Raw genomic sequence first — 57,671 nt, 5'->3', positions numbered from 1 at the left:
TTATATATCGTCAATTATTCAAGATGATCAAAACAGAATATGGGTTGGTACTTTTGGAGGGATCAAACGCCTCAACCGTCATAAGTATTTATTAGAAGAAATCTCAAACGATCTTAATTCACCTTTTAGAAAAAGCAGGGTTTTATCTTTGTTTTTTGATCGGAATTATGGTGTTTTGGCGGGAACTTCTAAAGGTTTGGAATGTTTTGATCCAAAGAATGGTTCGAAAAAAGCGTTACCAAAAGCTTTGGCCGGTAATGAATTTTTAATCAAATCGAAAGTCTGGAAAATCATTAAAGAAAAAAATGGCGATTTGTGGTTTGCTACTGAGGCAAATGGTGTATTTCATTTTGATGTTGACAAAAATTCGGTAACTAATTTTTTGCTTAACACAAATAACAAAAAGAGTTTATCTTCTAATTGGGTTAATGATATAGTGTCGGTTGATTCTAATACAATTTGGTTTGCTACAAAAAATGGATTGTGTGTTTACAAGAAAGATAAAAATGAGTTCACAAAATATGGACATAATCCTCTGGAAAGTTACAGCCTTTCAGATGATGATGTAAAATGTTTTCTTATAGATCGCCACAAAGATATTTGGATTGGAACTAATGGAGGAGGTGTCAATTTTTTCCAGAAAACCAATATCAATTTTACCAATATAAGAGAAGTTATAAAGCCAAATTTTGGATTAAATACGGCTTTTGTAAATGCCATAGCACGAGAAAATGATGGCTCAGTATGGGTTGGAACCAACGGCGGTGGTTTGAATTATCTTGATTTTAAAAACAATAAACATGCTTTTTATCAGATAGAAGGTTACGATTCTGATAAGAGTGTCAACATGATTACTGCTCTGGTCAATCAGAATGAACAAAATTTGTTTTGTGGGACATTTAACGGCTTATTCAAATTCAATAAAATCAGCAAAAGGTTTCAATTTATATCGCTTTCGCGAAAGGATTCCAAAGAGAGAGAACGTCCAATTACTTCTTTATTGATGGATAACGAGGATCTATGGGTTGGTACAAACGGCAACGGATTGAAAAAAGTAATGCCTGACGGAACGGTAGAGATTTATATGTCAGACGGAAGTTCTCACTCACTTACCGATAATTTTATTACTGATTTGGTCAACAGAAAAGACGGACTTTGGATTGCCACACAGTACGGCCTAAATTATTTCGATAAAAAGCTAAAACAAGTAACGAGAGTTTTTAAAACTGGCGGAAAAAGCGGTTTGTCAAACAATAGTCTTACTGTAATGTTTACCGATTCAAAAAATAGATTTTGGATTGGTGCTGAAAGCGGCGGCGTGAATTTGTTTGATGAAAAGAACGGGCGTTTCTACGAAATTAACCGCTCAATGGGTTTTACAGATGAAACTATCAAAAGCATTTCAGAAGATTCAGAAGGAAATATCTGGATCAGCGATAATAATCTGCTTTATAAAATTAAAACCAAAAAGATAAGTCCGACTTTCAGAATTTCTGATTTTGAGATTACTTCCTATTCTTCAAAAGATGGTTTAAAGGTAAAACAGTTTTCAAACAACTGCAGTTTAAAGCTCAATGCCAAAGAATTGATTTTTGGATGTTCGAATGGTTTGGTGCTTTTTAATCCTTCGAAATTAACTAAAACAGAAGATAAAGCTCCTATTGTTCTAACAAAACTCATTGTGAATAATGAAGAAATCAGACCAGGAAATAAAGAAGTTGCACTTGAAAAACGTATTTCTGAAACCTCCGAAATCACTCTAAAACACGATCAGGGATATATTGGGATTGAATTTAGTGCAATGAATTTTATTTCGCCTGAAAAAAGTGAATATGCCTATAAATTGGAAAGTTCGTTTAACAAAGACGAATGGCATATTATAGGCTCACAGAATTATATCAATTTGACGAATTTGAATTCGGGAACTTATCTCCTGAAGATAAAAACTTCAAATGGAGGCGGAGAATGGAACCCAACCATTAAAACTTTAAAAATTATCATGTTGCCGCCGTGGTGGAAAACGTGGTGGGCGTATATCATTTATCTTGGTTTATTAGCTGGAACCGTAGTTTTATTGTTCCGTTTTTTAAGAAACCGAGAATTACTAAAACAAGCTTATTATCTGGAGCAAGTTGAAAAGGAAAGACAGGAAGAATTGTATAAAATGAAATTGGATTTCTTTACCAATGTTTCGCACGAAATTAGAACGCCTTTGACGCTGATAAGCGGACCGGTAGAAGAACTTTTGGCTGGTGCCGAAAAGAATTCGAACTTAGAACATAAACTAAAAGTTATTAAAAACAATTCGGATCGATTGTTAAAATTGGTGAACGAATTAATGGATTTTAGAAAAGCCGAAAAAGGAAGCATGAAAATTTATTGTGAACAGCAGGATATTGTTTCTTTCTGTTTTGATATTTATGAATCGTTCCGAGGATTTGCGGTCGAGAAAAAAATCGATTACAAATTTGTACTCAACATTAATACCGCCCCGATTTATTTTGATAAAAATCAGATGGAGAAAGTGATTTACAATCTGCTTTCAAACGCTTTTAAATTTACCGGTAAAAATGGCCGGATTACCTTGGCTGTTGAACAAAAAGAAGATTCTGATTCCATTGAAATTAAAGTAAAAGACAACGGAATCGGTATTCCTGAAAACAGAAAAAAGAAAATTTTCAAGAACTTTTTCCAACTCGACGAAAGAGGAAGCGCCAATTTAGGAAGTGGTATTGGTCTGGCATTAAGCAAAAGTATTGTCGAACTGCATCACGGAGAAATAAGAGTACAGACAGAAGCCGATGCCAATTTCAATACTATTTTTACCATCACTTTAAAGAAAGGAAAAGATCATTTTAAAAAGTCTCAGATTGTAGAAAGTTTGGTTAAAATTGAAGAAAATGCCAACCCGATTTCGGATGTTAAAACCGAAATTGATCTTTATGAACCAGAATATTTGGATGATGCTGAAAATACTTTTAAAAAGACCGTTTTAGTAATTGAAGACAATGAAGAAGTGCTCTCTTTTGTGTACGATATTTTATACACTGATTATAAAGTATTGAAATTTACAAATGGCATTCAGGCATTAGAATATATGGAAATAGAAATCCCCGATTTAATCGTAACCGATGTTATGATGCCCGAAATGGATGGTTTTGAATTGTGCCGAATTTTGAAAACGAGTCAAAATACGAACCATATTCCAGTTATTTTATTAACAGCAAAGTCGTCAACTTTAAATAGAATCGAAGGACTTTCGACTGGTGCTGATGCCTATATATCGAAACCTTTCAGTATTGAAGAATTAAAACTGACGATTGCCAATTTACTATCTGCAAAAGAAATCATGCGCCAGAAATATGGCGACGGATTTATTGCAGATGCTGAAGAAGAAAATATAAATACACCAGAAGGACAATTCGTAAAAAAACTAACTCAGATCATCGAAGCTAATCTAGACAATACCGATTTTGATGTAAATGATTTGGTGAATGAAATAGGAATGAGCCGAACTGTTCTTTATAAAAAAGTTCAAACGCTAACCAATCATTCTGTTGCAGGTTTTATAAAAAATATGCGATTGAAGAAAGCAGCGAGTCTTTTAACGAATACAAGTTATTCTGTTTCTGAGGTAAGCTATATGGTTGGTTTTAATGATCGAAAACATTTTAGTAAAGAATTTAAGAAGTTTTATAATTTATCTCCGAGTGAATATAAAGGGGCGCAAGTGAAAAATTAACCTCATATTGAACCGCAAAGATCGCAAAGGTTTACGCAAAGTCCGCAAAGTTTTAATGCTCAACTTTGCGGACTTTGCGCTTTTATTCCTTGCGTGCATTGCGGTTAAATACCAGAACTAAAAAAAATAAACAGCTCACAATTTTTTAAGGATTATATTACGAATCCCGTTTTTTAAGGCTTTAGAAAGGGCGAAATTCGTAAATAAACACATTCACGCCCCTAAATGCGAATGTTTTCCTCCCCTCAAACCGTCATTTAATAGTCACATTTGCAACATAAATCATGACTGATTTCTATCTAACTAACCAAAAAAATAATTTATGAAACAAAACAAACATGTAAAGATGTTTTGCCGTGAAGGAAAATATCTAAAACTAGTTTTATTACTGTTTATGTGTATTTTTTCGACCACAATTAATGCACAAGAAAGTTCGATTTCTGGAAAAGTAGTCGATAACGCCGGATTACCTCTGCCAGGTGTAAACGTTCACGTAAAAGGAAGTACAAAAGGAACCCAAACCGATTTCGATGGTAATTTTACAATTAATGCTGTCCCAAAAAGTATTCTTATATTTTCTTTTATCGGAATGGATGAGGTTTCGGTTGAAACTGAAAACAAGAAAAACCTAAAAGTGGTTTTAAAACCAAGTTCGCAAGCCTTAGATGAAATCATAGTTGTAGGTTACGGCACCAAAAAGAAAAGTGACGTAATCAGCTCTGTGGCTTCGGTAAAACCGGGCGACATGATCAAAGTAGCAACTTCAGATGTGGGAGAAATGCTTCGTGGAAAAGCAGCCGGTGTTCAGGTAAGTTTAAATGATGGCGGACCAGGAAGTTCTTCTTCAATTCAAATTAGAGGAAAAAAATCGATTAATGGAAGCAACGAGCCAATCGTTATTGCCGATGGAATCGTAATCGGAAACATTAATGACATTAATGCCAACGATATCGCCTCTTTAGAAATCTTAAAAGATGCCGCTGCACAATCTATCTATGGAGCAAGAGCTTCAAATGGTGTAATCTTAATTACAACCAAAAGAGGAAAAACAGGAAAAGCAAAAATCGCTTATAATGGTTTTTCTGGAGTTCAAACTATCAATAGAAATTTTGATGTTTACAGCGGAGAAGAATTTGCGCAGCTAAAAAGAGAAGCATACAGGACTAGTAACGGAGGAGTTTACAGGCCAGACAATCAGGTTTTCACACCGCTGGAGCTGGAATCTGTTCAATCTGGAAAATACATTGATTGGGAAAAACTAGTTTTAAGAACGGGTGTAACCAACAACCATAGTGTGAGTATTTCTTCGGGAACGGATAAAACAAGCATATTTTCGAGTATCAACTACATCAACACTTCTGGAGTAGTTCCGAATTCAGATTACGAAAAAGTAGCGATGCGCGTAAATGTAGATCAGAGAGTTACAGACTGGCTGAAAGTAGGAATGAATGTTTCGCTTCAGTATTCAGAATCAAATCGTCCAAATGTTGGGAACATTTTAAATAATGCTATTAACACATCTCCGTTGGGTCAGGTTTATAACGAAGATGGTTCTTTCCGTTACCTGCCGGGAGGAATTCAGGAAACACCAAATCCGCTTATTGATGTTTACGAAACCACTACAAATGAGTTGAATCGTAACGATATCATGAATATATTTCTGGATATAAACTTAGCAAAAGGGTTTACGTATAAATTAAATGCTAGCCGCAGATCGTGGAATTATAAAGCAATGTCCTTCAATACTTCAAAGTCACTTTCAGGAATTGCTAATTCTGGGCAAGGAAGCGGTTATATTCGATATCAGGATAATGTAGAATATCAGTTGAGTAATATTTTACATTATAACTTAAATTTAGCCGAAAAAAATCATTTTAACGTAACTGGAGTTTATGAGATTACTTCGTCAGAATATAACGACTTCAGAAACTCGGCAAGTAGAATTCCGAGCGATATTCTTGGGATTTATGGTTTAGAAAGTGCTTTCTTAAATACGCCCGAAATAGGAGGTAATGAAAGATCGTTAATTTCTTTTGCTGGAAAATTAGAATATGATTTTGACAACAAATATTACTTCACAGTTTCAGGAAGAGCCGACGGATCTTCAGTATTTGGAGCCAATAATAAATGGGGATTCTTCCCAGCTGTCAATGCAGCGTGGAATGTTTCAAACGAAGAATTCATGAAAGAGCATGTTCCAGTTTTAAGCAACCTAAAATTGCGCGCAAGTTATGGTAAAGTGGGTAATCAGCCTCAAAATCCATATCAAAGTATGGCGACCGCTGTACAGAGAGACTACATTATCAATGGTGTAAAAGTTTCGGGTTATGTGCCGGGTTCACAATTATCCAATCCAGACTTGCGATGGGAAACCTCAACGCAGTTAAACCTTGCAGTCGATTTCGGTTTATTCAAAAACAGATTAACAGGAACTGTTGAGGTGTATAATACTGATACTTCAGATTTATTGATTTATGAAACGCTTAATGCAAATACAGGTTACACTACCAAACTTTCTAATATTGGAAAAGTAAACAATAAAGGTTTGGAAGTGACTTTGAATGGCGATGTGATTAAAACAAAAGATTTCAGATTGAATCTGGGAGCCACTTTCACTAAAAACAAAAATAGCATTGTAAGCATTTATGGAAAAGATGCAGATGGTGACGGAAAAGAAGATGACGCGGTTGGAAACTTATGGTTTATTGGAAAGCCGATTGATGTTTATTACCGATACAAAGCGGTTGGAATTTATCAAGAAGGTGAAAATATTCCGCTAGTGACTGGAACAACTTTATATCCGGGAGACATTAAATTATATGACGCCGATCCATCAAATGGGGCCAATCCAAATCCGGATCAGGATAGAGTGATTACTTCTAAATTGCCAGATTGGTTCGGAACTTTCTCTGTCGCTTTAGAGTACAAACAATTTGATTTTTCTGCCGATATCTATACCGTTCAAGGGGTTACCAGAGATAATTTGTTTCTATACGATTATGTTCGCGGAGGCTCTCTAAGAGGTGTGAAAAACGGTATCAAACAAGATTATTGGACACCAGAAAATCCGGGAGGAAACTGGCCAAGACCAAGAGATGGAAATGATCCGCCATATATCAATACTTTGGGATTACAAGATGCTTCATACATTCGTTTACAAAACGTTTCTGTCGGATTTAAATTCCCTGAAAGCACTCTTAAATCATTAGGATTAAGTAATATGAGACTTTATGTAACGGGAAGTAATTTGGTTACGATAACAGATTACCAATCGTACAGTCCAGAAAAAGAGATAAGCGATTATCCAGAACCTGTTACTTGTGTTATAGGATTACAAGTAGGTTTCTAATCATAAGGTTTAAGACATTCAATAAATAAAAAATAACAAGATCATGAAAAATATAAATTTTCTTTTTGTTTTGATTTTCGGACTTTCTTTGGGACTTACTTCGTGCGAAGATTTTCTGGAGGAAACAGTAAAAGATCAAGTTTCTGTAGATTATATCTACAATTCTCCAGCAGGTTTAGAAGTTGGGGTTAATGCACTTTACAATCAGATGCGTTACTACAATCTTCCATCTGGAGATAATAACGATTTATGGGCAAATGTTTTCTTTATGGTGGCCACTGATTTAGGATTACATAGAACTTGGAACACTCCTTACGGAACAGGGCATAATCCGCAATCTTTTACGGGTTCAAAATGGATTCAGGGTTATAGAATCATCGATAGATGTTCGGCGATTATCACATCGGCGAGATCTATAAAAATGGATGAAACTGCTAAGAAAAGATTGGTAGCACAGGCAAGAGTTATTAGAGGCGAATTGTATTTGGATCTAAAACAAATGTATGGCGGTATCCTGATCGATACGATTCCAACAACACCACAAAATATCAACGATCCAGTAGAATATAAAGTAGCAAGTGATGCAGACGTTTATAGATTAATTGATGCCGATTTGGATTACGCCATTGAAAATCTTCCTTTTAAAGTAGATCCAGGACGTTACGGACAAGGTGTTGCAAGACATATTCGAGGTAAAAGCGCTTTATGGCAACAAGACTGGGCAGGAGCAGCAGCACAATTTGATGCTATTATCAATAACGGAACTCATGGTTTAGTAGCCCTTGCTGATGTTTGGGGACAAAATGGAAATCATAAAGAATCACTTTTTACGTATCAAAAAGATTTTTTATTAGGTCCTGATGATAATTTAGCAGGAGGAGGCGGTTCTTGGCTGAGCAGCGTTTTTACACAAAGAACGTATGAATTGAATACAAGTGAACTCGTTCAAGATGTTGCTTACGGAGGCCAGGCTTTAGGATGGTTTTATCCAAATAATTATTTGAAATCACTTTATGATCAAGCAAACGACTTGAGATTTAAAACCTATTATTATTCCGATAATTATCAGGATTATAAAATCAATGTTCCAGGAAATCCAAAATTCGGTCAGCCGATTACCAATCCTGCTATTGCAGCACCAAACGGAAATTACAGAGCTTGGCACTGGAGTTTGAAAAAATACCACGATACAGAAAAACTGCCAATGACTTCAAATAGTTATAAAGATTATATGTATTACAGATTGGCTGAAACGTATTTATTAGCATCTGAAGCTTATCATAATTTAGGTAACGATACTAAAGCGCTAGCGTATTTGAATAAAGTTAGAAGAAGGGGTTATACAGGAAATCCTGAAAGCGCTGTAACTACTTTTGATTTAACAGCGTGGACATTAAATAACTATTTAGATGAATCAGCAAGAGAATTAGCATTTGAGAACAACAGATGGTTTCTGTTGAAAAGACTTGGACTTTTGGTAGAAAGACAAAATTTATATTTCCGTTCAAGTCCATCTGGAACTATCACTGGAGAAGTGCAGTTGAAAATGACTCCAGCAATGGTAAACATGCCAATTCCGCAGAGCCAGATTGATTTGATGGGAAAACCAGCAGGATTTAATGTAGGATATAATTAATTCATTTAAAACATATATGCATAAGTTTTTGTGAATTTAAATAAAAAGTAAGGTTAAGGTTAAAGTTAGTAATAAACCATCCGGGAGTTAGAATATCCTGATCTGACTTCCGGATTTAAAAAGAAAACACATGACAAGTAAACAATATATACTAGGAGCATTAACGGCTTTACTGTTTGCCTCTTGCAGCAACGACGAGAAAGTAGTTTTTATAAATGCCGATGAAGGCGATTCGGGGAATCCAAATCCGATTACGCAGACTTTAAAAGAAAAAGCAAAATTTAAAATCGGCGCTGCAGTTAAAATGAAAGATTTGCAAAATGAAGCCAATTTTAAAAATGCCGTTTTAAAACATTACAGTCAGATTACGGCCGAATTTGAAATGAAAATGGCAAGTATCTGGACATCGTCAACAGCTTATAATTTTACAGCAGCCGATTATTTAGTTGGTTTTGCCAAAGACAATAATCTGGAAGTGCACGGTCATACTTTGGTTTGGTACGATTCTTTTCCAGAATGGTTTAAAAATGCCAAATATGATTCTATTGCTTTCGAATCAAAAGTGAAAATTTACATTACCGATGTTGTAGGACGTTACAAAGGCAGAGTAAAAAGCTGGGATGTTGTCAACGAAGTTTTTGCAGATGGCGGTGCTATGCGAAATGAAACCGTAATTAATTCATTATTTAAAGACCCGATTGGTTTTTATGGAAGATGTTTCCGCTATGCAAAAGCAGTCGATCCGGATGCCAAATTGTTTTACAACGATTACAATGTAGTTCTGGATGCAGGAAAAAGAGCGTCTATAAAAAAAATGGTAACCAGATTCAAAGCCAACGGAGTTCCAATTGATGGTGTAGGAGATCAGTTTCACTATGCAACCGACACCAACAGACAAACCATGAAAACAGGTTTTACAGATATGGCTTCAACAGGATTGTTAATTCATATTTCAGAATTAGATATTAAGGTTAATACAAGCAAGTCTGATTCGTATGTCTTTACAGATGCTGAAGCACAAAAACAGTCAGAAACTTATAAATACATTACATCGATGTATGAAGAATTGCCTCAAAATCAAAAATTTGCCATCTCAACTTGGGGAGTAACCGACAAATATACTTGGCTAACAAGCTTTTGGCATTATAAAGAATATCCACTGCTACTAGATGCCGATTATAATAAAAAACCTGCTTATCAAGGATTTTTAGAGGGATTGAAGTAAAGATTTTAGAGAGAAAAGAAGCAAGAAGCAAGATTTTATGAGATGTCTTTTCTTTTTGTTCTTTTCTCTGAGTTAAGATGTAAAAAGGGAAGGAAGAAAGAAGATTGCTAGGAAGTCTTGCTTCTAGTCTCTTGCTTCTATAAATCTCTCAAAAAAAAATAACCAAAAAACATTGAAATCATGACCATAAAACTAAATCATATACCGAAATTAAGATGTTTCCTTTTAGTGCTTTTTGTAGGTTTGTTTTCCTGCGAAGATGATGTACGCGAAGTATATCTTTATAAAAAAGGAACAATAGAAGCAACTTCAACAAATACTTCTATTAAAGGAGGAGAAACGGTTACCTATACCGATTCGTCAACAAAAGTACGAGCTATAAAATGGACTTTTCAAGGCGGATCTCCTGGTGCTTCTATCGAACCAAGTGTTGAAGTAAAATATGCCAAGGCAGGAACTTTTACAACGACTTTAGAAATAACTCATGTTGATAATACAATTCAAAAGAAAACTTTTACAATTAATGTTGAAGCACCTCCAACGCCGCCAATTGTTATTCCGACTGATGCCCTTAAAATCTATTCTGAAAACCCTGATTTTACTAAAACAGCTCCTGTTTTAAACTGGGTTTCAAGTAATCAGTTTGTAATTAAAGAAGTTGCAACCGAAGGATATGAAGGTGCTTACAGAAATTTTTCTCTTCCGGTAACACCTCCTGCAGCAGAAGCTAAATGGGCAATGGCAATTCTGTCGTTTGTAAATTTCACAGATATTTCATCTTACACTTATATTAATATGGCAGTAAGAACAACCAGCACAGGAAAAATCCGATTCAGAATGAAAGATGCTTCTAATACGGGTTATGTAGAATTTGATGCCACAAGTAATTTGTACGGATTAAAAAGAGACGGTAGCTGGAACATGGTTAAAATCCCAATTGCGGAGTACAAAAAGCAAAATGTGGCATTAGACTTAACCAAAATCAAAGATATTTTAGTATTAAGAAGCGTTGATCCGGAAGATGTAAGAGCGCTGAACAATTACGTTTTTGATATTGATCATATCTATTTGTCGAAATAATTTTTTAAACACATAGGATAAAATTAGTCGCAGTTTTCAGTCTCAGTATTCAGTATTCAGTCTCAGTTCTCAATAGTGTTAAACTGAAAACTGCGACTGAATACTGAAAACTGAATACCGCGACCGAATACTAAAAAATACCTCTCAAAAAATAATTAAAAATGAATTTAAAGAAACATTCCATTTGCATATTGTTCTGTTTTATAAGTTTAATATCGTTGAATGCTCAGAATAAAATTACGTATCAAAAAGTCGAAGCCAGACAAAATGCATTAGATCCAAAATGGGTGTCTTATGATGCTAAAACAATTGATAAATTGCCTGGATTTAAGATAAAAAAGCAAGAATCAACTTCGATTTACGGCGGATCAAAAGTCTGGCAGAAAGAAGCAACAGGATTTTTTAGAACCGAAAAAATAGAGAATAGATGGTGGATTATTGATCCGGAAGGTTATCCATTTATTTACAAGGGAATTGCTGTTTTCAACGCAGGACGTTCTGTAAATCAGCAGAAAGCATTTGATAAAAAATTCGGAAGCAAAGAAAACTGGTTAAAACAAGAATCAAAATTACTTCGCGATAACGGTTTTAATGGTGTAGGAGCGTGGTCGAATGTTGACTTGGTACGAAGTGCCGAAAATCCGCTGATATATACTGTAATTATTTCGCCAATGGGAATGTATCATTCAGATCACATCAAAAAATACGGAGGAAAATACAAAGAATCCAGCTGGCAGAATTACCGTTTTGATTTGGTTATGGTTTTTGATAAAGAATTTGATTCTTACATCGAAAAATCGGTAAAAGAAGTTTCTCAATACAAAAATGATAAGTATTTGATGGGTTATTTTACAGATAATGAACTTCCTTGGTATAACGACGCATTAGATAAACATTTAACTTTATTGGCCAAAGATGAACAGGGTTACATAGCTGCAAAAGAATGGCTGGATAAACGAAAAGGTTTTAATGCTTCGATTTCTGATGTTACTCAGGAAGACCGAATGGCATTTACCGCTTTTTATTTTGAAACATATATGAAAAAGGTCACAGAAGCACTTCGAAAAGCAGATCCAAATCATCTTTATTTGGGATGTCGATTTAATCAGGATAAAGAACAGGAATTGACCAATCCTGAGATTTTTAAAGTAGCTGGAAAATACATGGATATTATTTCCATAAATCATTACAGAAAATGGGAACCTAGCCAGGATTTAATGAACAAATGGGGAGAATGGTCGGGAAAACCATTTTTAATTACAGAATGGTACACAAAAGGTGAAGATTCGGGATTGCCAAATAACACAGGTGCGGGATGGTTGGTTCGAACACAAAAAGAGAGGGGACTTTTTTATCAGAATTTCACTTTGGAATTATTGAAAAATAAAAATGCAGTTGGCTGGCATTGGTTCAAATATATGGATAACGATCCGCAGGATTTAAGTACTGATTATTCTAACCGTGATTCGAACAAAGGAGTTGTAAACAGTAATTTCGAGCCGTATCAGCCTTTGTTAAAAGAGATGAAAATAATCAATGATAATGCCTACGAACTGACACGTTATTTTGATAAAATGTAGCTTTTTTTTAAACACATAGAAACATAGATTTTTTAGACTTGAAAAAAGTGTACTAAAAGAAACTAGTTTCTAACACATAGCTAAACTTTGTTAGTAAAATCTGGCTATGTGCATTTAAACAAGTGAAACGCCTTTTACGCACAATGAAAATCCTATGTTTCTATGTGTTTAAAAAATCTTCTTAATCTGCGGGAGAAATTTCAGCTCGCAGATTTGGCAGATCAGCAGATGAAATAGGAGTTTAAAATATAGCTATGTGTATTTATGAAAGTGAAACACCTTTTTTCTGCACAAAGAAAATCTATGCTTCTATGTGTTTAAAAAAAATAATTGTAGATAATTAAAAATAAAAACTATGAAAAAAATTGTAATGCTGTGCTGTACTTTTCTACTAATAGGAAAAACAATGGCACAGGAAATTCCGTTGGTGTCTAATATTGCAGCTCGAAACAATATTACTTTAAACGGAAAGTGGAGTTATATTGTAGATCCTCTTGAAAACGGATATTATGATTATCGCCTAATGCCTTTTAAAAACAACGGATTTTTCGAAAATAAAAAATTCAATACTACTGAACTTTCAGAATATAACTTTGCGACTTCAGCTACTATGGATATTCCGTCAGACTGGAATTCGAAAGACGAAAGATTGTTTTTTTATGAAGGAACTGTTTGGTTTCAAAAAGACTTTACTTATAAAAAGACTTCTGCAACCAAAGGAATTCTTCATTTTGGAGCGGTGAATTATGATGCAAAGGTATATGTAAACGGAAAATTAGCTGGAACTCACGTTGGCGGTTATACTCCTTTTAATTTTGATGTAACCAATTTATTAGTTGACGGAAATAATTTTGTTGTAGTAAAAGTAGACAACAAACGCCATAAAGATAATGTTCCAACAGTCAATATGGATTGGTGGAATTATGGTGGAATTACTAGAGATGTTACTTTGGCACAGGTTCCAAATACTTATATTGAGGATTATTTGGTTCAATTAGACAAAAAAGAAAAAGGAAAAATTTCCGGCTGGATTAAGCTGAATAGTGAAACGGCAAATCAGTTGGTTTCGATTGCTATTCCCGAATTAAAAATCAAAAAAGATGTTACGAGTGACGCTAAAGGAATGGCTTATTTTGAAATAAAAGCAAATCCTGTTTTATGGACACCAGAAAAACCAAAATTATATGAAGTAGCGATAACCAAAGTAGATGAAAATATTGCTGATAAAATTGGTTTCAGAACTATTGAAACTAAAGGAAAAGAAATTCTGCTAAACGGAAAAAAGGTATTTTTAAGAGGAATCAGTATTCATGAAGAAGCACCATTTAGGTCAGGAAGAGCTTGGTCTGAGGAAGATGCGGTTACATTGTTGACTTGGGCAAAAGAAATGGGTTGTAATTATGTTCGCTTGGCGCATTATCCGCATAACGAAAATATGGTGAGACAAGCAGAAAAAATGGGATTGATGATTTGGTCAGAAGTTCCGGTTTACTGGACCATTTCATGGACAAATCCAGATACATACGCTAATGCCGAACGCCAATTGCATGATATGATTTATAGAGATAAAAACCGCTGTGGTATTGTAATTTGGTCAATAGCAAATGAAACGCCACACGGCGACGACAGGGATGTATTCCTAAGTAAATTAGCAAAATACGCTCGTACACAAGATAATTCTCGTTTAATAAGTATGGCCATGGAAGTGACTAAAAGTCCAAACAATGTTAATACACTTCACGATAATATGAATGAATACGTTGATATTGTGAGTTTTAATCAATATTTAGGATGGTACAGAGGAACTAACGAATCCTGTAAAGACATGAAATGGGTAATTCCGTATAATAAACCAGTTATTGTAAGCGAATTTGGCGGAGAAGCTTTGCAAGGTTTGCATGGCGATAAAAAAGAACGCTGGAACGAAGAATATCAGGAAGAATTATACATTCAAAATACACAGATGTTTAATCGTATTGAAGGTTTAGCAGGAGTTTCACCTTGGATTTTAGTTGATTTCAGATCACCAAGAAGACAATTGCCAAACATTCAGGATTTCTTTAATAGAAAAGGTTTAATTTCCAGCAACGGAATTAAAAAGAAAGCTTTTTATGTGATGAAAGATTGGTATGCTCAAAAAGAGAAAGAGTATAAGAATAATTAATGATAACTGTAATTAAATCTAACACATAGAAACATAGATTTAGAACGCTTAGAAAGGCGTTTCACTTGTTGAAAAAAAACATAGTTGGCTATGTGTTAGAAACTAGTTTCTTTTTAAACTCTTTTTGATAAATAAAAATCTATATTTCTATGTGTTGAATAAAAAATATGGATTACAGTCAACGATTTAAAAACAATTTAAGATAAAGTTCAAAACCTTCAGAATCGTTTAGATTTTGAAGGTTTTGTATTTTTTTGTGTAATTTTAACTAGAAAAATAAAGAAATTGCATGGAAATAGAAATTGTAATCAGGCTTCTTTTAGCGGCATTTTGGGGAGCCTTAATTGGCGCTGAAAGGGAATATAGAGGAAAAGCTGCAGGTCTTCGAACTACAATAATGATTTCTGTAGGAGCCTGTTTCTTTACATTCATGTCAGAATGGATTGGCGGACCTGGAAACCCAGACAGAATTGCTTCTAATATCGTAACGGGTTTGGGTTTTTTATGTGCTGGAGTGATTTTTAGGTCTGATAATCATGTTACCGGAATTACAACAGCAGCAACAATATGGTCGGTTGCGGCCGTGAGTATGGGAGTAGGAGCGGGTTATTATTTTGCATCGGCATGCGCTGCGGTAATGATTCTCTTGATTTTAACGCTTCTTACATTTCTTCAAGACAAGATTGACCTCAGCAACGAACATAAAATCCTTCGTATTACATTTAATCGCAATAATGATGGATATGAAAGATGCAAAAGATTATTTTCTGACCACTCAATAAAATCAAAATTGGTGGTGCAGCGCCGCAATCTGGATCATATTACTTTAGAATGGCAGGTCCATGCTTCTAAACATGCAATGGAATCTTTATCGGCAGCACTTTTGCAAGATCCAATTTTTGAAGAATTGGTGTTGTGATGAAGAATTTAAAATTCGACAAAAAGAGTCTTTCATAGAAAGGAGATTGCTTAATTTTAAACGTATTTTTGCGGACTGAAATCAAAATCACTGATGATAAAAATTAACCAAACAGCGTCATTTGCTCTTGAAGATATATTGTTCTGTTTTGCTCTAGAATGTGAAGCAGCAGCAGTTTTTGAAGGACATAATGTCGTATTCACCGGAATTGGAAAAGTAAATGCAGCTTATGAATTGTCAAAAGCAATTCAAAATAAAAAGCCTTCTGTAATTATAAATCTTGGTTCAGCAGGAAGCAGTTGTTTTCAAAAAGGTGAAGTTGTTTGCTGTACACAATTTGTACAAAGAGATATGGATGTTCGCGGTTTGGGTTTTGCTCTGTACGAAACACCTTTATCTGGTTTGCCTCCCGTTCTTCAATATGGTTTGTTAATGGATAATTTAGAGGAAGGCATTTGCGGCACCGGCGATAATTTTGAAATGGGTCATTGCTCAGATGCGTATAATGTGGTTGATATGGAAGGATATGCTTTAGCCATGATTGCAATGAAAGAAAATATTCCTTTTGTATGTCTTAAATACATTTCTGATGGTGCCGATGACAATGCAGCCGAAGATTGGACTGTTCAGGTTCACAAAGCAGCAATTGCTTATGGCAAACTTTTAGGATTGATCTAAAAAAACAAACCCCTTAACATGATTGTTAAGGGGTTTGTTTTTTATTTCATTAAATAATCTACTTTTTCACCTTCGCAAAGTCTGAAATAACCTAAAGCAAAGTCATTGCTATTACTTGTATTGATAATGTTTCCTCTAATGTTTGCAGGTGATGCAGCAAATGGATTTGCGCTTGATGCCTCAAAAATTAAATTCATATAGTTATAAAAATTTTTAGAAATTCCTTTATGCAAAATTTTTACCGTTTTCCCTGGTTTTAAATCTACATCAGAGAATTCATCTTTTATTTCGTTGCCGTTATAAAAATTATCATTTGAAATTATATAATAAGGAACTTTTAGAAAATCAGTTGTAAAATAGGTTAGGTAAAAATTCTCCTGATCTGCCGGATCGCTGTAAAAAATGGAAAGCACCAATAAGTCAGGGCCTGTTATATCTGGCATATATCTTTGTTCTATTTTACTAATTGGCGTTGTCGGAATAAGTTTTTCAACGGCAGTAAAACTTTTTCCTTCAGCCTCAACAAAAAGAGAATATTCCATGTTAAGAACCGGTACAAAATTGCTGCAAACATAGGACCCCGGATCAGTTTCTGTAAAAGTAAAAACCGTGCCTTCACTGTTTACCACTCTTACCTGAGCTCCTGATACTTTTGGTGTACTAGTATTGTAGTAAGGCGCCATTTTACTAATTTTTATAGTTTGCACACTTCCATCAGTACCTTTGTTCCAAAGGATTTCGGCATCAATCACTATTTTAGCTTCACCTGTTTCAAGGTCAAGATTTACCACTTCCTCACAAGAAGATAATAATAGAACAAAAAGAAGACTAAATACGGTTAGTAATTTATTTTTAAAATTATTTTTTGCTGCTTTATTCATATTATTAAAATTTAAAATTATAAGAAACACCAGGAACCAATCCGTAAATTGATAGTTTTTTGGTTTCGTTTATTCCTGTGTCATCATTTGTTGAAAATGTTATTGAAGCGGCATTTTTTCGGTTGTAGATATTATAGATGCTAAAAACCCAATAGCTTTGCCATCCTTTCTTTTTGTCTGGTTTAGGTGTATAAGTTGCCGCTAAATCTAAGTGATGGTAAAGAGGGAGTCTGTTGCCATTTCTTTGTGAAAAATTGGGTATATTGAATCCGTCAAATTCATAATAACCATTTGCATACGTTACCGGCTGTCCTGATTGCAACGTAAAATTAGCGTTATACGACCATTTTGGGCTATATTGATAAGTACCTACAACATTTAAATTATGCAATTTGTCATAACCGGATAAATACCATTCTCCGTTTGCAATTCCCGGTTCTTGAGCGGTTCTTCCGGGAGTTTTTTGCTCTGCTCTCGATAAGGTATAAGAAACCCAGCCATTAAATCGTCCTGTGTTTTTTCTAAATAATAATTCCATACCGTAAGATCTGGCTTTACCACTCAGGATTACTTGTTCTATATTATTGTTTGCCAATATATCAGCGCCGTCAACATAATCAATACGATTTTGGATTTTTTTATAAAACAATTCTCCTTCAAAAGAATAATCACGATCTTTAAAATTGCTAAAATAACCTAGTGCAAATTGATCGAGTAGTTGAGGTTTCATAAAAGGGCCACTTGGTGTCCAGATATTCATTGGCAATGGTGATTGTGTGTTAGATAACATATGAATATATTGTGTCATTCTGTTATAACTTGCCTTGATAGATGTTTCTTCGTTAAAAGAGTACGACAATGCCGCACGCGGTTCAAAATTGTCAAATTTACTTATCGTCTCACCACTTTTGTAAGATATACTTCCTGTTGGAGTTCCTTTTTGATAAATGTTGTATAACGGATTGTAAACTACAGAATTTCCATTCTCATAGGTGCTAATTTCTTCACTTCCTAAACGATAGAACAAACTGTAGCGAAGTCCGTATCTAAGATTTAATTTTTCTGTTATCTGATGCTCAAAGTCGATGTAAGCAGAAGATTCAAAAGCATATTTTTTGTCTAGTTGCTGGTAATTGTATTGCGAATTTGTACCAGTTGGCTGTACCGTACCAGGATTAAAATTATAAAAAATGCCTTCAACTCCGTAGTTCATTTTAAAATTTGAAGTGAGAATATGACTCCAATTGTATTTTAAACCATACGTTTGAATCATATTTTTCCATTTGAAATCTTGAATTATCAAGTCAAGATTAAATTTATAATCACTATAAAAAACAGATAAGTTGGTATCTAAATTATCTGCGAATTTATGTTTCCAGCTTAAAATCCCCATAGTATTTCCAAAATCCATATCAATTTGATCAGCAAAGTAAATTCGATCATTTCCTAAATAACCTGAAAAGCTAAGCGAGTTGTTGGCATCAAAACGATAATTTAATTTAGCATTAAGATCATAAAATCTAATAGAGGTTTTAAGATCAGATAATTTTAAAAACATATGCGCATAAGAAGTACGTCCGCCAATTATAAATGAACCCTTTCCTTTCTTTATTGGGCCTTGTACCAAAAGACGACTTGAAATTAGGCCAATTCCTCCGTTAACTTTATAATCGTCAAAATCGCCTGTTTGTTGGTTTACGTCGAGAACAGAAGAAACTCTTCCTCCAAATTTAGAAGGAATTCCGCCTTTGTATAAATCTAAGCTACTAATCATATCAGCATTAAAAATAGAGAAGAAACCAAACATATGCGAATCACCAAAGACCGGAGCGCCATCCAGTAAAACCAGGTTTTGATCTGCCGCGCCTCCGCGTACATTAAAGCCAGATGAGGCTTCTCCTGCATTGGTAACTCCAGGCAATGTCAATAATGATTTTAAAGGATCTGGTTCTCCCATTGCGGCTGGAATTCTCTTGATATCTTCCATAGAAAGCTTATTGACGCTCATTTGGGTATTTCTTGTATCGACAGCCTTAGAGCCTGTAACAATTACTTCGCCTAATTCCTCGCTGTCAGATTCAATGTTGAAATTGATTGTGACATCATCAGAAATAGTAATTTGCTTTTCCTTATTCTTAAAACCAACATAGCTGATAGAAACGGTATAATTCCCGTTCGGGATTTCAATGCTGTATCGTCCATTTACATCGGTTACGGTGCCAGTTTGTAATTCATTAATATAAATGTTGGCACCAATAACGGGTTGTCTTTCATCATCAAAAATCTGTCCTTTTAGCTTGCTTTTTTTTTTAGCCGATTTCTGATTTTGAGACTTTGGCTTCACAAAAATATTATTGCCCGCAATTGAGAATTGTACAGTTGAAGTTTTGTTTAATTCTGAAATAAGTTTTTCAATTTCGACTTGCTTAAAAGTACTTTTCTTCGTAAAATACTTTTGGCTGGTGTCGATTTGATCTGTAAAAGCAAATTTAAAATCCGTTTGGTTTTCAATTTGTTTGAAGAACTCTTTTAAGGTTGTATTTTGATCTACAGTTACAGTAATCTTTTGGGCAGAGACACATAGACTGAATAAAAAAAAGCATGCTGAAATTATATGCTTCATGAAATTTTGTATTTTTGAATATTATTAAATGGAATAACCTCGTGTTATCCTGATTATAAGGAGGATGTGTAGTTTCGCGGCTTGCATCCTTTTTTCTTTTCTATTGAAAAGTAATCTGTTTTAAATCTTCATTTATTTCAAAGTTTAGGTTATACATTTCTGATATTAATTGTACAATTGTTTTTAAGTCTTCTTTTTTATTGATTCTGATTGTGATTTTTTGGTCTAAATTTTCTTTAGGAAGAATCACTTTGTAGCCATAATTTACTTCGATATAAGTGCTTAGAACACTTAGTTTTTCATTGTCAAAATCTATGAATCGGCTAAACTCGGCAACGGAAGCAAGTTCGTTTCCATATGTGAATTTTTCACCAGGTTTTAAAATCCATTTTTGATCTTTGCCTTTTACATTCATTTGAACGCTTCCTTCATAAAGTTCAACAGTAACTTCTTTTTTGTCTGATTCTTTCACAATAAAAGACGTTCCTAAAACAGTAGTTGTAGTTTCATTGCAGAAAACCTGAAATGGATGTTTTTTGTCTTTTGTAACTTTGAAATAAGCTTCACCAATAATTTCGATTTTTCTGTTCAAGGCAAAATTATTGCTATACGTAATTTTAGAATTTGGACTCAATTCGACTTTTGAATTATCTGGCAAGACAACATATTTTATTTTCTGAGTGGTATTTTCAATTACATTTTCAGCCAGAACGACATTTTCTAGTTGAGGTTTAGTATTGAAATAAAGTCCAGTTCCAATAAGAACGAATAACAAAACTGCCGCAGCTGCATAATAACGCCAAGGTTTCGTTTTCTTTTTCTTTTCAGCAAAAGTTTTTGAATGGAATTTTTCCCAAGAAGCTTCTTTCTCACTTTCTGAATGCGAAGCTGGAGTTTCGTTCCATAACTTTTTAAACTCTTCGTCAAAGTTTTCTTTATCCATGATTTCTCGGTATTAAATTATTTGGCAATGAAATCCCTGTTTGTTAAAAACACCATAAACCATCTCCTTGATGTCTCGGTTGGTTTCGATTCGCAGAATTTTTTCACGATTTTCTGAATCAAATTTTATGATACAATCAGAAATAGTGAACTGCAAAAGAGCTACAAGTAAGCTTGCGTCTTTTTTAGTTTTTACATTTGTTTTGTATGCTTCGATATGCATTTTATGTTCTCGTTTTTATAGATAACAAACGAGAAAGGAAAAGTTCCTAATGCTCTGCGATTTTTTTTCGAATAAATTTGCTGGCGAGATAAATGTGATTGGCAATTGTCTTTTCAGAAAGGTCTGTGATTTCTGCAATCTCTTTATAACTAAGATTTTCCAGTTTATGTAAAGTAAATATTTTTTGTTGCTGTTCCGGAAGCTGATTTATGAAAGCGTATAATTTTTCTTTTCGGTCCTCAAAAATTCCAGAATCTGTTTCTTCCTCTAGAATGTCAACTGGAAAAGCATCAAGCTGAACAATTTTGTTTTCTCTGTTGATATGATTGAGAATGATGTTTTTGCAAATGGTAAATAATTGTTTGTCAAACAAAACATCTTCATTGAGCAATTCTCTTTTATTGTAAAGTCGTAAAAAAGTTTCCTGAACAAAATCATCGGGAGTTAAAACCGAAGAGTTGAATCGTTTGGCAATGCTTATCAGTTTGTCATAGTAATTGAAATACACCTCTTTGAAGGAGTCTTCATTACCTTTTTTTAAACTTAAAATAAACTTTTGATTGTCCATAACGAAAATATAGCAACTAGTTTTTTTAACTAGTTTAAACTCATTGGTCTCAATATTATTGCAGTCAAAAATGAACTTATCTCCATTATGAATGTAATAAGTTACAAAGTACCGGATTTAAATTTTATATTTTGACGCGATTATGGGAAAATGTTACAGTATTTAGGATATTCTTTTGTAGAGATTCAAGTTTATTATTCAAGCTCTAAATTATCAGCAGCAGAAATTTGATCCAATATATTGGTTTGGTTGGGAGAAATATAGTTTTTTACTTCTCCAGTATTTTCTTTTTTAAAAAGAAGATCTAATGCATTGTATAGTTTTAATAAAACATCTTTGTCGGCTTTTTCAATTTCTAAAGCCGTATTAAAATTAAAAACATAATTATTAGAATTACGTACTTCTACTTTTATTGTTTTTGATGTGATTTTAAATTTAACTATATCCATATGTTATAAATTACTTTATTGTGCAAAGATGCTAATTTAATAAAGATCCTCAGATAATAAAAAGCTAATTTCAAATAAAAAAACCTTAAATATTTCTGTTTAAGGGTTTTGCCTTTTGTAGCGAGAGAGGAGTTGGGGTCGTGACCTCAGGCATATGAAAATTGAAATTTGCTCCTGTTTAATTTGTAAATGCTTGACTTTTAGTTTTTTTAGTGTTTTGAAAAAAATGAGTTTTAAAGTATTTTTTAACTTTTTCTCACTCGAGATTGATCTTCATAATTGTTAAAATGCCAGATATAATGTTTTAATCTATCAAGCAGAGAAACCAAATAGTTGTAAGCTTAGATAACCCCATCCAAAAAGGCTTGAGTATTTTTCTTAAAAAATGTATCCTAAACTTTTAGCCTTATTGAGAAGCATAACAATAGAATTTACTTCTAATTTTCGCATGCAATTTTTTCGATGTGTTACCACTGTATATTCGCTTAAAAAAAGCTTATTCGCGATTTCTTTTGACGATTTTCCTTGAGCAATTAGGGAAATAATTTCTATTTCACGAGTACTCAAATGAATTTTATCGTTTTTAAAACTGCTTTTTTCACCTTCTAAAGAAGGGAAAAAAACGGTATTGCTTTTGATTGTATTGATTGCAACAATAAGATCTGCTATCTCGAAATTTTTAGACAGATACCCCTTCACTCCAATAGTTTTAAGATTTTTTATTAGTTCAATATTATCATATTGGCTAACCATTAATATTGAAATATCAGGATATAATTCAATAATCTTTTTGGCGGCTTCAATACCATTTAATTCAGGCATATTAATATCAATAATTGCAAGATCAATTGTATTATGTTGTAAAAACTGCAATAGTTGTATGCCATCATTTACCTCACCAATTATTTCGCCTAAATTGTTGGTCGAAATAATATGACTAATTCCTGAAATAATTAACTTATGGTCATCGGCAATAACCATTTTGTAATTCGATACTGTCATAGTACTGGAATTTCTATTATAATTGAAGTGCCTTTTTTGTTACTATCCAAAGTTATTATTCCTTTTAGGAATTCTACTCTCGATTTCATGTTTTCTAGACCAATACTTTTGAATTCATTGGAAAGATCGAAACCAATCCCATTATCTTCTATGATAAGCAAAAGAATATTATTCTCAAAAATCAACTGTATCGAGATCTTTGAAGCCATGGAATGTTTCAGCGCATTGGTATAAGCTTCCTTAATAATTCTAATTAGCTGTGATTGAATTTCAGGACGAAATACGTCCGTATCTTTAAGGTTGCTAAATAATTCAAATTCAACGTTTTTAACGTTTTTTCTATAAAATAAAACTTGATTTTCAATAGTAGCCATAAAATTAGAATTGAATTCTGTGGGCTTCATAAAATGACTCAAATCTCTTACTTTCTCGTATAGTATTTTTACGTTTTCAAGTATGCTTTCCTGATGTTGAGCAGTTATTGTACTACTTGATAAATGATTCTCTAGCTGTAGTCGAAGTCCGGTTATATCACTACCAATTTCGTCATGAATGTTTCTTGCTAACCGCTCTTGCTCTTCGGATTCAATTGTCAGCATTTTTTTAGATAATTCATCATTTTTTCTAATCTCGGTAATTATTTTTAAAGCGGCTTTTTCTTTGTCTAACTTGAATTTGTAAATAAAGAATATGGTAAGCAATGATATTTCGATTACGGAACCATTAATTAAATTTCCGGGTCTAAATATTGGCAAACTGGCTAAATTTAAGGTGTTCAATAAATATCCTGCAAAACCGTAGAACATAAACAGAAATGATAAGCCAAAGAGCATAAAAAAATTAATTTTAAATCGGATGCCAATAATGATTGATACCAATATAAAACCAATAATTATATAAATCATAAAATTGATAAAACCATTTACAAAGTGAATAAAATAATTATTTTGATGAAATAAAAAACCACTGACCAAGAGTAAAATAGCACTTGCCAATAAGGTGTAATTTAACCAATTCAAAATCCTATTGACTTTTGCAAAATTCTTGGGCAACTCTACAAAAATTTGAAAAACTTTAGCGTAAAAAAAGATCGACAATGCAATATAAAAATCTTTATTAATGTAGCTCCAAAATTCAAAAAAAGCATTTGGAATTTCAAATGAATCAAAATGAAAATCAGATAATTGGAATAATACAATAAAAAAACCGTAGAAAATATTGTACAAATAAATTCGTTTTCGTAAAATCACAAACAAACAAAAATTGATAAATAATGTCAATAATAAGACTCCAAAATATTTACCCATTAAGTAACTAAATTCTAATTCATAAGTTAAAAATTGTTCGACTGTTTCAATAGCAGTAGGAAAGTATATGTTTTTATTGACCGTTGGAGTTACTTTGACAAACAAAATTTTGCTTTGCTTGGGGTCTAAATAAAAGGGAAATGAAATACTTCTAACTGGATAAGGACGTTTGCCAAGGCTTTCATGCATTGATGATTCGTCAAGAAGTATCAATTGGTTATTTTTAAATTCATAGAGCGAAAATGACAATCCGTTGTTTTTAAAGCTCCAAAGAAATTTTTGGTTTTTGCCAGTACTGTTTTGTACAGCAACAGCCAACCAATAACTACATGTCGAAATTCCAGAGCTAAAAGCCTTGTCTAGTTGAGGATTCTGAAATTTGCCAGCCCTGAAATTTTGAATTACTGCTGTAGTTGAATACGAATTGCAATCTTCCAAATACTGATAATAATGTGATAAATGATGAACATCATTGTTGTACACATACGTTTTCAAAGGCGCTGCCTGAAAAAATCCGGCTGAAAAAAGAAGGAAAAACAAAAAAACTTGTCTGGTCATAAACAAATTTAAACATTTTTTATAATGTAGTAATACCCTAAAACAGGTATTATTTTCCAGTTAATTTAATATTTTATTTGTTAAAATTATATTTAAAATTTAAAGTATTTCCAAAAATAACAAACTATTAGATAAACTCAAAAAATACTCCTTTTGGAGTATTTTTTGGTATTGATACTTAATCTATTTTTGTTTACATAAAAAGTTTTCGCAACTTTAAAATACCACCATGCTAAAAAAGAAAACTACTCTTAAATTTTTTATATTTTGCTTGCTTTTAATTTCTTTTAATGCTTTTTCGCAAACCGAAATCTACAAAACTAACCTTGTATTTGATGATTCTCAGTCACAAGAACTGTTTTGTTCTATGGCAATTTCAGACAATAAAATCCTTTTAAGTGCCAATAAAGATTTATACAATATTAATAAGGATAGTTTAAAAATTGTTTGGCAAACATCTCCAGGAATGAAATCTTGTAATTCTTTATATTTTCTGAAGGATACTTTTCTTTACTCAAGTTACCAAAATCAAGTTTTAAGATGTTCAGAATATGATTTGAAAACGGGTGCAAAAGTGAGGGATTTACTTATTGAATCTATAAATTCCAAACCACATTTTGTAGGTAAAATGATGTATTGCACTGCACTTTTTGATGGAGGTAAATTGATGGCTTATGATCTGGAAGAAAACAAGGTTGTATGGCAAAAAAATATAGGACACGGTGCTGATTTTCAACCAATTTACCTAAAAGACAAAATTATTGCCAACGCTGAAGATGAGAATTGGTTTGAAATTGACTATGATGGAAACTTCGTAAAAACAAAATCTAAAAAACATAATTATTTAGATTCGACTCAAATTTTTATAAAAAACTACAAATTTCTAACGCATGACGGTAAAGAAATTACTCATGATTTTTTAAAGAAAAACAGATTGTCAAATTCAGATTATAAAACTAAGACTAGTGACACACATACTTTTATACTGGCCGAACAGCAACTTTTGGTATTAGGCAAAAATAAAAAGAAAGTATTGCAATTGGATCTAGAAAAAGAGTTTCCTACTGAAAATTTCGATCAAGATGCTTACGGCAGCATTTTAGTCATTCATCCTGAAAGTATTTGGTTTTCCTACCAAAATTTCCTGATACACTATGATTTCATCAACAAAAAGCGTCTGAGAAAAGTTGATTTAACAAAATGGAATCCGCATCAGTTACTTGTAGAAAACAGAACCATTTGGTTGATTTCTAAAAATGATGCACAGCTTTATACATTAGATTTTGAACCAGATCATCAAACTGCTGAGATGTTGGCATTTAAAGCCAAAATGGATTTTGAGCGACATAGATGTTATGAACCAGATAAGGAAAGAATCGAATTGATGAAAGCTGCTCAGGAGAAATATAGAAAAGAAAGTACTAAATAAAATGAAAATTATGAAAAAACTAATTACTGTTTTCCTGCTCATGGCATCATCCAAATTCGGTGCACTAGCAATTGATAAAAGTAATGGTTTTTATTATAGTTGGTCATACGATCAATCAACTTTGGCCGATGCAGAAAAACGAGCTTTGGAAGAATGTAGTGAAAAGGGAGGAAAAGGAACAGTAGTACTAATATGGTCTGGTGAGGGTTGTGCTGCGTACCGAACTATTGCTGGAAGTAGTATAAATAATGCCTTTGGTTGGGGAGTTGCAAAAACCAAGCAAGAAGCTGACAATATTGCAACAAGTGAATGCCTGAAGCGAAGTAATGGCAAACCTGCTTCGAACTATGTATGGGCATGTAATTAATATTTACAAGTTGTGCGTCATGCAATCGCCAATGTCGACAGAAGAGACTTAAAACGGACAGTAAAAAAACTTTGATAAATCAGGGAAGCTGAAAACTGAATAGAGTAAGCAAAAGAAAACTTAAACAAAAATGAGAAAAATATTACTTATGTGCCTTTTAGCTTTGTGCTCCTTATCTTCATATGCTCAGGACAAAACCACATTAACCAAAGATGAAACCGTCAATTATTTAGGGAGAAAAATTAAAGAAATTGTCGGGCATTATAGAAAACCAAACGGGTATAACGAAAGGTTATATTTCGAAAACACTACTGTTTCATATAGTGACAATTTACTTATAATTGACACAAAAAGAAAGAACTTATTAGTAGACAATAACAACTGTGGATATTATGAATTAGGGAATACCGTAAGCTTTAATCCCAAAGATATAGTAGAAATAAAATATGAAGGAAAAAATGAGTCTGAACCTGTGGGTGTAATAAAAGTCATTTTCACATCCCAAGTATGCAAAGAAATACTGAACGCATATGGTTATAAAATGCAAAATAATAATGGCACATGCTACGATTGGCGTAATACAGACCATCAGGAATTCAGCAAAAAAGAAATACTTATCCCGTTTCTAGCTTCTGATTCTACAAATTTCACAAAAATCAAAAAAGCTCTTGAACATTTAAGAGATTTATGTAAAGCAGAGGACGACCCATTTGGCGAATAGATAAGGTTATACTTAGAAAATTATGATACAATATTATAAATATTTACTGTTAATCTTTACAGTACTTTCTCTAAAAGTATCCGCTCAGACTATAGGCATTGGTGATGTTACTAGTATTGAATCAAAAGCATTGACATTCGAGAGCAATAAAGCAAAAATTGCTCAATGTAAAGGGGAACTTTTAAGCCTTTACGCATTGCGCAACGATAAGATTCAGAAATTAAAAGATGAGTTATCTGCTCTTTACAAAGAAAGAGATGATTTGATTGCTGATATGAAGGTGGGTGCTAAATGTAGTCAATGTGGAAAATACAAATCGGAATTTGAAAAAGAAGGTAAAAGCTTTGAGCAACATTTAGGAGAAGTAAAAGGTTATGCAATACCAGCTACAACGGCAGAACTGGAAGCAGCAAGAAAAATGTTCACTGAAAAGATTGCTCTGAAAAAAGTGCAAATTCAAAACTTGGAGAAAGGAGATAATGCGGTTAACAAAAAACTAAATGAGATTAGTAATTTAGAAAAGGCTAATGAAAATTTATGTAAGGAAATAACAAGCCATAGTAAAAACTATGAAACCAACGTATTTTCTGAAGCTAAATCAAAACATGATAATTGGGTAAACGATTTAATGGCTTATGCTACTAATATTCTTATTGCAGATGATAATATAACAATTTTCAAGGCCAGAATAATCCGATACGAGCAGGAATTTCAAAAGGAAAGTGTGGCAATAAAAGAGCAAATAAAAAAAGAAAATTTAGAAGCACAAAATGAGAAAAATGCCAAAATAGTTACTAATCAGCAACAAATTAAAGAAATTCAAATTGAGCAAGCTAATTATCTAGCTCCTTTGGAAATTAATCTTATTAAATTAAAAGAGCAAAAGAATGAAACTGAAAAAGAGCTAATCAAATCGGCTATTAGTGACAGTATTAAAGCAACACTTACGGCAAGTTTGAATCAAATAATTGTGCAAATAACTTCACTTGAAAAAGACATACTTGACTACAACACAAACGTCAAAAATAAGATTACCTCATTAGAGAGTGAGAATAAAAAATTGACGGCTGAAGTATTTCAGTTAAATACGAATTTACCTAAACAACAGGCACAAGAAATTGCGAAGATTAAACTAATATATGACCAAAAGAAATTAGATGCAAGTCAGTCAGTGACGAAATCTACAACTGCACTTGCTAATGCAAAAAAGTTATATTTAGAAAAAGCAGAGTTCTATAAAAAACAAAACCAACTTTATGCTGACCAAGTAATTTCAGAAAGCAACAGAATGGTAATTGCTGGACAAAAAATTAGCTGTCCAATTTGGAATGAAGTTAGATTTAAAGTTATGACTAACTGGAATCAAGTATTTCCTTGTGTCAACAAACTAACAACTATGGCAAAACCTTATAGTTATAACGTTTTTAACTCATATTGTCCAGACAAATCATCGGCTTCATACATGGCACAGTATAAAAGTTTTGTAAATGGTTTGGATGAGGAAGACAAAAAAGCTGTGAAAGGAAACAGTAATGTATTTTGGTTTGAGTTGATTACTAAATAGTAGAAAACCATGCGACAAAGAAGCGCAAACGCACAACCTCTACTTCAACGGTAAGTGCAATTGTATAATATTGCACTTATTTTTTATAGCAAAAATAGAATGAAACTAAGAAACAAAACATATTGGTTATTGTGTTTGATTTTAAGCAGTGGTTTTACGAATGCACAGGTAAAGAAATCTGAATTCGATAAGACAGTTGACACGATCAATATTATTATCAAAGCAAATTCTCATGCGTATTATTGGCCTAGTAAACAATATAGTGCTTTTATAAAGAAAATTAGCGTTACAAAAGAAGGAATTGTGAGCTTTACTGACAGCATTCCTAAATCAGAAACTGAAACCAATAAAAAAGATTTAATACCTGATTGCTGTCCTAGGAAAAACTCAAGAACACTAAATTTATTTAAGATAAAGAAATGGGAGATCTATTTTCCGATAGCTTATTTAAAAGATGAAAATAAAGAGACTTTTGCCAAGTTCATAGGTTTCAAAAGAGCTGATTTAGAAATGTTAAAGGAGCAATTTGAAAAGTTGAAGTCCTTATGTGCGAAATAATTATCAGCAGTTTAAAAAATAAACAGTTTAAAATGACCAACCAATTTCTAATATATGCATTTCTGATATTCTCGGTTGGAGTTCAGGCACAATCAAAAGAAATGCTCGAAAAATACATCTCAGATAATTTAAGCTATCAGCACATAAAATATAAAACGGCAGGACAAGAATCTCAGATTAGCATTTATCAAATTGAGATTAAAAATTGTACAATGAGTTATCCAGTTTTTATAAAAAAAGGAGATAAGACAGAACGATTTACGGTTAGAATTCTTCTTTCAGGAACAAATGATATAACGATTGTTAAAAGTAAGGAAGGTTTTTATGCGATTACTTTCAAAACTAATGGGAAAAGTATTCTAAAAGAATATACTGACGGTACCTTAGTTCATGAAAAAATACAGATAATTCCTTTGAAAAAATACGATGCTAAAGCTTTGGAATATTTTAAAAAATTGAAGGGGATTTGCGAAAAGAAATCAACGGAATAAATTACTATTTTCTAAATCGAAAAAAAGCTATTTGACATGAGATTAAAAGGTATAGAAAAGCAATTTTGGTGGAATTTTGGACAAATCAAAGATTCAAAAGATATTCCTGAAGAAGTTTCTGGCGTGTCCGGGGTTGATGATCCGGAGTACAATGACGACTATTTTGCCATGCTTACCGAGAAAGTAAAAATTATGCATTCGATATATCTCAAAGAAACTCATATCACTGATGAAGGTGTAAAACACATTTCGAAATTGCAGGGACTAAAAAGTCTCACGCTCATGAAGCATCCCAAAATTACAAAAGTGAGTTTGCCATATCTTAATAAGCTTGTTGATTTAGAATATCTGGACATTTGGGACACAGGAATTCTATTAGAAGATCTGGTTGCATTAGATCAATTAAAGAATCTTAAAGAAGTGTATATTTCTTCAGCTAGAAAAATTGAAGACGAATTGGATAATGATGATGTTTTAGAGCAATTAATTGTACTGGAAGACCTTTTTTCTAACTGTGTTTTTTGGGTGGATTTTAAAAAGTATTGATAAACAATTATATAAACACTAAAGCTTTAGGCTAAATAAACAAGACTGAAAGAAAATTATAAAATAATAACCAATAAACAAAAAAACATGAAATCACTTTTTACACTTTTATTTTCGATTATGCTAATAGGTTCTGCAGTTGCACAAAACAAGAAAGAAACAGTAAAATGGCTAAACAAACACAAGAAATATATTACTATGATTAATCCGAGTGGTTATAGCAGTGAGGATTTTAAAGTAGAAATAACAGAGAGTTTTATTAGGGCAGAAAGTAGAGATGGTGATGATAAATATGAGACAAAAATGTATTGGTCAGAAATAAAAAAAACAACATTATGCTTTCTGGACGGTGAAAATGGTTATGTTTCATTAAATACAAATGACGAAAGCTATAGAGCACCTTCTATTACTTTATACATGTCAAATTATACATCAGAAATGAGAGAGAAATTAACCCAAATGGCTAATTTGAGCGGTACTGATGTAATGATGCGAACACTAGATATGAGAGGCATATCATTTGGTAAATAAAAAGTATGAAAAACCGAATCGCAATCTGTCTTTTTCTGGTAAATCTTTGTTGCGTTTATTCTCAGGAAACTGCTTTAGTAAAAACTGATTCCTGCGATTGCCGCCATCAAATTACAGAATTAGATATAGCGCTTCTTTGCTTTAATGTTGAAGACATGTATGAAGCAGATGAGCCAGAGAAAGGTTTCACTTTTGCTTTTGAAGAATCGCTGTGGAAAATGTCATGTGCTGTTCCCGGAGTAGATACCAGAGAAGAAGCGATAATGAAAGTGCAATGTATGTGGAATAAGTACAGGGAAAGAATCAGATGTTATGTTCATCCAACTTCTATTGCAGTAAATAAAAATATAACCAAATTTAGTTTAGATATTAATAATACCGTTTTTATCTATCAGGCAGTGCGCAAATATAATTTGGACATGAATTTTTTAGATCCGGCTGATAATAAAACTTTTTTAGATTTTGTTGAAGAAAGAGAAGAATACTTTCGAACTATAACGCCGGTTGATATTACAAAAGCAGATGAATATCAAAAGATATATCAACTTTTAAAAACACACGGAGCCAAACACTGCCGGGAGTTAATCAATTAAATTATGAAAATAATATTCAGAATAATTCTTTTTGCAATTATTGCTTTTCCTGTAAATGCTCAGACAGAAAAACATACGAAAGAAAAAATTGTAGCAGAAATTAAGGAATATTACAAGATGAAAAATTTCATCTATGTCAATGGCGCCAATACAGAAGATTTTGAAGGAAAAAGTTATAAAAATTTCATTGTTGAATTTTCTAATGATAACAGTATAATGACCTTTTGCTATGATTATCAGTATGAATATAATAGTTTAATGACTGATGTAAAAGATATATATATAATTAAAAATAAGATAGTTATTGATTTTAGTACAATTGAAAGTATAACCTTAAAAACGGTAAATAGTTTAGATGAAAATAAACAGCTTTTTGTGCTGAATTTTAAGTCGGAACCTAATAATGCAATAGAAAAATATGTTTCTGAAAAAGATCAAAATCTTCCTGAAATTCCTGAAAAAGTAACAGCAGATATAATTCCTTTAAGTGCAAATTGCTGTCCAAAAGAAGCTGTGGATATTATAAATAATAAAATTCTTCTCGCTTTTAATGAATTGATAAAGTTGCTACAAACAAACTAATTTCGAAAATAAAAAATAAATAAAAAGAATGAAAAAACTATTTACAATATGCTTTCTGATAACAATTTTATTTACTGCAAAAGGACAGGATTTGATTCGATTTACTGAAGAAGATAAAATTGGATTTAAAAATAAAGAGGGCGAAATTGTTATTCCAGCATTCTATAGTATAAGCCAATTTGAGAAAGGCTTTATTGCAGAAGAAATAAATGGTAAAGAGGGTACTGTCGATATCAACGGGAAAATATTAATCCCTTTTATTTATGACGATTTGTTGCCGTTTCATGAAGGTTTAGCAGAAGTAAAATTGAATGGTAAATTTGGTTTTATTGATGCAGCTGGCAAAGTCGTAGTTCCGATAAAATATAGTCTGACAACCTCTTTTGTAGAAGGTAATGCAGCAGTGCTTTTAAATCATAAAGTACGAATAGTTGATGTGACAGGTAAAGAAATAAAAGTGTTAAAATATGATACGATTAGAACTTTACTTTATGGTAGAAAATTGATTGAAGTAGGACTGAATAAAAAATGGGGCCGAATTGATTATCAGGGTAATGAAAAAACGAAACCAATTTACGATCTAATATGGCCAAAGGCTCCCTCCAATGTATTGTCATTTGCAAAATTAAATAGTAAAATGGGGATCATTGATAACAACGGAAATATAATTTTACCATTTGTATATGACTATATTTATAGGTGGGAAATAAATGAAGAAAAAAAGGATAAAAATAGATATTATAAGGTAGAAGCAGGTGGTAAGTTTGGTGTTATTGATTCTGAAGGAAAAGAAATTTTGCCAACGATATACGACAGAATTAATCACCTAAATCCAAATGATATCGAAGTTCAATTAGATGGTAAAATAGGATATTTAAATGCTCAAACGAATAAAATAATTTTTGTTAAAGTTGATGAAGAATTTAAAACATCATGGATGGAAGGAGCTAATAATATATATAATAGATTACAATAAAATTTGATTTTTACTCTATAATTTATTAGAAGATCAATTATGCAAAAGAAAAAAATAAAACCATGAAAAAGTATTTGTGTATTAGTCTAATGCTATTATTTTCAAATAATATATTTGCGCAAATTGATAAAATTGTTGGCAATTGGGCCGAAATTAAATGTGTACGTACCGATACTTTAGATATTGGAAGAGAAGAATTGCAAAAAAACTGGAAAGCTTACGTAAAAGGATATAAAACTCTTGACCCGGAAAAGTATACAGAAAGTTATTATATTTTTCCTGAAGAAGAAGATAAATTGAAACTAACAATCATAAAAGAAGAGGATTTCTTTTGGGCAACTGATGGCAAAAAACTGAAAGAAAAAATTGCTTACAATCCTGATTTTAAAGAATATTTCATCACCATAAAAAAGTATATGGGTTCTTACAGTTATATCGTTAGATATGATGTTATAGCAGATAAATTGTTGTTTTTGAATTATCGTTATGAAGAAGTTTCCAGTGAATTTGAAAGAAAAATATAAAAGATATGTTGCTAGTTTTTCTATAAATTTTAAAAAATAAGATATGTCAAATAATACATCCGAGAACAGTTTAATAATTCAAATTGTTCTGCTTCTGTTTATTATATTTGGTTACACCACTTATTTGTTTATTTCCAGAAGAAAAATTCTCAAGCAGAAAAACCAGGAGATTTTGGTTTCAAATTTTTCAGCTGGTATTGGTACTATTTTAAATAAAAAATTTGAACAAAAACTAAAGCAACGCACTATAAATGCTCATCAAATAATGGATCAAAGTGAGAGCGAAATGACCTATTCGCTCGTTTTACCATCAGATATAAAACTTATTGAAACAGAAAGCTGTTTATTAATAAATGGTTCGGTCGAAAGTATTGAAAAAATTTGCTACGAATTTTCAATTATGGATCAACTGCCTGAAGGTTTTTGTGTCCAGCTTGGCGATTGGAAACTATTTATATTTGGAGATAAACCACAAAGTAGCCGTGAAGATAAAATTATCGTTATGCCTGCAGACCACTGGTTGTTTATGAGCTGCAAGTTAAGCGAGAGTATTCATGGACATGAAATGCATCCGTATAATTATATTTATGAGCCGTTTACTTTTAAAACAATATTAGAATACGGTATTGGGGTCGAAGCAACAGATTATATTGGATATAATAGAGACAAGCTTTAAAAAAATCACGTCTCCTAATGAAGTTTCTGTAATTCAGATTCTAAATCAGAAAGCAGTTCGATGAATGAAAATATTAGCATTTATTAAAAATAAAATATGAAAAAACTACTATTACTTTGCCTTCTTTTGACTTTTGTATTTACAGCAAAAGCACAAGATTTAATACCTTATAATGATAATGGCTATATTGGTTTTAAAAACATTACAGGAAAAGTTGTTATTAAAGCAGAATATTATAAGTATCCAGATGATTTTCATGATGGGCTACTGCATGCTTTTGTCGATAATAAATATGGTTATGTAGATATAACAGGCAAAATAGTAATTCCGTTTATATATGAAGAGGCTACAACTTTTTATAAAGGATTTGCAGTTGTTCAAATAAACAATGTTGTATTTATAATTGACAAGACAGGCAAGGAAATTAAAAAGTTAAAATATGATTCTTTATCAATATCGAAAGATGATGTTGTTATGGTTAAACTAAATGGAAAATATGGAACAATTGATAAAAGCACAGGTAAAGAAATAATTCCTCCAATTTATGATAATACGTCTAGATTTAATAGGGATTTTGTACTAATAGTAACACTGGATAAAAAAAAGGGAATTATAAATAAGATAGGAGAGGTAATTGTACCAATACAATATGATAATATTAGTAGATTGAATGACTATATTTATAAAGCTCAAATGGGCGAAAAATTTGCTGTGCTTAATCCAGAATTAAAAGTAACTCCGGACTTTAAATATGATTCGATGCAGAGTTATTCAAGTGGTACTATTATGGTTAAAGTAGATGGTAAATGGGGTTTTTTAAATAATTTAGGAAAAGAATTAACTCCTGCGGAATATGATTTTGCCAAACATTTCATCGAGGGTTATGCGACAGTTTTAAAGAAAGGACGTTGGTATTTTGTGAATAATCACGGGGAGGAATTGCCTGTTGTTTATAATGGAACTGAGAATTATGATGACGTTAGTGGTCTTGTGGAAGGGTTTTGTATGGTACGGTTAAAAAATAAAATAGGTTTTATAAATAAAAATAGAAAACTTGTAGTTCCCCTTCTTTATGACAATGCAGGTTTTTATAATAATGGTCGTGCTAATGTAAAATTAAATGAGAAATGGGGTGTAATAGATGAAGCAGGAGATATAATCATACCTATCGAATATGATAAAGTGGATGTTTCTGATGATAACAATATACAAGCTACTAAAAATGGAAAAGATTTTTATTTTGATAAAAATGGAAAACCTATTGTAAAACCTTAAATATGACATTACTTTTCAGTGAAGCTTTTGAAACCTATATCCTCAATCAAAAAGCAATTTCGTGGGGATTTCAGCAGCAGATAAAAGTGCTTTTGCCAAATGGTTATTATGCTTATCCGTGCGGTTATTTTACCGAATATGAAAATGGATATAAAATGATTGCAAGCGGTGCTACACTTCACAAAACAGATATTCAGGAAGCTATGATTCTTGATCCTGATGGTGTTCCTATTGCCAGAGATACGGAAGATTTAAGATCATCTGAATTTTAGAAAACTAAAGTAAACCAATTTCGTTATGCATTTAAAAGGAAAAGAAAAACACTTTTGGAGAAGCTATTTCAGTATCAGCAGTCTTGCAGATATTCCTTTAGAAATTGGGCGTTTTAGAGCTATCGATGACGAAGTCGATGATCAGGTTTTGTTTTATTTGGCGTCAAGAATTCCAACGATTTATAATATTTATCTAAAATTCACACATGCAACTGACGAAGGAGTGAAACATATAAGCAATATTCAAAATCTAGAACAACTTACTTTAAGGGATCACAAAAACATCACAAATGAAGCTATTCCTTATCTCAATAAATTAGCCGATTTAGAATATCTGGATATTTTAAAAACTAAAATTCAGTTAGAAGATTTACCGGGATTATTTAATCTTCAAAAATTAAAAGAGTTGTACATTTCTTCTGAAAATCTTGATAAAGAATATCTTTTAGAACACGTCATAACCATGAAAGAAATACTTCCGAACTGCATTTTGTATATCAATTATGAAAGTTATGAGTAAAATGTAAGGTGTCTTCTATTGGATTAAATACTCCAAAATCTGTATTATTTCTACTGCATAATTTATCTCTAGATTTAGCGTATCATTTCCATTAGATTTAATCTGTATTGCATCTTCGATTTCGTTATAGTATATTACAAGTTCTGATGTTTCTATTATCCAATAATATTTGTTGTCAATTTTTTTATAAAGCTGATTAGTATAGGGCTTTTTTTCATAATTCGGGTTTTCCCAAATCTGTTTTGAGATGTCGATCAATAGATCTATAATTTCATTAGTGTCAGAATGTGTTAATAGACAGCAATCTGCATTCTCATATAAAAATTGCAGTGCAATACAATCTCCATTTTTCTGAATCAGAATATTTCCATTCTTAACAAACCAATTATAAATCTTATTTTCCATTTTAAATGTTTTGAGGTGTCCACATTTTTAAAAACTTAAATATTTTTGAGTATTCCTCTCTGGGACAAAAAGCCAAACAAACCTCTTTGTTGTTGAGAAAAGATTCGGTTAGCAAGACAAAATCATCTTCATTTTTAAGTTTTTCGAACTCAAGTTCATTGCATGTACAAACCACCTTTTTAAATATTCCATTTATCCATTTTATCATATCATCATTAGATTCGTATTTTTTGTAACAGGCCAATGAAGCATGTGCCGTTATTACTGGAACCAATTTATCTGGAATGTCATCTTTTACAATAATGTACATTTTCATATTTTACCGTTGTTTTCTGTCAGTTATAAAACTTAATGGATTATTTAATCATCTGCTTTTGATTTTAAATGATGTCCAGATTAAATTGCTCAAAAAAAGATGATAGATTATTAATGATAAAATTAGCTAAATTGATTTGATTTTTGAATGGTCTTTTTATAGAATACTCTTAACTCTTCACAACTACTTTTTATTTTATAAATTAAGGATGATGTAGCGTAACCTGAGGTCTGGTTGTCTATTAGTCACGTTGTTAGTGTTTTAGTTTTATTTTATTGTAGAATTCCTCACTTGAGCTCTTTATCAAGTGAGGAATTAATGTAAATAAAAAACCCTTAAACATTTGATGTTTAAGGGTTTTGACATTTGTAGCGAGGACGGGAGTTGAACCCGTGACCTCAGGGTTATGAATCCTGCGCTCTAACCAACTGAGCTACCTCGCCTGGACTGCAAACCGGAATGATTTCCTCATTGCGGGTGCAAAGATAGAAATAATATTAAAGCGTACAAGCATAAAATGAAGAAAAAAAAATATTTTTAAAAACGCATTGTTTTTGGACATATATTCTTATATTTCGAAAAAATTAAACGCAGCACATGGATTCAAAAATACGTTACGAAATCGAGTTCCCGATCAATTCTTCGCCGCAATTATTGTATCAATATATATCAACGCCTTCAGGTTTGTCAGAATGGTTTGCAGACAATGTAAATTCAAGAGGCGAATTTTTTACTTTCATCTGGAATGACTCGCAGGAAAAAGCGCGTTTAGCATCTAAAAAAACTGGCGAAAAAGTAAAATTTAAATGGGTTGATGAAAGCAGTAAGGATACCGAGTATTTTTTTGAACTGCATATTTTAGTTGATGAATTAACGAAAGATGTATCGCTAATGGTTGTTGATTTTGCTGAAAAAGAAGAAGTAGGTGAGGCTAAACAATTGTGGGAGAATCAAATCTCAGATTTGAAACATCTTATTGGTTCTGTTTAGTATAAAACTATTTTATCCCTTATATTTGCCCTGAACAAAATTCAGGGTTTTTTTATGATCAATTTTAACGGAAACATAGCACACGAAGAAAATATATTAACTCAAAATCGTGCTTTTCTATACGGAGACGGAGTTTTTGAAACAGTCAAAATTATAAACAATAAAATTTTGTTTCTAGAAGATCATTATTTCCGCTTAATGGCTTCAATGCGTGTCGTTAGAATGGAGATTCCTATGAATTTTACGATGGAATATTTTGAAGAACAAGTTTTGAAACTAGTACAGCAAAAAAATATTGCAGCATCAGCAAGAGCAAGAATTACTGTTTTTAGAAATGATGGCGGATTGTATTTGCCAAATACCAATGAAGTTTCGTTTTTAATTCATGCAACACCTCTTGAAAATACTTTATATGTGTTAAATACTGCTGTTTATGAAGTTGATTTATATAAAGACTTCTATGTAACCAAGCAATTATTATCGTCGATTAAAACGACAAATAAAATGATTAACGTAACAGGAAGTATTTTTGCTCACGAAAATGGTCTTGCAAATTGTATTTTGGTAAATGATGCAAAAAATGTAGTCGAAGCACTTCAAGGAAATTTGTTTATGCTTTCGGGTAAAAAATTAATTACGCCTCCAATTTCTGAAGGATGTCTAAACGGAATTATGCGCAAGCAAATTTTAGCCTTGGCAAAAAAAGTTGAAGGCATACAAGTGTCTGAAGAAATAATTTCACCGTTTGATCTTCAAAAAGCCGACGAATTATTCTTGACAAATGTAATCACAGGGATACAACCGATAACTAAATATCGAAAAAAAGAGTTTACAAGCAATCTGGCTCATTTATTAGTGCAGAAACTAAATGAGTCCATATCTGAAAATTAATTCAGATATGGGTTTTCAGGTGCATTTGACCAAATAAGATAATCACCGCCAAGCTCAAGAATTTGTTCTTTCCAGAAATGCGTGGTTGATTTCCCGATAATTTTGTTTTTGTAATTATTATCAGCGATGATCCAGGAGTTTCCCTGCATTTCATTTTCAAGCTGATTTTCATCCCAACCGGTATAACCTAAGAAAAAACGAATATTATTTTTACTAATAGATCCGTCGTTTATTAAGTCCTTCGTGGATTCAAAATCACCACCCCAATAAATTCCATTAGAAATCTCGACACTATTCGGGATCAGTTCTGGAATATTGTGAATGAAATATAGATTGTCCTGCTCAACAGGTCCTCCATTGTATATTTTAAAGTTGGCTTCAATCTCCGGTATTAAATCATTAATAGTATATTTTAAAGGCTTATTAATGATAAAACCAATTGATCCTTCTTTATTATGGTCTGCTAATAAAATTACCGATCTGTTAAATGATAAATCTCCAATTATTGAAGGCTCGGCAATAAGCAGGTGTCCTTTTTTTAATTTTTCTGAAATCATACGGCTACAATTTTTATTAAATTTAATCATAAAATTTCGAACTGCCCAAAAAAAATCGTTAAAGCGCACAAAAAAACCCTCCTAATGGAGGGTTTTAATTATATTATAAGTTTAGAGAACTTTCTTACTTAGTTCACTGCACCTTCTAATTCAGCTCCTGCTTTGAATTTTACTACATTTTTAGCTGCGATTTTGATAGTTTTTCCTGTTTGAGGATTTCTACCGTCTCTAGCAGCTCTAGCAGATACTGACCAAGATCCGAAACCTACTAATGAAATTCTTCCTCCTTTTTTCAAAGTAGTTCCTACATTTCCTAAAAATGACTCTAAAGCTAATTTTGCCGCAGCTTTTGTAATTCCTGCATCAGCAGCGATAGCATCGATTAATTCTGATTTGTTCATAATAATTAGTTATTAATTGTTGGTTAAAAAAAATTGTTAATACACAAATTTAGTAGGAAATCCGTTGCGTGCAAGTGTTTTCTCTAATTTTAGCAATAATTGTTAATAACTTGTTTTTTTTGTTCATAAAGCAGGTTATTCATCGATGAAAATCAGGTAGAAACCCCTGTTTTACTGAGGTTAATACATCTTTGCGTCATCAGAAAAAGTAATGCCGTTTAGGATTTCTGTTGCCTGCATTCTCTTTTTTCCAGGAAATTGCAAGCTTAAAAGCTGAATATAGCCGTCTTTCACTGCAATTTTGATTTCTTTTTTGCTACTGATCAGTTTTCCAGATTCATGTGAATGCTCTTCTAAAATCAATTTTGCGTCATATATTTTAATGTTCAATTCCTCATTTTTATCTTTCAGAAAGCACCAAGATGCAGGATACGGACTTAAACCACGAATTAAATTATTGATTTCGTCTCCAGATTTCGTCCAGTCGATTTTACAGTTTTCCTTATTTAATTTATAAGCAGTTTTGATTTCGTCATTGTCTTCTTGAATTGTTGTGGTTACATTGCCGGTTTCAATAACTTTCAAAGTATCAATTACAGTGGTGCTTCCTAAATTCATTAATCGGTCGTGCAATTGTCCTGCGTTTTCTGTTGGCTCAATTGCAATTTCCGAGTTTAAAATCATAGCCCCAGTATCAATTTTATCATCAATAAAGAATGTTGTAACTCCGGTTTTAGTTTCGCCATTAATAATAGCCCAGTTAATTGGCGCCGCGCCACGATAATTTGGTAATAAAGAAGCGTGAAGATTGAATGTTCCTAAGCTTGGCATTTCCCAAACTACTTTTGGCAGCATTCTAAAAGCAACAACAATTTGTAAATTGGCATTCAAAGCTTTTAATTCGGTTAAAAAACCTTCATCTTTTAAATTGGTCGGCTGTAATAAGGTAAGGTTGTTTTCTAAAGCATATTCTTTAACGGCTGAATATTTTATTTTTTGTCCGCGTCCAGCTGGTTTATCTGCAGCTGTAATAACGCCAACAACTTCGTAATTGTTTTTTATGATGGTATCCAAAATGCCAACAGCAAATTCTGGAGTTCCCATAAATATAATTCGTAATTTTTCCATTATGATTTTAAAGTGTATTTATTGTTTGCTAAAATAACAATGTGATTATTTTCTAATAATTCCTGAAGAACCAAAATCACATCTTTAGCATCTAGTTTTATTTGATTCTGAATTTCGCGCGAAGTTAATGTAGTTGCTTTTAATAAATGCAGAATTTTATCAGCAATAGAATCGGCTTCTGTAATTTTTCCTTTTTGAGTAATGCAGTATGAACAAACGCCGCAATTCAATTTTGTTTCTTCTCCAAAATAATCCAAAACCAATCGGTTCTTGCAGGTTTTGTCTTCCTTTATATAATAGAGCACAGACGAAAGTTGATCGCGTTTTAGTTTATTCTGTTTTTCCAGATATTTTGAAACTCGGTTTATTGTTAAATCATCTTCGCGTACTTCATTAAATAAAATAGTCGCGTCGTTGTTTTTGGATTTATATTCAATAATGTCTTTTTCTTTTAATTTTTCTAGAACTGCCGAAACCTGTTCTTCAGTATGATTTGATTTTTTTGCAATCAACGAAAAATTAAGCGGTGTTTTCATTTCGTGAACTCCCGGATATGTTCTTAAAATTGCCAAAATAATTTCTTCATCATTCGGGTTCAAACTCATATATCGGATAACTTCTTTCGATTCAATTAAAAACTGCATCGTAACTTTTTCCGAAAATTCCTGAGACATTGTAATAATTCCCTGCTGATTTAAAAACTGCAAAGCATTATAAGTTTTTAAAGTCGGAAAATCATATTTATTGCAAAAGTGATTCAATTTAAAGGAATAAGAGTCGTCTAAACCTTCGCCGTAAGCAATCTGAAAATAATTGCAGAGTTTGACATACATGGTTTTCAGAAACTTTTTATCGGGCAGTACATTTATAAATTGCTGTTCTGTTTGGTTTGCATCAGAATTATTGAATAATAGCACAGAAAAGGCTTTTTCACCATTTCGTCCCGCACGTCCTGATTCTTGATAATAGTTTTCTAAATTTTCCGGCAGTTGTGTGTGGATAACTGTTTTTACATTGTCTTTGTCAATTCCCATTCCAAAAGCATTTGTGGCCACAATAACCTGCGCTTGCTCCGACATCCACAATTGCATGTTTTTGTCTTTTTCCTGAGATGAAAGCCCGCCGTGATAATACGTTGCTCTAAAACCCAGGGATTGTAATTGGGTTGACATATTCAGGCATGATTTTCTATTTCGTACATATATAATAGACGGCTGTGGGTTTTTCTTTAAGATCTGTTCAACACGGTACAATTTATCTTCGACTTCAAAAACCATGTAGGCAATGTTTTTTCTTTCAAAAGATTGCTGAAAAAGTCTAGTGTCTTTTAATCCTAATTCGGTTTTGATATCTTCAACAACTCTTGGTGTTGCCGTTGCGGTCAAAGCCAAAAACGGAATTTTAGGAAAGAATTTTTTAAGTTCCGAAATTTTTAAATAAGCGGGCCTAAAATCGTGACCCCACTGCGAGACACAATGCGCCTCATCAATAGCAATTAAATTTATAGGAAGATTTTTGATTCGTTCCAAAATCCAATCCGATTGCAAACGTTCTGGAGAAAGATAAAGGAATTTGTAATTTCCGTATTGACAGTTATCAAGAAGATCAATAATTTCTTCGGTATGAATACCTCCAGTAAGAGCGATTGCTTTAATGTCTCTTTTTTGAAGATTTGCTACCTGATCTTTCATTAGTGCAATCAAAGGCGAAATGACCAGGCAAATTCCTTCGCGCATCATGGCGGGAACCTGAAAACAAATTGATTTTCCGCCTCCCGTTGGCAGCAGTGCAAAAGTATCTTGCCCTTCTAAAACCGATTCAATAATTTCTTTTTGCAACGGTCGGAAACTTTCGTGTTTCCAGTATTTTAAAAGAATTTCCTGTGCTTCCTGCATGGCCAAAGTGTTAAAGTTAAAAATTTAGAAATCAGTTTCTAGTTTTGCAACTTTAAACGTACTGCCTAAATTTTATCTAAGATATAAAGAATTCTGTTTTCAACCGTATCTTTTGGAACTTCAATTAAATTGTAACCGTATTTCTTATACGTTTCAATAAGATGGTTTTGAATTTCAAGTGCCTGTTCAAAATTCTCATAACGCTCTGTGTCGCTCTGATAAATCTCTTCCCACGGCGGTAAAATAAAAGTTTTAGAATATTTGTAATCCCCGCAAGCTTTAGTGAAATGTTCTGGATATTCATCGCCTATGTAGTCCATATAAGCGACAACATCAGGAATTCCGCGATCAATAAAAACTACATTATCAGCTTCTTTCTCAGCGTTTTTAAATTGCTGAATACGGCCTTCTAATAACATTTCGCTAAATAATAACGGCTGTTCCAAGAACAATTGCTCGATGCCTCTTTTTTGGGCTTCGAGTGTAACTTCTCTAGAAATTTCAGGGTAACAACAGTAGCCACGAGCTACTAATTCGTTTATCAGCGTAGATTTTCCTGTACCAGGACCGCCAAGGAGAACTATGATTTCTTTTTGCACTATTCTAAAAATAAAGGGCAAATTTACCTAAACTTATTCATAATTAAAAAGAATATTTATCAGAAGCGAGAAATTTGGCATTTTTAGGAGAAATAATTCCTTGCGATTGGATTTTTTTGGTTTGTTAAATATTGCCGTAAACTGGACTGAAGTCCAGCTCTGCAATATAGATTGTTTCTCCCGAACTACGTTAAAAAGAGCCAAAGGCTCGGTAAATATTGTAGAGCTGGACTTCAGTCTAGTTTAGACGTGTATTTTATGTGCATGCCAAATTTTTTATTCGCAAAACAAATATTTCCCAGAATCTTTTCCTTTCTTAGAAGGCACAATCAAATGCGATTCAAACCTTTTTCCTTTCAAAACATCATTCACGAAATCCAGAACATATTGCTGTCCGTCATGAAAAAGATAGCCGGAGAATTCATGTCCGCCACCACAAAAAGTAATCAGTTCGATGTCTTTATGTAAATCATTCATTTGGTTATAAACCGCATAAGAGCCAAAAAGAATCAACCAGCCTGAAGCATTTGTTGGGCAAGAGCGGTGCGAACCCGCACTGTACGGAACAGTTTCATCATTGCTTCCATGTGCTAATAACATCGGAATTGCTTTTTCTTTTGTAATTAAATTAATATCCTGAATCGCGCCGGATCCTCCAATAAAACCTTTGTATTTAAAGGTTTCAGGTAAATTGCTTTTGTATAAATTCATCAATTTATAATCCCAAAAGGAAGCTTGAAAACCAATTTCGGCACCGGCACTAATTCCGGAAATAAAGATTTTCGAAGTATCAAGATTGTATTTATCGGCATTTTCGATTAAAAAACCAGTCGCCTGCCACATATCGCTCACGCCAATCTGAATTGCTTTTATTTTTTCGGTCAAAGTTCCTTTGCATCCAAAATCTTTTCCTTTCATGTATAAACTGTACGAAATGCTCGCAACCGCATAGCCATTCTGTGCCATAAACATTCCGAATTCTTTTTCGCTCGTACGTTCTCCACCAGAAAATCCTCCGCCAAAAGCAAACATGATCAACGGAATTTTTTCGTTAGCTTTTTTCTTTGGCAGATATAAATCTAAATCCAGTTTGATAGTGTCGTTCTGGAAATAAGTTAAGGTTTTGACTTCTTGTGCTTGAATTGAATTTAGCGTAAGTGCAATAAAAAGTAAAAAGATTTTTTTCATTGTAATGTGTTTTAATCGCGCAAAGTCGCAGAGGCGCAAAGTATTTCAAATATAAAGGTTTGCCATTAATTTTGCGAATTTTTGCGAATTTAAATTTTAAAAGCAATCAAAAAATTAGTGAAATTTAAAGAAGAGATTTACAGTAATATAATTAGCGTAAATTCGTGAAATTCGTGGCAAAAAAACAGCTATGTTCTCAATAGAAAAAATCTAAAATCTAAAATCTGAAATCTGAAATCAAAACCGTATATTTGCGTTTATTTTTAATTACGAATGGAGAACGATAAAGAAAAAAATACAGCTGAATTTTACGAAAGATTAAAATTAGAGCTTGATAACGCAAATACTTGGCCTGCAGAATATTTGTACAAGTTTATTGTGCCATCTGTGGCAGATAACGTAGAGCGTGTTGAAAAAGCTTTTGACCGTATGGGCGCAGTTATTAAAACAACAAAATCTAAAACAGGTAAATTTACCAGCGTTTCTGTTGATGTTACCATGCATAGCTCAGACGATGTTATTAGTAAATACAAAGAAGTATCTACAATAGAAGGTATAGTTTCATTATAACTTATGATCGAAAAATATAAAAAAGAAGCCGCAAGTGACGTTGTTTTTAATTTAGAATACAATTCTGAAAGACAGCGATTAATTATTCCGGAGTATGGTCGTCATTTACAAAAACTGATTGATCAGGCTACTGCAATTGAGGATGATGAAGCGCGTAACAAAGCGGCGAAATACATCATTCAGGTTATGGGAAGCTTGAATCCGCATTTGCGTGATGTTCCTGATTTTCAACATAAATTATGGGATCAGCTTTTTATTATGTCTGATTTTAAATTGAATGTTGAATCACCATATCCAATTCCGTCAAGAGAGGTTTTAGAACTGAAACCAGATGTATTGCAATATCCGCAGAACTTTCCAAAATACAGATTTTATGGCAATAACATCAAATACATGATTGATGTAGCTAATAAATGGGAAGATGGAGAAATGAAAAATGCGCTTGTATTAGTCATTGCAAACCACATGAAAAAATCATTTTTGAGTTGGAATAAAGACACTGTAAAAGATGATGTGATTTTTGAACATTTATTTGAATTGTCTGGCGGAAAGATCAATTTATTACAAAGTACAGAGGAACTTTTGAATACAACTGACCTAATGCGTACCAATAAACGTGTGTCAAACAAAACCACTCCAGGCGGACAGGCAAAAATTCAAAGCAACAAAAACAATAATAAAGGCGGAAAAAAACCTTTTCAAAAAAACAATAATCAAAAATAAAGAAAGCTGCTAAGTTGCTAAGACTCTAAGATACTGAGGTTTTATTCTCAAAAAAAAACTTAGAATCTTAGAGTCTTAGTATCTCAGAAACTTAAAAGAGATCTATGGGAATTTTTAAAATCGAAGGAGGAACTCCTTTAAAAGGAGAAATCACTCCGCAAGGAGCAAAAAATGAGGCATTACAAATTTTATGTGCCGTGCTTCTAACAGGAGATAAAGTAAAAATTAATAACATTCCTGATATTATAGACATCAATAAATTAATCACTTTGTTGGGTAATTTAGGGGTGAAAATTCAACGAAATGAGCCGGGATCAATTACATTTCAGGCAGATGAGGTTAATGTTGGATATTTAGAAACTGAAGCTTTCAAAAAAGAAGGTGGAGCGCTTCGTGGTTCTATTATGATTGTTGGACCGCTTTTAGCTCGTTTCGGAAAAGGATATATTCCAAAACCAGGTGGAGACAAAATTGGTCGTCGTAGATTAGATACTCACTTTGAAGGTTTTATTAACCTAGGAGCAAAATTCAGATACAACAGAGAAGATCACTTTTATGGAGTAGAATCTCCTGAAGAAGGCCTTAAAGGAACAGATATGCTTCTTGACGAAGCTTCTGTAACTGGAACAGCAAATATTGTAATGGCTGCAGTTTTGGCAAAAGGTAAAACTACAGTTTATAACGCTGCTTGCGAGCCTTACCTACAGCAGTTATGCAAAATGTTGAACTCTATGGGAGCTAAAATCACAGGAGTTGGATCTAACTTATTGACTATCGAAGGTGTTGAAAGCCTTGGTGGATGCGAGCACAGAATTCTTCCTGATATGATCGAAATTGGTTCTTGGATCGGTCTTGCGGCTATGACAAAAAGCGAAATCACAATCAAAAATGTAAGCTGGGAAAACTTAGGGTTGATTCCGAATACTTTCAGAAAATTAGGTATTACGATCGAGAAACGTAACGACGATATTTATATTCCAGCTCACAAAGATGGATATGAAGTAAAAACAGATATCGACGGTTCTATTTTAACGATTGCCGATGCACCATGGCCAGGATTTACACCTGACTTGTTAAGTATTGTTTTGGTTGTGGCAACGCAGGCAAAAGGTGATGTTTTAATTCATCAAAAAATGTTCGAAAGCCGTTTGTTCTTCGTGGATAAACTAATCGATATGGGAGCAAAAATTATGTTGTGTGATCCGCATAGAGCGGTGGTTATGGGACATAATTTCGAATCTCAATTAAAAGCAACTACAATGTCGTCTCCGGATATTCGTGCGGGAATCTCATTATTGATTGCGGCGCTTTCTGCAAAAGGAACAAGTACAATTCAAAATATCGAACAAATCGACCGTGGATATGAGCGTATCGATGAGCGTTTGAGAGCTATTGGAGCAAAAATCGTGAGAGCGTAAAAAATATTTGCCACGAGTTTTTAATTTGAATAGTTCATTAACTCGTGGCGAAAAAAAATAGTCTAAATGACAGATGAACAAAAAGCTGTAAAAGCTACTATATTCAGTATAGCTGGAAACACCTGCCTGGCCTTGATAAAAGGTTTGGCAGGTTTTTTTGGCAATTCATACGCCTTGATTGCTGATGCGATCGAATCGACAGCAGATATATTTTCGTCGTGTTTGGTCTTATTCGGAATCAAATATTCTAATAAACCGGCCGATGAAAACCATCCTTATGGTCACGGACGTGCAGAACCTTTAATTACTTTTTTGGTTGTTGGGTTTTTAATTACTTCGGCAACTATTATTGGTTATGAAAGTATTGCCAATATTCAATCGTCTCATAATTTGCCAAAATCTTGGACGCTATATGTTTTGGGAGCTATTATTTTATGGAAAGAATATTCGTATCGTTTGGTTATGAAACGAAGCAAAGAAACAAATAGTTCTTCTCTCGCAGCCGACGCGTGGCATCATCGTAGTGATGCTATAACTTCTGTTGCAGCATTTATCGGAATTTCGATTGCGCTGATTATGGGAAAAGGGTACGAATCTGCAGATGATTGGGCTGCGCTTTTTGCTGCTTTTTTTATTTTATATAACAGTTACAAAATTTTCAGACCCGCACTTGGCGAAATTATGGATGAAAATTTGAATGACGATTTGGTAGAAGAAATTCGTGTTGTAGCACTGACGGTTCCTGGAATTCTTGGAACTGAAAAATGTTTTATCCGAAAAGCAGGAATGCGTTATCACGTAGATTTACATGCAATTGTTTCAGCTAGTATTTCAGTAAAAGAAGGGCATGATTTGTCACATAAGTTGCAAGACACTTTAAAAGAAAAAATACCACAGTTAGGAAACGTTTTGATTCATATTGAACCAGATGATTATCACTAAAAAAAGATTCTAAGATTCTAAGGTACTGAGGTTCTAAGCTTTTTTCTCAGGCTGAGCCAAGTCGAAGCCCACGCTAAGAATATCAAATTTCGAAATAAAAAGATCCGCTTAATGCAGTCTGTTTTTAGGCAGATTTTGCAGATTAAGCGGATTTTTTTAGGATTCAAAAGAAAAAAACTTAGAATCTTAGTATCTTAGAACCTCAGTATCTTAATTAAGAACATTCAAAATCTTCAGCCCAAACACAACGCCATTTTGCTGAACGCCTCCTTGATAAGAATGAACATAATCAACTCGGAATATCTTAAATTTTCCAAAACCTAGATTATCTAAACCAACAGTAAATTCAGAATAAGGTTTTCTGTCTGGAATTGCTAAGGTGTGAAACCCAATATTCATTGTAGATTTCAGGAGATTGATTAATGGAATTTTATTGGTTACAAATCCCATATCGTTATGCTCCAAATGCATTTCGAAGTAACTGTCATTTGTAGAATTGGAATAGTAAGGCATTAAGTTGAAAACATTCAAATAGCGTTCACTTGTGCCGATGTGAGTTTGATTTCCGTTAAAATGTCTGTAATCTATAAAAGCAATATTTTCGGCATTAAAGAATTTTCCAGCTCTGAAATTTGCTCCAAGAATTCCTTTATTCCCTAACGATAAGTCATATAGAACAGAAGCGCCGACTCTTTCAAATTCATATTTTTTCTCACTCGCGGCAAAGGCTTTTTCGAAAACTAAATAAACAGTTGGGTATCTTTCATTTTTAACATTAAATCTTCCGTCAGGTCGAGAAATGTATTTGTTTCCAAAATTAATTCGCGCCGTCACTGCTGTTTTGAATACATGATGAGGATCAAAAGCTGGAGTGGTAAAATCATTTGGAGCCAACGGGTTATTGGATGAATAAATGTCATCTTTTTTAAAGAAAGAATAGTCAGTAGTATTGAAAAGAGGTTTGCGTTGTTCGTAAGCAATTTTTGCATTCAAATTAATTCCATTTGCAACATCTTGACCATAATTAATCTGAGCAAATTCTAAATTGTAAAGCTTCATATAATTATCTTTAAAAAATAAAGATGCTATCGAATTGACGAATTTTGTAATAGGTTCGGCACCATTGAATTGAGCAGTTTTTGTTCCGCCCGAAGCCCAGATGGATGCATAATTGATGTTGTTGAATCGATGACTGAATTCACCAATCACTCGTAAACGATCATCAGAAAAACCATAATTGAAGGTTGTACTTATCGAGGTGCTTTTTCCAGTTTCTTCATCCCATTTTCTAAACGAAAAACCAGAATCTAAATTGAAACCTTGAACGGTATTAAAACTTAAAGAACTCAGGTTTAATAAACCTTTGTAGTTGAAAGAGTATTTCTCGAATGTGTTTTTGTAATCGTAACCCATTAAAATATCCCAAACTTTAAACTTGTTATTTTTAGCATCGATTGAATCGGTATATTTTCTTGATTTTCGAATCGTTTGGAGACTATCTTTTTTTGTGTAATCGGTACTTTCTTCGATTGTTAAAGGAATAGGGCGAATTTGGTTCCAGAAAGCATCATCTTTTTTGTTGGCATTTGGTTCAAAAGCAACGATTTCATTTCCAAAAGTTTTCTTTTCAAAAGAGGCCGGAAACTCATAATTAGAATACACATAATTAAATGTTCCCGAAAATTTAATTCCAAAAATACCCGCATTAAAAAAGAGCGACTGCGCGTTTTTTGACCAAATTTTTTGAGCTTTGTTGTAACTAAAGCTTTGTTTTAGATTCATTACTTCGGTAAATTCGTTTTTCATTCGGTAACCTTTTATATCAAGGTCAACTGCGTAAATGGCAAAACTATCGTCAACAATATAAATGTAACCTTCAAAAACGGGTTCTTTGTCTCGTTTAGGAGTAACTTTTATTTTGTTGATTTGCTGATTGTTGTCGTCAAAAAAAGTACCCTCAAGCTTGTATTTATAATAACTGAAAGCATTATCAGCAATAGGAGAGATGAGTTTGATGTCGAAATCTAAAGTATTGTCGTAAAAATCATAAGTCGACAAAGCAGCAGTGTTATAACTGTATCCTCTATTGTTTCCAGAGATTTTAGATGCGATAATTTTTTCTTTTAATTTATCTGGTTTTTCAAATGTAATTTTCGAAATAGTTTCAGATAAATATAGAATTCCCGTTCCAGTCGAATCCAAGTTAGAAGCCATATCCTCGCCAAGATCTACTTTTTGTCCAAGAATTTTTTTAGGAAGATCTTTCACTTTAAACATTCCTTTCGAATAAAAGTCGGCAGTATAGCGCCCAGTTTTATCCGAATTATCTTTTTTGCTGGCTATGGCGCTTTTTATAATTGCATCGGCAGGATTATTTTTCGGATCAATTACAACTTCGTTTAAAGCAAAACTTTCCTCGAGCATTTTAACATCTAAAACGATGTTTTTTGAATCAGAAGCAACAGCGATTTTTTGTGTTTTGAATCCGAGATACTGAAAGATGATTTTGTTTTTACCAGGTTCTTTTACGTTTAACTGATATTTTCCCTGTTCGTTTGAGGTGGTTCCGGCATAAGTGTTTTCTTCAAAAACAGAAACAAAAGGTAATGGATTCCCTTTTTCATCGGTGATAGTTCCTTTGATTTGAGAAAAGCTGGAAATAGAAAAAAATAAAAAGGCAAATAAAGTATAGTTTCTCATGTAAGTGGTTTGTCTTACAAAAATAGAATAACTTGAATCTGAGCCTATTAATAATTTGTTAAATTCTAATCTATATTTGAATGATTAATTCATTTGTCAGGCTGAGCGAAGTCGAAGCCCTTCACAGTTGGTGTGCCCTTCGACTTCGCTCAGGGTGACAATATTTATAAAAAAGATTGAATTGCCAATTCATAACTTTTAAGTCCAAAGCCTAAAATAACACCTTTGGCATTTCCAGATAGATACGATTGATGTCTAAAACTTTCGCGTGCATACGTATTCGAAATATGAACTTCAATAACTGGAGTTGTTACAGCTTTCATTGCATCGCCTAAACCTATAGATGTATGTGTGTAAGCGCCGGCGTTCAGAATAATTCCGTCAAAGGAAAAACCAACTTCTTGAATTTTGCCAATCAATTCGCCTTCAATATTGCTTTGATAATACGAAAGTTCGATGTTTGGAAATTTCTGTTTCAACGTTTCAAAATAATCTTCAAAAGTTTGGTTTCCGTAAACTTCCGGCTCTCTTTTTCCTAAAAGATTCAAATTGGGTCCGTTGATAATGCAGATTTTCATAAGTAATTTAAGTTTTATTAAAGTGATTTGAATTCATTTTACATTTCACTGAATACATTTCACAAGAATGTAAAAATAAAAAAAACCGCTCTAATAAATAGAACGGTTTTTATAAAAGTATGTGATATTCTTTTAGAACATGAATCCAGCTGAAAGCTGCACTACTGAGTTTCTAATATCTGCATTTGAAGAAGCGTCTGTTAATCCTAGACTATAACGCCCTTGAAGAAAAATACTTTCTGTAAGTTTTAATCCCAACCCCGCATTAAGAGCAAAATCAAATGTGTTGGCATCGTCAAATCGTACGTCATTTTTTTGACTTAATAAAAATGAAGCTTGTGGACCAACCTCTAAGCTTAGTGATTTTGTCATATAGATTTTTGCCATTACAGGAATCGATAAATAAGCTAATTCATTTTTAAAGTCTTCTTGTGCGTCGGCAAATTTATAAGTTGCTCCTTGTGTAGAATACAAAAGCTCTGGCTGAATCGCGAATTTTTCTAATAATTTTACTTCGGCAACAAGACCTGCATGAAAGCTAGTGATTCCCTCTTTATCAAATGCTACACCGTTTAATGATGCATCACCAGGCTGACTTGCGAAGTTAACCCCAGCCTTAACCCCGATTTTTAATAATTGTGCATGTATTGCAGTTGATGCCGCCAAGAACATTACAGCTGCTAAAAATAATTTCTTCATAAAATGTCTTTTAAAAATTGGTATTTTATATGTTATCTATAGTTCAAAACTACATTTTTTAGCATTTATTGTTTTATATCCCGCTTTAAATAATTATTAAAATTCTCACTTTTTTTTGATTTTTCAGTTCCTAGATAGATGTTTGTTTGGTTAAATATTTGAAAACCAGTGTGTTTTTTGTGGTATAATTCTGTCTTGTTTTGTTGTTTTATTATTGATTACAATTATTATTTAATAGGCTTAATATTACTTTATAGGTAATTTTTTAAAAATGAAATAATAAAAAAACATTTTAGATGTTTTTACAATAATGACATGCGGTCTTATAGTACTAATTTATTTGTTAAAAACCTAATTGATTTTTAGTAGGGATAGTTTTATATTTGATCATTAAATTTTAACCCAAAACAAATTAGAATGAAAAAAATTATTTTATCTGCCATTGCATTAATGGCTTTTGCATTTAGTAATGCTCAGGAAACTAGGTTTGGAATAAAAGGAGGCCTTAATATCACAACTTTTGCTGGCGGAGATTATTGGGATGCCAAATCTTTAGTTGGCTTTCAGGTTGGAGGTTTTGCTGAGATTAAAATTATTGAGAGATTATCTATTCAGCCAGAGGTTTTGTTTTCTACTCAAGGAGCAAAGCTTGAATTTGCTGGCGATGATTTCGACAATAAAGTGAATTATATTAACGTACCTGTTCTTGCAAAATTTTACATTACAAAGCAGTTTACAGCTGAAGCAGGTCCGCAATTGGGATTCTTAGTTTCTGCAAAAAGCGAAGGTAATGATGTAAAAGATAGTTACAAATCTGTAGATACAGGATTTAATTTTGGACTTGGTTATAATTTTACAGATAATGTGGCTGTAGGAATTCGTTATACGGTAGGTTTGTCGAATATAAGAGACTATGATGTTGATGATATTGAAGAGTACTATGACAGTCCAAAAAACAGTGTTTTAGCATTGACTTTAGCGTATAAATTCTAAATAATGTTATAATAGTAATAAAAAAGATCTCTTGATAGGAGATCTTTTTTTTGTTAAAAAAATAATCAAAAAAATATCTGCTTTTGTAATTACGGCATTTGGATTTGTGAATTCTGAAAAAATTAAATTCTGAGTAAAAAAGAAGGCTTGAATTTTAATCAAATCTTTACAACTTCATAAAGTAATTTTGTTTTTACGTTTTTCCGTAAGGTTTTTGATTATGGTGGTTCTATATTTGGCTTATTAATTTTAACCAAAATAAATTATAATGAAAAAACTTATTTTATCAGCGTTGGCAGTTATGGCATTTGGTTTTGCTAATGCACAAGAAGTCAAATTTGGAGTAAAAGGAGGTTTGAATTTTGCTAATCTTGGAGGTGATTTTGATGGTGACCTCGTAACTAGCTTTCACGTAGGGGGTTTAGCAGAGATTAAACTTACAGATAAATTTGCTGTTCAACCAGAGGTATTGGTTTCTGGTCAAGGTACTGATTTCAGTGAAGATGGTTTTAATTCTTTGGTAAAACTTACTTATTTGAACATTCCTGTTATGGCAAAGTATTACGTAATTGAAAGATTAAGTCTTGAAGCGGGACCTCAAATCGGATTTTTATTATCTGCAAAAAATGAGGATGTTGATGTTAAAGATTCTTTTAAAAGTGTCGATTTTGGGCTTAATTTTGGTGCAGGATATGATATTACTGAACATTTTTTTGCTGGAGTACGTTACAATTTAGGTTTGTCAAATGTTGCTGATTTTCCTGATGAAGCAGATTTCAAAACAAACAACAGTGTTTTTTCTGTGTCTGTAGGATATAAATTCTAATTTACGAAAAACATCATATTTTTAAAACCTTCCTCTTAATTTCAGGAAGGTTTTTTTATGTCTAAAAATCATTTACTTTGTAACTATGAATTGGAACCGATATATAAAAGATTATCAATCTTATTTGCGAATTGAAAGAGGTTTGTCTAAAAACACGATCGAAAACTATGGCTTTGATATAGAGCGTTTGTGTCTTTTTTTAGAACAAAATAAGATAGATGTTTCACCACTGAAAATTTCAGATGAAACGTTACAGCAATTTATATATTCAGTGGCAAAAGAGGTTAATCCGCGTTCGCAGGCGAGAATAATTTCGGGTTTAAAAAGCTTTTTTAATTATTTGATTTTTGAAGATTATAGGAATGATAATCCTTTGGAGTTAATAGAAAGCCCAAAAACTGGTCGAAAATTGCCAGACACTTTAGCGATTGATGAAATTGATGCGTTGATTGCTGCAATTGATTTAAGTTCGAATGAAGGAGAACGCAATAGAGCAATGCTAGAAACTTTATATGGATGCGGGCTTCGTGTTTCGGAATTGGTTACTCTAAAAATTTCAGATTTATTTTTTGACGAAGGATTTATAAAAATAACCGGAAAAGGAAATAAAGAACGTTTTGTTCCAATTGGAAAACTTACCAAAAAATATATCGAGATTTATAAAGATGAAGTGCGTCCTAATTTGATTATCAAAAAAGGATTTGAAGATACTTTGTTTTTAAACAGAAGAGGGAATCAGCTCACCCGAGCTATGATTTTTACTATTATAAAGGATTTGGCAGTTAAAATAGGTCTGCACAAAAATATTAGTCCGCATACGCTTCGTCATTCCTTTGCAACACATCTTTTAGAAAACGGTGCCGACTTGAGATCCATTCAATTAATGTTGGGACATGAATCGATTACAACGACCGAAATTTATGTGCATTTAGACCGAAGTTTTTTAAAGGAAGTAATGCATAGTTTTCATCCCAGAAGGTAATTTTTTTCGATTAAAAGTTAAATTTTATCTTAAAAATTAATATATTGTATGATAATTTCTACTAAAAGCAGATAAAATCGACGAACTGCATGTTTTTTGATTTTAGAGGTTAAAATGAACTCAATTTGCATAAATGTTATTGTATGGTTTTTGATTTATATGAAAATGAAGATTGCCTGGAAGTGAATAATTTTTACAAAAAATTACTGGCTGAAATGCCCGATTTGCTTTTTCAATTTGTAATCGATAACAATAACAATTACTCTTTCCCGCTTGTCAGCAAATCTGCTGATGATATTTTTGAAATTTCAGCAAAAGAATTTACGAATGACATTAAATTAATTGTCTACGAGCGAATTTTTCCACAGGATCGAGATTTGTTTTTTCAGTCTTTGGTGAAAGCTCGTAAAGAGGTTAAACCATGGGAAATTGAGTTTAGAGCAATTTTGCCTAAAAAAGGCTTGCGTTGGTTTAGGATTTCTTCTAAAACCGAATTGTCGCATGATGGCAATGTGAGTTTTTATGGACACGTTTCAGATATCACAGATTTGAAAGATAAAGAAGAAAGACTTCGTATTTCCGAAGAGCGTTTTCAGTTTGCTTTAGATGCTTCTACAGTTGGAATTTGGGATTGGGATATGGTAACAAATCAAGTTTTTTATTCCTCGCTTTCACTTAAAATTTTAGAATTAGAGTCGACAGATATTTTCGATGATCCTGAACGCTGGGATAAAATTGTGCATCCTGATGATTTGCCAAAATATTACTCTGATATTCACGAGCATTTTGATAATAAAATTCCGTATTACGAAAATTACCATCGGGTAATGACTTCGAGTGGTAATTACAAATGGATTCTTGATCGCGGAAAAGTTATAAAACGTGATGAAAATGGCAAACCTCTTCGGGTTATTGGAACGCACACAGATGTTTCTTTGCAAAAGGAAAAAGAACTGGAACTTATAAAAACAATGAAATTATACAGCGATCAAAACAGCCGATTGCTGAATTTTTCACATATAGTTTCGCATAATCTAAATACTCAGGCGGGTAATATAAAATCAATATTAGACTTTATTGATGCCGATGTTGATAAACAAACTGTAAGTGAAATGCTGGTGCATTTAAGAACAGTTTCAAATGATTTGAATGATACGATTTCGAATTTAACTCAAATTGTAAAAACGCAAAGCAATATAAATATTGCCGTTGTTCCTTTAAAGTTGTGTGAATATATTGAAAAAACGACTGCTGCAATTAAGGGTTATGATAAACGAAAAAATGTCACAATAGTAAATAACGTTCCTAATTATTTGACGATTAATTTTAATCCGGCCTATCTAGAAAGTGTTTTGCTTAATTTTACAACCAATGCAATCAAATATGCGCATCCTGATCGTGATCCTTTAATCATTTTTGATTTTGCAATTGAACCAGATGGTTTTAAATCATTAAAGATTACAGATAATGGCCTAGGGATCGATTTGGCGGTTCATGGTGATCTTTTATTCGGAATGTACAAAACATTCCATAAGCACGAAGAAGCGCGCGGAATTGGCCTTTATATCACTCGAAATCAAATCGAAGCTATGAAAGGCAGTATTTGTGTTGAAAGTGAAGTAGGAGTGGGTACAAGTTTTAAAATTATATTTGGAGATTTGTAATTCGTTTTCTCAAAATACTTATAAAAAACAAAGGCTATCTGAAAAGATAGCCTTTGTTTTTTATTTAAAAGAGAAATTACTTAGCAATATTAACTGCTCTAGTTTCTCTAATTACAGTTACTTTTACTTGACCTGGATAAGTCATTTCTGTTTGGATTTTTTGTGAAATTTCGAATGATAAATTTGCTGCGTTGTCATCAGAAACTTTTTCGCTTTCTACAATTACACGAAGTTCTCTACCTGCCTGAATTGCATATGCATTTTTCACACCACTAAATCCGTAAGCTACATCTTCAAGATCTTTAAGACGCTGAATGTAAGAATCTAAAACTTGGCGTCTTGCTCCTGGGCGTGCACCTGAAATAGCATCACAAACCTGAATAATTGGAGATAATAATGATTTCATTTCGATCTCATCGTGGTGCGCTCCAATTGCATTGCAAACTTCTTCTTTCTCGCCATATTTCTCTGCCCATTGCATACCTAAAAGTGCGTGTGGCAAATCGCTTTCAGTATCTGGCACTTTACCAATATCGTGTAATAAACCAGCTCTTTTAGCCAGTTTTACATTTAAGCCTAATTCTGCAGCCATGATACCGCAAAGTTTAGAAACTTCTCTTGAGTGCTGTAGCAAGTTTTGTCCGTAAGAAGAACG

The 57,671-nt window shown here is 32.8% G+C and carries 55 protein-coding genes and 1 tRNA gene (2 of these 56 cut by a window edge); 35 read left to right on the top strand and 21 right to left on the bottom strand.

What is annotated here, in order from left to right; genetic code table 11:
* The 9 genes from EV145_RS11370 to EV145_RS11330 form a co-directional block, all read left to right on the top strand.
* Positions 1–3,742, top strand: the 3' portion of a protein-coding gene (locus tag EV145_RS11370) for a two-component regulator propeller domain-containing protein (RefSeq protein WP_133525343.1). The gene continues 392 nt to the left of window position 1, outside the view; the window shows 3,742 of its 4,134 coding nt (coding positions 393–4,134); its start codon lies off the left edge, out of view; its stop codon occupies positions 3,740–3,742.
* Positions 3,743–4,064: 322 nt separating this feature from the next.
* Complete coding sequence (locus EV145_RS11365) at positions 4,065–7,091, top strand: SusC/RagA family TonB-linked outer membrane protein (RefSeq protein WP_133525342.1); 3,027 nt, start codon at positions 4,065–4,067, stop codon at positions 7,089–7,091.
* A gap of 43 nt (positions 7,092–7,134) precedes the next feature.
* A complete protein-coding gene (locus tag EV145_RS11360) occupies positions 7,135–8,727 on the top strand; it encodes a RagB/SusD family nutrient uptake outer membrane protein (RefSeq protein ID WP_133525341.1) in 1,593 nt (530 codons plus the stop codon).
* A gap of 130 nt (positions 8,728–8,857) precedes the next feature.
* On the top strand, positions 8,858–9,952 hold the full coding sequence (locus tag EV145_RS11355; RefSeq protein WP_133525340.1) for an endo-1,4-beta-xylanase: 1,095 nt from the start codon (positions 8,858–8,860) through the stop codon (positions 9,950–9,952).
* Positions 9,953–10,132: 180 nt separating this feature from the next.
* Positions 10,133–11,032 carry a PKD domain-containing protein gene (locus tag EV145_RS11350; protein ID WP_133525339.1) on the top strand — a complete coding sequence of 300 codons (900 nt, stop codon included), beginning with the start codon at positions 10,133–10,135 and terminating at the stop codon, positions 11,030–11,032.
* A gap of 161 nt (positions 11,033–11,193) precedes the next feature.
* Positions 11,194–12,612, top strand: a complete 1,419-nt coding sequence (locus EV145_RS11345) for a hypothetical protein (protein ID WP_133525338.1) — start codon at positions 11,194–11,196, stop codon at positions 12,610–12,612.
* Positions 12,613–12,967: 355 nt separating this feature from the next.
* Complete coding sequence (locus tag EV145_RS11340) at positions 12,968–14,776, top strand: glycoside hydrolase family 2 protein (RefSeq protein ID WP_133525337.1); 1,809 nt, start codon at positions 12,968–12,970, stop codon at positions 14,774–14,776.
* 289 nt (positions 14,777–15,065) lie between these two features.
* Positions 15,066–15,695 (top strand): MgtC/SapB family protein, encoded by a 630-nt coding sequence (locus tag EV145_RS11335; RefSeq protein ID WP_133525336.1) that lies wholly within the window; start codon positions 15,066–15,068, stop codon positions 15,693–15,695.
* A 93-nt stretch (positions 15,696–15,788) separates the two neighbouring features.
* Positions 15,789–16,373: a nucleosidase gene (locus EV145_RS11330; protein ID WP_133525335.1), complete on the top strand. Its 585-nt coding sequence runs from the start codon at positions 15,789–15,791 to the stop codon at positions 16,371–16,373.
* 41 nt (positions 16,374–16,414) lie between these two features.
* Here the strand turns inward: EV145_RS11330 and EV145_RS11325 are convergent, their stop codons facing one another.
* The 8 genes from EV145_RS11325 to EV145_RS11290 form a co-directional block, all read right to left on the bottom strand.
* Positions 16,415–17,254: a DUF4249 family protein gene (locus tag EV145_RS11325; RefSeq protein WP_133525334.1), complete on the bottom strand. Its 840-nt coding sequence runs from the start codon at positions 17,252–17,254 to the stop codon at positions 16,415–16,417.
* A 4-nt stretch (positions 17,255–17,258) separates the two neighbouring features.
* The gene (locus tag EV145_RS11320) at positions 17,259–19,877 is read right to left on the bottom strand and encodes a TonB-dependent receptor (protein WP_133525333.1); all 2,619 of its coding nucleotides are present in this window, start codon (positions 19,875–19,877) and stop codon (positions 17,259–17,261) included.
* A 100-nt stretch (positions 19,878–19,977) separates the two neighbouring features.
* Positions 19,978–20,820, bottom strand: coding sequence for a FecR family protein (locus tag EV145_RS11315; RefSeq protein ID WP_133525332.1), 843 nt, complete (start codon positions 20,818–20,820; stop codon positions 19,978–19,980).
* A gap of 12 nt (positions 20,821–20,832) precedes the next feature.
* Entirely contained in the window at positions 20,833–21,042 is a 210-nt protein-coding gene (locus EV145_RS11310; RefSeq protein WP_133525331.1) for a hypothetical protein, read from the bottom strand.
* 46 nt (positions 21,043–21,088) lie between these two features.
* Positions 21,089–21,610 carry an RNA polymerase sigma factor gene (locus tag EV145_RS11305; RefSeq protein ID WP_133525330.1) on the bottom strand — a complete coding sequence of 174 codons (522 nt, stop codon included), beginning with the start codon at positions 21,608–21,610 and terminating at the stop codon, positions 21,089–21,091.
* 194 nt (positions 21,611–21,804) lie between these two features.
* On the bottom strand, positions 21,805–22,059 hold the full coding sequence (locus EV145_RS11300) for a hypothetical protein (RefSeq protein ID WP_133525329.1): 255 nt from the start codon (positions 22,057–22,059) through the stop codon (positions 21,805–21,807).
* A gap of 378 nt (positions 22,060–22,437) precedes the next feature.
* The gene (locus tag EV145_RS11295) at positions 22,438–23,061 is read right to left on the bottom strand and encodes a response regulator transcription factor (protein ID WP_133525328.1); all 624 of its coding nucleotides are present in this window, start codon (positions 23,059–23,061) and stop codon (positions 22,438–22,440) included.
* Positions 23,058–24,926: a 7TM-DISM domain-containing protein gene (locus tag EV145_RS11290; RefSeq protein WP_133525327.1), complete on the bottom strand. Its 1,869-nt coding sequence runs from the start codon at positions 24,924–24,926 to the stop codon at positions 23,058–23,060. Before EV145_RS11290 ends, EV145_RS11295 begins: the two co-directional genes overlap by 4 nt.
* Before the next feature lie 229 nt (positions 24,927–25,155).
* On the opposite strand from EV145_RS11290, the gene EV145_RS11285 reads away from it, so the two are divergent.
* The 16 genes from EV145_RS11285 (at position 25,156) to EV145_RS11210 (ending at position 36,551) form a co-directional block, all read left to right on the top strand.
* A complete protein-coding gene (locus tag EV145_RS11285) occupies positions 25,156–26,355 on the top strand; it encodes a hypothetical protein (protein ID WP_133525326.1) in 1,200 nt (399 codons plus the stop codon).
* Positions 26,356–26,395: 40 nt separating this feature from the next.
* Entirely contained in the window at positions 26,396–26,722 is a 327-nt protein-coding gene (locus tag EV145_RS11280) for a DUF4189 domain-containing protein (protein WP_166638441.1), read from the top strand.
* Between the two features lie 130 nt (positions 26,723–26,852).
* Positions 26,853–27,443 (top strand): hypothetical protein, encoded by a 591-nt coding sequence (locus EV145_RS11275; RefSeq protein ID WP_133525324.1) that lies wholly within the window; start codon positions 26,853–26,855, stop codon positions 27,441–27,443.
* 22 nt (positions 27,444–27,465) lie between these two features.
* Positions 27,466–29,007 carry a hypothetical protein gene (locus EV145_RS11270; protein WP_133525323.1) on the top strand — a complete coding sequence of 514 codons (1,542 nt, stop codon included), beginning with the start codon at positions 27,466–27,468 and terminating at the stop codon, positions 29,005–29,007.
* Positions 29,008–29,106: 99 nt separating this feature from the next.
* Complete coding sequence (locus EV145_RS11265) at positions 29,107–29,565, top strand: hypothetical protein (protein WP_133525322.1); 459 nt, start codon at positions 29,107–29,109, stop codon at positions 29,563–29,565.
* 32 nt (positions 29,566–29,597) lie between these two features.
* Complete coding sequence (locus EV145_RS11260; RefSeq protein ID WP_133525321.1) at positions 29,598–30,056, top strand: hypothetical protein; 459 nt, start codon at positions 29,598–29,600, stop codon at positions 30,054–30,056.
* A gap of 36 nt (positions 30,057–30,092) precedes the next feature.
* Positions 30,093–30,602 carry a hypothetical protein gene (locus EV145_RS11255; protein WP_133525320.1) on the top strand — a complete coding sequence of 170 codons (510 nt, stop codon included), beginning with the start codon at positions 30,093–30,095 and terminating at the stop codon, positions 30,600–30,602.
* 87 nt (positions 30,603–30,689) lie between these two features.
* Positions 30,690–31,133: a hypothetical protein gene (locus EV145_RS11250; protein WP_133525319.1), complete on the top strand. Its 444-nt coding sequence runs from the start codon at positions 30,690–30,692 to the stop codon at positions 31,131–31,133.
* Positions 31,134–31,138: 5 nt separating this feature from the next.
* Complete coding sequence (locus EV145_RS11245) at positions 31,139–31,726, top strand: hypothetical protein (RefSeq protein ID WP_133525318.1); 588 nt, start codon at positions 31,139–31,141, stop codon at positions 31,724–31,726.
* A gap of 3 nt (positions 31,727–31,729) precedes the next feature.
* The gene (locus EV145_RS11240) at positions 31,730–32,308 is read left to right on the top strand and encodes a hypothetical protein (protein WP_133525317.1); all 579 of its coding nucleotides are present in this window, start codon (positions 31,730–31,732) and stop codon (positions 32,306–32,308) included.
* A 28-nt stretch (positions 32,309–32,336) separates the two neighbouring features.
* On the top strand, positions 32,337–33,284 hold the full coding sequence (locus tag EV145_RS11235; RefSeq protein ID WP_133525316.1) for a WG repeat-containing protein: 948 nt from the start codon (positions 32,337–32,339) through the stop codon (positions 33,282–33,284).
* A gap of 62 nt (positions 33,285–33,346) precedes the next feature.
* Complete coding sequence (locus tag EV145_RS11230; RefSeq protein ID WP_133525315.1) at positions 33,347–33,808, top strand: hypothetical protein; 462 nt, start codon at positions 33,347–33,349, stop codon at positions 33,806–33,808.
* Positions 33,809–33,851: 43 nt separating this feature from the next.
* Entirely contained in the window at positions 33,852–34,484 is a 633-nt protein-coding gene (locus EV145_RS11225; RefSeq protein WP_133525314.1) for a hypothetical protein, read from the top strand.
* A gap of 96 nt (positions 34,485–34,580) precedes the next feature.
* Entirely contained in the window at positions 34,581–35,759 is a 1,179-nt protein-coding gene (locus EV145_RS11220; RefSeq protein ID WP_133525313.1) for a WG repeat-containing protein, read from the top strand.
* 2 nt (positions 35,760–35,761) lie between these two features.
* Entirely contained in the window at positions 35,762–36,031 is a 270-nt protein-coding gene (locus EV145_RS11215) for a hypothetical protein (RefSeq protein WP_133525312.1), read from the top strand.
* A 25-nt stretch (positions 36,032–36,056) separates the two neighbouring features.
* The gene (locus EV145_RS11210; protein ID WP_133525311.1) at positions 36,057–36,551 is read left to right on the top strand and encodes a hypothetical protein; all 495 of its coding nucleotides are present in this window, start codon (positions 36,057–36,059) and stop codon (positions 36,549–36,551) included.
* Between the two features lie 15 nt (positions 36,552–36,566).
* On the opposite strand, the gene EV145_RS11205 is transcribed toward EV145_RS11210, so the two are convergent.
* The 3 genes from EV145_RS11205 to EV145_RS11195 all read right to left on the bottom strand — a co-directional run bounded on the left by EV145_RS11205 (position 36,567) and on the right by EV145_RS11195 (position 37,715).
* A complete protein-coding gene (locus tag EV145_RS11205) occupies positions 36,567–36,956 on the bottom strand; it encodes a hypothetical protein (RefSeq protein WP_133525310.1) in 390 nt (129 codons plus the stop codon).
* Between the two features lies 1 nt (position 36,957).
* Positions 36,958–37,272 (bottom strand): peptidyl-tRNA hydrolase, encoded by a 315-nt coding sequence (locus EV145_RS11200; protein ID WP_133525309.1) that lies wholly within the window; start codon positions 37,270–37,272, stop codon positions 36,958–36,960.
* Positions 37,273–37,641: 369 nt separating this feature from the next.
* Positions 37,642–37,715, bottom strand: a tRNA-Met gene (locus tag EV145_RS11195).
* Positions 37,716–37,869: 154 nt separating this feature from the next.
* Between EV145_RS11195 and EV145_RS11190 the strand changes: the two genes are divergently transcribed.
* Both EV145_RS11190 and EV145_RS11185 read left to right on the top strand, forming a co-directional pair.
* A complete protein-coding gene (locus EV145_RS11190) occupies positions 37,870–38,262 on the top strand; it encodes an START-like domain-containing protein (protein WP_026727620.1) in 393 nt (130 codons plus the stop codon).
* 54 nt (positions 38,263–38,316) lie between these two features.
* Positions 38,317–39,153 (top strand): aminotransferase class IV, encoded by an 837-nt coding sequence (locus EV145_RS11185; RefSeq protein WP_133525308.1) that lies wholly within the window; start codon positions 38,317–38,319, stop codon positions 39,151–39,153.
* Here the strand turns inward: EV145_RS11185 and EV145_RS11180 are convergent.
* The 6 genes from EV145_RS11180 to EV145_RS11155 form a co-directional block, all read right to left on the bottom strand.
* Positions 39,150–39,710: a YqgE/AlgH family protein gene (locus EV145_RS11180; RefSeq protein ID WP_133525307.1), complete on the bottom strand. Its 561-nt coding sequence runs from the start codon at positions 39,708–39,710 to the stop codon at positions 39,150–39,152. The genes EV145_RS11185 and EV145_RS11180 overlap by 4 nt on opposite strands.
* A 128-nt stretch (positions 39,711–39,838) precedes the next feature.
* Complete coding sequence (locus EV145_RS11175) at positions 39,839–40,111, bottom strand: HU family DNA-binding protein (protein WP_012022249.1); 273 nt, start codon at positions 40,109–40,111, stop codon at positions 39,839–39,841.
* Between the two features lie 180 nt (positions 40,112–40,291).
* Positions 40,292–41,239 carry a methionyl-tRNA formyltransferase gene (gene fmt / locus EV145_RS11170; RefSeq protein WP_133525306.1) on the bottom strand — a complete coding sequence of 316 codons (948 nt, stop codon included), beginning with the start codon at positions 41,237–41,239 and terminating at the stop codon, positions 40,292–40,294.
* Positions 41,239–43,134, bottom strand: a complete 1,896-nt coding sequence (locus tag EV145_RS11165; protein ID WP_133525305.1) for an ATP-dependent DNA helicase RecQ — start codon at positions 43,132–43,134, stop codon at positions 41,239–41,241. The genes fmt and EV145_RS11165 overlap by 1 nt, the downstream gene beginning before the upstream one ends.
* Before the next feature lie 65 nt (positions 43,135–43,199).
* A complete protein-coding gene (locus EV145_RS11160; RefSeq protein WP_133525304.1) occupies positions 43,200–43,733 on the bottom strand; it encodes an AAA family ATPase in 534 nt (177 codons plus the stop codon).
* Positions 43,734–44,009: 276 nt separating this feature from the next.
* The gene (locus EV145_RS11155) at positions 44,010–44,921 is read right to left on the bottom strand and encodes an alpha/beta hydrolase family protein (protein WP_133525303.1); all 912 of its coding nucleotides are present in this window, start codon (positions 44,919–44,921) and stop codon (positions 44,010–44,012) included.
* Positions 44,922–45,194: 273 nt separating this feature from the next.
* Between EV145_RS11155 and EV145_RS11150 the strand changes: the two genes are divergently transcribed.
* From EV145_RS11150 to EV145_RS11135, 4 genes are all read left to right on the top strand, one after another.
* Entirely contained in the window at positions 45,195–45,491 is a 297-nt protein-coding gene (locus EV145_RS11150) for a DUF493 family protein (RefSeq protein WP_035649758.1), read from the top strand.
* A 3-nt stretch (positions 45,492–45,494) separates the two neighbouring features.
* Positions 45,495–46,214: a DUF4290 domain-containing protein gene (locus tag EV145_RS11145; protein WP_133525302.1), complete on the top strand. Its 720-nt coding sequence runs from the start codon at positions 45,495–45,497 to the stop codon at positions 46,212–46,214.
* A 104-nt stretch (positions 46,215–46,318) separates the two neighbouring features.
* Complete coding sequence (murA, locus tag EV145_RS11140; RefSeq protein WP_133525301.1) at positions 46,319–47,632, top strand: UDP-N-acetylglucosamine 1-carboxyvinyltransferase; 1,314 nt, start codon at positions 46,319–46,321, stop codon at positions 47,630–47,632.
* Between the two features lie 66 nt (positions 47,633–47,698).
* Positions 47,699–48,574 (top strand): cation diffusion facilitator family transporter, encoded by an 876-nt coding sequence (locus tag EV145_RS11135; RefSeq protein ID WP_133525300.1) that lies wholly within the window; start codon positions 47,699–47,701, stop codon positions 48,572–48,574.
* A 210-nt stretch (positions 48,575–48,784) separates the two neighbouring features.
* Here EV145_RS11135 and EV145_RS11130 read toward each other — a convergent pair whose 3' ends face one another.
* The 3 genes from EV145_RS11130 to EV145_RS11120 form a co-directional block, all read right to left on the bottom strand.
* Entirely contained in the window at positions 48,785–51,274 is a 2,490-nt protein-coding gene (locus EV145_RS11130; RefSeq protein ID WP_133525299.1) for a DUF5686 and carboxypeptidase regulatory-like domain-containing protein, read from the bottom strand.
* 164 nt (positions 51,275–51,438) lie between these two features.
* Positions 51,439–51,852: a type II 3-dehydroquinate dehydratase gene (gene aroQ / locus EV145_RS11125; RefSeq protein ID WP_133525298.1), complete on the bottom strand. Its 414-nt coding sequence runs from the start codon at positions 51,850–51,852 to the stop codon at positions 51,439–51,441.
* Between the two features lie 132 nt (positions 51,853–51,984).
* A complete protein-coding gene (locus EV145_RS11120) occupies positions 51,985–52,551 on the bottom strand; it encodes a porin family protein (RefSeq protein WP_133525297.1) in 567 nt (188 codons plus the stop codon).
* Between the two features lie 417 nt (positions 52,552–52,968).
* On the opposite strand from EV145_RS11120, the gene EV145_RS11115 reads away from it, so the two are divergent.
* The 4 genes from EV145_RS11115 to EV145_RS11100 all read left to right on the top strand — a co-directional run bounded on the left by EV145_RS11115 (position 52,969) and on the right by EV145_RS11100 (position 57,016).
* On the top strand, positions 52,969–53,544 hold the full coding sequence (locus EV145_RS11115; RefSeq protein WP_133525296.1) for a porin family protein: 576 nt from the start codon (positions 52,969–52,971) through the stop codon (positions 53,542–53,544).
* Positions 53,545–53,812: 268 nt separating this feature from the next.
* Entirely contained in the window at positions 53,813–54,370 is a 558-nt protein-coding gene (locus EV145_RS11110) for a porin family protein (protein WP_133525295.1), read from the top strand.
* An 85-nt stretch (positions 54,371–54,455) separates the two neighbouring features.
* On the top strand, positions 54,456–55,352 hold the full coding sequence (gene xerD, locus EV145_RS11105; protein WP_133525294.1) for a site-specific tyrosine recombinase XerD: 897 nt from the start codon (positions 54,456–54,458) through the stop codon (positions 55,350–55,352).
* A 143-nt stretch (positions 55,353–55,495) separates the two neighbouring features.
* A complete protein-coding gene (locus EV145_RS11100; RefSeq protein WP_133525293.1) occupies positions 55,496–57,016 on the top strand; it encodes a PAS domain-containing protein in 1,521 nt (506 codons plus the stop codon).
* Between the two features lie 76 nt (positions 57,017–57,092).
* Here the strand turns inward: EV145_RS11100 and rny are convergent, their stop codons facing one another.
* Positions 57,093–57,671, bottom strand: the end of a protein-coding gene (gene rny / locus EV145_RS11095) for a ribonuclease Y (protein WP_133525292.1). It continues 984 nt past the right edge of the window; 579 of the gene's 1,563 nt are visible here — the last part of the coding sequence; its start codon lies off the right edge, out of view — the gene reads right to left on this strand; the stop codon is at positions 57,093–57,095.

Origin of the sequence: Flavobacterium sp. 245 (assembly GCF_004362055.1) — a bacterium.
GTDB lineage: Bacteria > Bacteroidota > Bacteroidia > Flavobacteriales > Flavobacteriaceae > Flavobacterium.
This window is presented reverse-complemented; position numbering and strand designations above follow the sequence as displayed.

Bases quoted from the DNA above. Each gene is read 5' to 3' on its own strand.
- EV145_RS11350 (WP_133525339.1), top strand. From the start codon at position 10,133: ATGACCATAAAACTAAATCATATACCGAAATTAAGATGTTTCCTTTTA.
- aroQ (WP_133525298.1), bottom strand. From the start codon at position 51,852: ATGAAAATCTGCATTATCAACGGACCCAATTTGAATCTTTTAGGAAAA.
- EV145_RS11325 (WP_133525334.1), bottom strand. From the start codon at position 17,254: ATGAATAAAGCAGCAAAAAATAATTTTAAAAATAAATTACTAACCGTA.
- EV145_RS11200 (WP_133525309.1), bottom strand. From the start codon at position 37,272: ATGAAAATGTACATTATTGTAAAAGATGACATTCCAGATAAATTGGTT.
- EV145_RS11165 (WP_133525305.1), bottom strand. From the start codon at position 43,134: ATGCAGGAAGCACAGGAAATTCTTTTAAAATACTGGAAACACGAAAGT.
- EV145_RS11135 (WP_133525300.1), top strand. From the start codon at position 47,699: ATGACAGATGAACAAAAAGCTGTAAAAGCTACTATATTCAGTATAGCT.
- EV145_RS11290 (WP_133525327.1), bottom strand. From the start codon at position 24,926: ATGACCAGACAAGTTTTTTTGTTTTTCCTTCTTTTTTCAGCCGGATTT.
- EV145_RS11145 (WP_133525302.1), top strand. From the start codon at position 45,495: ATGATCGAAAAATATAAAAAAGAAGCCGCAAGTGACGTTGTTTTTAAT.
- EV145_RS11130 (WP_133525299.1), bottom strand. From the start codon at position 51,274: ATGAGAAACTATACTTTATTTGCCTTTTTATTTTTTTCTATTTCCAGC.
- EV145_RS11100 (WP_133525293.1), top strand. From the start codon at position 55,496: ATGGTTTTTGATTTATATGAAAATGAAGATTGCCTGGAAGTGAATAAT.
- fmt (WP_133525306.1), bottom strand. From the start codon at position 41,239: ATGGAAAAATTACGAATTATATTTATGGGAACTCCAGAATTTGCTGTT.
- EV145_RS11150 (WP_035649758.1), top strand. From the start codon at position 45,195: ATGGAGAACGATAAAGAAAAAAATACAGCTGAATTTTACGAAAGATTA.
- EV145_RS11220 (WP_133525313.1), top strand. From the start codon at position 34,581: ATGAAAAAACTACTATTACTTTGCCTTCTTTTGACTTTTGTATTTACA.
- EV145_RS11300 (WP_133525329.1), bottom strand. From the start codon at position 22,059: ATGGATATAGTTAAATTTAAAATCACATCAAAAACAATAAAAGTAGAA.
- EV145_RS11345 (WP_133525338.1), top strand. From the start codon at position 11,194: ATGAATTTAAAGAAACATTCCATTTGCATATTGTTCTGTTTTATAAGT.
- EV145_RS11265 (WP_133525322.1), top strand. From the start codon at position 29,107: ATGAAACTAAGAAACAAAACATATTGGTTATTGTGTTTGATTTTAAGC.
- EV145_RS11305 (WP_133525330.1), bottom strand. From the start codon at position 21,610: ATGGACAATCAAAAGTTTATTTTAAGTTTAAAAAAAGGTAATGAAGAC.
- EV145_RS11250 (WP_133525319.1), top strand. From the start codon at position 30,690: ATGAAATCACTTTTTACACTTTTATTTTCGATTATGCTAATAGGTTCT.
- EV145_RS11310 (WP_133525331.1), bottom strand. From the start codon at position 21,042: ATGCATATCGAAGCATACAAAACAAATGTAAAAACTAAAAAAGACGCA.
- EV145_RS11115 (WP_133525296.1), top strand. From the start codon at position 52,969: ATGAAAAAAATTATTTTATCTGCCATTGCATTAATGGCTTTTGCATTT.
- EV145_RS11245 (WP_133525318.1), top strand. From the start codon at position 31,139: ATGAAAAACCGAATCGCAATCTGTCTTTTTCTGGTAAATCTTTGTTGC.
- xerD (WP_133525294.1), top strand. From the start codon at position 54,456: ATGAATTGGAACCGATATATAAAAGATTATCAATCTTATTTGCGAATT.
- EV145_RS11215 (WP_133525312.1), top strand. From the start codon at position 35,762: ATGACATTACTTTTCAGTGAAGCTTTTGAAACCTATATCCTCAATCAA.
- EV145_RS11335 (WP_133525336.1), top strand. From the start codon at position 15,066: ATGGAAATAGAAATTGTAATCAGGCTTCTTTTAGCGGCATTTTGGGGA.
- EV145_RS11270 (WP_133525323.1), top strand. From the start codon at position 27,466: ATGATACAATATTATAAATATTTACTGTTAATCTTTACAGTACTTTCT.
- murA (WP_133525301.1), top strand. From the start codon at position 46,319: ATGGGAATTTTTAAAATCGAAGGAGGAACTCCTTTAAAAGGAGAAATC.
- EV145_RS11330 (WP_133525335.1), top strand. From the start codon at position 15,789: ATGATAAAAATTAACCAAACAGCGTCATTTGCTCTTGAAGATATATTG.
- EV145_RS11280 (WP_166638441.1), top strand. From the start codon at position 26,396: ATGGCATCATCCAAATTCGGTGCACTAGCAATTGATAAAAGTAATGGT.
- EV145_RS11235 (WP_133525316.1), top strand. From the start codon at position 32,337: ATGAAAAAACTATTTACAATATGCTTTCTGATAACAATTTTATTTACT.
- EV145_RS11365 (WP_133525342.1), top strand. From the start codon at position 4,065: ATGAAACAAAACAAACATGTAAAGATGTTTTGCCGTGAAGGAAAATAT.
- EV145_RS11260 (WP_133525321.1), top strand. From the start codon at position 29,598: ATGACCAACCAATTTCTAATATATGCATTTCTGATATTCTCGGTTGGA.
- EV145_RS11110 (WP_133525295.1), top strand. From the start codon at position 53,813: ATGAAAAAACTTATTTTATCAGCGTTGGCAGTTATGGCATTTGGTTTT.
- EV145_RS11240 (WP_133525317.1), top strand. From the start codon at position 31,730: ATGAAAATAATATTCAGAATAATTCTTTTTGCAATTATTGCTTTTCCT.
- EV145_RS11175 (WP_012022249.1), bottom strand. From the start codon at position 40,111: ATGAACAAATCAGAATTAATCGATGCTATCGCTGCTGATGCAGGAATT.
- EV145_RS11340 (WP_133525337.1), top strand. From the start codon at position 12,968: ATGAAAAAAATTGTAATGCTGTGCTGTACTTTTCTACTAATAGGAAAA.
- EV145_RS11120 (WP_133525297.1), bottom strand. From the start codon at position 52,551: ATGAAGAAATTATTTTTAGCAGCTGTAATGTTCTTGGCGGCATCAACT.
- EV145_RS11355 (WP_133525340.1), top strand. From the start codon at position 8,858: ATGACAAGTAAACAATATATACTAGGAGCATTAACGGCTTTACTGTTT.
- EV145_RS11275 (WP_133525324.1), top strand. From the start codon at position 26,853: ATGAGAAAAATATTACTTATGTGCCTTTTAGCTTTGTGCTCCTTATCT.
- EV145_RS11185 (WP_133525308.1), top strand. From the start codon at position 38,317: ATGATCAATTTTAACGGAAACATAGCACACGAAGAAAATATATTAACT.
- EV145_RS11360 (WP_133525341.1), top strand. From the start codon at position 7,135: ATGAAAAATATAAATTTTCTTTTTGTTTTGATTTTCGGACTTTCTTTG.
- EV145_RS11285 (WP_133525326.1), top strand. From the start codon at position 25,156: ATGCTAAAAAAGAAAACTACTCTTAAATTTTTTATATTTTGCTTGCTT.
- EV145_RS11230 (WP_133525315.1), top strand. From the start codon at position 33,347: ATGAAAAAGTATTTGTGTATTAGTCTAATGCTATTATTTTCAAATAAT.
- EV145_RS11255 (WP_133525320.1), top strand. From the start codon at position 30,093: ATGAGATTAAAAGGTATAGAAAAGCAATTTTGGTGGAATTTTGGACAA.
- EV145_RS11180 (WP_133525307.1), bottom strand. From the start codon at position 39,710: ATGATTTCAGAAAAATTAAAAAAAGGACACCTGCTTATTGCCGAGCCT.
- EV145_RS11225 (WP_133525314.1), top strand. From the start codon at position 33,852: ATGTCAAATAATACATCCGAGAACAGTTTAATAATTCAAATTGTTCTG.
- EV145_RS11190 (WP_026727620.1), top strand. From the start codon at position 37,870: ATGGATTCAAAAATACGTTACGAAATCGAGTTCCCGATCAATTCTTCG.
- EV145_RS11155 (WP_133525303.1), bottom strand. From the start codon at position 44,921: ATGAAAAAAATCTTTTTACTTTTTATTGCACTTACGCTAAATTCAATT.
- EV145_RS11205 (WP_133525310.1), bottom strand. From the start codon at position 36,956: ATGGAAAATAAGATTTATAATTGGTTTGTTAAGAATGGAAATATTCTG.
- EV145_RS11210 (WP_133525311.1), top strand. From the start codon at position 36,057: ATGCATTTAAAAGGAAAAGAAAAACACTTTTGGAGAAGCTATTTCAGT.
- EV145_RS11320 (WP_133525333.1), bottom strand. From the start codon at position 19,877: ATGAAGCATATAATTTCAGCATGCTTTTTTTTATTCAGTCTATGTGTC.
- EV145_RS11295 (WP_133525328.1), bottom strand. From the start codon at position 23,061: ATGACAGTATCGAATTACAAAATGGTTATTGCCGATGACCATAAGTTA.
- EV145_RS11315 (WP_133525332.1), bottom strand. From the start codon at position 20,820: ATGGATAAAGAAAACTTTGACGAAGAGTTTAAAAAGTTATGGAACGAA.